Origin of the sequence: Pseudomonas batumici (genome assembly GCF_000820515.1) — a bacterium.
Lineage (GTDB): Bacteria > Pseudomonadota > Gammaproteobacteria > Pseudomonadales > Pseudomonadaceae > Aquipseudomonas > Aquipseudomonas batumici.
The window spans coordinates 1-57,671 of record NZ_JXDG01000006.1 but is presented as its reverse complement, the minus strand read 5'-3'; the positions used below and the strand labels follow the sequence as shown (position 1 = coordinate 57,671).

48 protein-coding genes, 1 tRNA gene and 1 pseudogene (1 of these 50 running past the window's edge) are annotated in these 57,671 nt (G+C 63.2%); 13 read left to right on the top strand and 37 right to left on the bottom strand.

Features of this window, described 5'->3' with window-relative positions; translation table 11 throughout:
• A protein-coding gene (locus UCMB321_RS03500) for an AsmA family protein (RefSeq protein WP_040063895.1) crosses the window boundary here: on the bottom strand, window positions 1-1,431 show its 5' portion. 639 nt of this gene lie to the left of the window's left edge; only the first 1,431 of its 2,070 coding nucleotides appear in the window; its start codon is at window positions 1,429-1,431; the stop codon falls past the left edge of the window.
• A 361-nt stretch (window positions 1,432-1,792) separates the two neighbouring features.
• Between UCMB321_RS03500 and UCMB321_RS03495 the strand changes: the two genes are divergently transcribed.
• From UCMB321_RS03495 to UCMB321_RS03465, 7 genes are all read left to right on the top strand, one after another.
• Window positions 1,793-2,350: a hypothetical protein gene (locus tag UCMB321_RS03495; protein WP_040063893.1), complete on the top strand. Its 558-nt coding sequence runs from the start codon at window positions 1,793-1,795 to the stop codon at window positions 2,348-2,350.
• A 165-nt stretch (window positions 2,351-2,515) separates the two neighbouring features.
• A complete protein-coding gene (locus tag UCMB321_RS03490) occupies window positions 2,516-3,148 on the top strand; it encodes a TetR family transcriptional regulator (protein ID WP_040063891.1) in 633 nt (210 codons plus the stop codon).
• A 346-nt stretch (window positions 3,149-3,494) separates the two neighbouring features.
• The gene (gene ureE / locus UCMB321_RS03485; RefSeq protein ID WP_040063889.1) at window positions 3,495-3,995 is read left to right on the top strand and encodes an urease accessory protein UreE; all 501 of its coding nucleotides are present in this window, start codon (window positions 3,495-3,497) and stop codon (window positions 3,993-3,995) included.
• The gene (locus UCMB321_RS03480; RefSeq protein ID WP_040063887.1) at window positions 3,992-4,666 is read left to right on the top strand and encodes an urease accessory protein UreF; all 675 of its coding nucleotides are present in this window, start codon (window positions 3,992-3,994) and stop codon (window positions 4,664-4,666) included. The genes ureE and UCMB321_RS03480 overlap by 4 nt, the downstream gene beginning before the upstream one ends.
• Window positions 4,667-4,675: 9 nt before the next feature.
• A complete protein-coding gene (gene ureG / locus UCMB321_RS03475; protein ID WP_040063886.1) occupies window positions 4,676-5,290 on the top strand; it encodes an urease accessory protein UreG in 615 nt (204 codons plus the stop codon).
• Between the two features lie 41 nt (window positions 5,291-5,331).
• Window positions 5,332-5,904: a HupE/UreJ family protein gene (locus UCMB321_RS03470; protein WP_040063884.1), complete on the top strand. Its 573-nt coding sequence runs from the start codon at window positions 5,332-5,334 to the stop codon at window positions 5,902-5,904.
• 120 nt (window positions 5,905-6,024) lie between these two features.
• Complete coding sequence (locus UCMB321_RS03465) at window positions 6,025-7,158, top strand: AGE family epimerase/isomerase (protein WP_040063883.1); 1,134 nt, start codon at window positions 6,025-6,027, stop codon at window positions 7,156-7,158.
• 155 nt (window positions 7,159-7,313) lie between these two features.
• Here UCMB321_RS03465 and UCMB321_RS03460 read toward each other — a convergent pair whose 3' ends face one another.
• The 8 genes from UCMB321_RS03460 to amaB form a co-directional block, all read right to left on the bottom strand.
• Window positions 7,314-8,078 (bottom strand): SDR family oxidoreductase, encoded by a 765-nt coding sequence (locus tag UCMB321_RS03460; RefSeq protein WP_040063882.1) that lies wholly within the window; start codon window positions 8,076-8,078, stop codon window positions 7,314-7,316.
• 829 nt (window positions 8,079-8,907) lie between these two features.
• On the bottom strand, window positions 8,908-9,627 hold the full coding sequence (locus UCMB321_RS03455) for an ABC transporter ATP-binding protein (RefSeq protein ID WP_040063881.1): 720 nt from the start codon (window positions 9,625-9,627) through the stop codon (window positions 8,908-8,910).
• The gene (locus UCMB321_RS03450; protein ID WP_040063879.1) at window positions 9,624-10,499 is read right to left on the bottom strand and encodes an ABC transporter ATP-binding protein; all 876 of its coding nucleotides are present in this window, start codon (window positions 10,497-10,499) and stop codon (window positions 9,624-9,626) included. Before UCMB321_RS03450 ends, UCMB321_RS03455 begins: the two co-directional genes overlap by 4 nt.
• Window positions 10,492-11,793 carry a high-affinity branched-chain amino acid ABC transporter permease LivM gene (gene livM, locus UCMB321_RS03445; RefSeq protein ID WP_040063877.1) on the bottom strand — a complete coding sequence of 434 codons (1,302 nt, stop codon included), beginning with the start codon at window positions 11,791-11,793 and terminating at the stop codon, window positions 10,492-10,494. Before livM ends, UCMB321_RS03450 begins: the two co-directional genes overlap by 8 nt.
• A gap of 3 nt (window positions 11,794-11,796) precedes the next feature.
• Window positions 11,797-12,711: an ABC transporter permease subunit gene (locus UCMB321_RS03440; protein ID WP_040063876.1), complete on the bottom strand. Its 915-nt coding sequence runs from the start codon at window positions 12,709-12,711 to the stop codon at window positions 11,797-11,799.
• A gap of 170 nt (window positions 12,712-12,881) precedes the next feature.
• A complete protein-coding gene (locus UCMB321_RS03435; protein ID WP_040063875.1) occupies window positions 12,882-14,015 on the bottom strand; it encodes a branched-chain amino acid ABC transporter substrate-binding protein in 1,134 nt (377 codons plus the stop codon).
• 362 nt (window positions 14,016-14,377) lie between these two features.
• Window positions 14,378-15,661 carry an L-pipecolate oxidase gene (gene amaA / locus UCMB321_RS03430; protein ID WP_040063874.1) on the bottom strand — a complete coding sequence of 428 codons (1,284 nt, stop codon included), beginning with the start codon at window positions 15,659-15,661 and terminating at the stop codon, window positions 14,378-14,380.
• A gap of 26 nt (window positions 15,662-15,687) precedes the next feature.
• Window positions 15,688-17,178 carry an L-piperidine-6-carboxylate dehydrogenase gene (gene amaB / locus UCMB321_RS03425; protein ID WP_040063873.1) on the bottom strand — a complete coding sequence of 497 codons (1,491 nt, stop codon included), beginning with the start codon at window positions 17,176-17,178 and terminating at the stop codon, window positions 15,688-15,690.
• A gap of 163 nt (window positions 17,179-17,341) precedes the next feature.
• Here amaB and UCMB321_RS03420 point away from each other — a divergent pair, with 163 nt between their 5' ends.
• The 4 genes from UCMB321_RS03420 (at window position 17,342) to UCMB321_RS03405 (ending at window position 21,419) form a co-directional block, all read left to right on the top strand.
• Window positions 17,342-18,247: a LysR family transcriptional regulator gene (locus UCMB321_RS03420; RefSeq protein WP_040063872.1), complete on the top strand. Its 906-nt coding sequence runs from the start codon at window positions 17,342-17,344 to the stop codon at window positions 18,245-18,247.
• Window positions 18,248-18,519: 272 nt separating this feature from the next.
• Window positions 18,520-19,719, top strand: coding sequence for a nicotinate phosphoribosyltransferase (gene pncB / locus UCMB321_RS03415; RefSeq protein WP_040063871.1), 1,200 nt, complete (start codon window positions 18,520-18,522; stop codon window positions 19,717-19,719).
• Window positions 19,720-19,785: 66 nt separating this feature from the next.
• Window positions 19,786-20,613: an ammonia-dependent NAD(+) synthetase gene (nadE, locus tag UCMB321_RS03410; RefSeq protein WP_040063870.1), complete on the top strand. Its 828-nt coding sequence runs from the start codon at window positions 19,786-19,788 to the stop codon at window positions 20,611-20,613.
• Between the two features lie 110 nt (window positions 20,614-20,723).
• Window positions 20,724-21,419: a hypothetical protein gene (locus UCMB321_RS03405; RefSeq protein WP_040063869.1), complete on the top strand. Its 696-nt coding sequence runs from the start codon at window positions 20,724-20,726 to the stop codon at window positions 21,417-21,419.
• Between the two features lie 33 nt (window positions 21,420-21,452).
• Here UCMB321_RS03405 and azu read toward each other — a convergent pair whose 3' ends face one another.
• From azu to rnr, 15 genes are all read right to left on the bottom strand, one after another.
• Window positions 21,453-21,899 carry an azurin gene (gene azu / locus UCMB321_RS03400; protein WP_040063868.1) on the bottom strand — a complete coding sequence of 149 codons (447 nt, stop codon included), beginning with the start codon at window positions 21,897-21,899 and terminating at the stop codon, window positions 21,453-21,455.
• A 272-nt stretch (window positions 21,900-22,171) separates the two neighbouring features.
• Window positions 22,172-23,083, bottom strand: coding sequence for a transglutaminase family protein (locus UCMB321_RS03395; protein ID WP_040063867.1), 912 nt, complete (start codon window positions 23,081-23,083; stop codon window positions 22,172-22,174).
• Complete coding sequence (locus UCMB321_RS03390; protein WP_040063866.1) at window positions 23,083-25,569, bottom strand: circularly permuted type 2 ATP-grasp protein; 2,487 nt, start codon at window positions 25,567-25,569, stop codon at window positions 23,083-23,085. Before UCMB321_RS03390 ends, UCMB321_RS03395 begins: the two co-directional genes overlap by 1 nt.
• 87 nt (window positions 25,570-25,656) lie before the next feature.
• Complete coding sequence (locus UCMB321_RS03385) at window positions 25,657-28,932, bottom strand: transglutaminase family protein (protein ID WP_040063865.1); 3,276 nt, start codon at window positions 28,930-28,932, stop codon at window positions 25,657-25,659.
• A gap of 181 nt (window positions 28,933-29,113) precedes the next feature.
• Window positions 29,114-29,572 carry a hypothetical protein gene (locus UCMB321_RS03380; protein WP_040063864.1) on the bottom strand — a complete coding sequence of 153 codons (459 nt, stop codon included), beginning with the start codon at window positions 29,570-29,572 and terminating at the stop codon, window positions 29,114-29,116.
• Window positions 29,572-30,027: a hypothetical protein gene (locus UCMB321_RS03375; protein ID WP_040063863.1), complete on the bottom strand. Its 456-nt coding sequence runs from the start codon at window positions 30,025-30,027 to the stop codon at window positions 29,572-29,574. The genes UCMB321_RS03380 and UCMB321_RS03375 overlap by 1 nt, the downstream gene beginning before the upstream one ends.
• Entirely contained in the window at window positions 30,024-30,944 is a 921-nt protein-coding gene (gene ssp4 / locus UCMB321_RS03370) for an Ssp4 family T6SS effector (RefSeq protein WP_040063862.1), read from the bottom strand. Before ssp4 ends, UCMB321_RS03375 begins: the two co-directional genes overlap by 4 nt.
• 242 nt (window positions 30,945-31,186) lie before the next feature.
• Complete coding sequence (locus UCMB321_RS03365; RefSeq protein ID WP_040063903.1) at window positions 31,187-33,490, bottom strand: YgiQ family radical SAM protein; 2,304 nt, start codon at window positions 33,488-33,490, stop codon at window positions 31,187-31,189.
• Between the two features lie 95 nt (window positions 33,491-33,585).
• Window positions 33,586-34,983 (bottom strand): replicative DNA helicase, encoded by a 1,398-nt coding sequence (gene dnaB, locus UCMB321_RS03360; RefSeq protein ID WP_040063861.1) that lies wholly within the window; start codon window positions 34,981-34,983, stop codon window positions 33,586-33,588.
• A gap of 115 nt (window positions 34,984-35,098) precedes the next feature.
• Window positions 35,099-35,545, bottom strand: a complete 447-nt coding sequence (rplI, locus tag UCMB321_RS03355) for a 50S ribosomal protein L9 (RefSeq protein ID WP_017125059.1) — start codon at window positions 35,543-35,545, stop codon at window positions 35,099-35,101.
• Window positions 35,546-35,564: 19 nt separating this feature from the next.
• Window positions 35,565-36,467 (bottom strand): YybS family protein, encoded by a 903-nt coding sequence (locus tag UCMB321_RS03350; RefSeq protein ID WP_040063860.1) that lies wholly within the window; start codon window positions 36,465-36,467, stop codon window positions 35,565-35,567.
• Window positions 36,468-36,503: 36 nt separating this feature from the next.
• Window positions 36,504-36,734: a 30S ribosomal protein S18 gene (gene rpsR, locus UCMB321_RS03345; protein ID WP_002551829.1), complete on the bottom strand. Its 231-nt coding sequence runs from the start codon at window positions 36,732-36,734 to the stop codon at window positions 36,504-36,506.
• Between the two features lie 28 nt (window positions 36,735-36,762).
• On the bottom strand, window positions 36,763-37,185 hold the full coding sequence (gene rpsF, locus UCMB321_RS03340) for a 30S ribosomal protein S6 (protein ID WP_040063859.1): 423 nt from the start codon (window positions 37,183-37,185) through the stop codon (window positions 36,763-36,765).
• 313 nt (window positions 37,186-37,498) lie between these two features.
• The gene (gene rlmB / locus UCMB321_RS03335) at window positions 37,499-38,260 is read right to left on the bottom strand and encodes a 23S rRNA (guanosine(2251)-2'-O)-methyltransferase RlmB (protein WP_040063858.1); all 762 of its coding nucleotides are present in this window, start codon (window positions 38,258-38,260) and stop codon (window positions 37,499-37,501) included.
• Window positions 38,257-40,863 carry a ribonuclease R gene (rnr, locus tag UCMB321_RS03330; protein ID WP_040063857.1) on the bottom strand — a complete coding sequence of 869 codons (2,607 nt, stop codon included), beginning with the start codon at window positions 40,861-40,863 and terminating at the stop codon, window positions 38,257-38,259. Before rnr ends, rlmB begins: the two co-directional genes overlap by 4 nt.
• A 224-nt stretch (window positions 40,864-41,087) precedes the next feature.
• On the opposite strand from rnr, the gene UCMB321_RS03325 reads away from it, so the two are divergent.
• Window positions 41,088-41,174, top strand: a tRNA-Leu gene (locus tag UCMB321_RS03325).
• A gap of 349 nt (window positions 41,175-41,523) precedes the next feature.
• Here the strand turns inward: UCMB321_RS03325 and UCMB321_RS03320 are convergent.
• From UCMB321_RS03320 to UCMB321_RS03265, 12 genes are all read right to left on the bottom strand, one after another.
• A complete protein-coding gene (locus tag UCMB321_RS03320) occupies window positions 41,524-43,458 on the bottom strand; it encodes a methyl-accepting chemotaxis protein (RefSeq protein ID WP_040063856.1) in 1,935 nt (644 codons plus the stop codon).
• 140 nt (window positions 43,459-43,598) lie between these two features.
• Entirely contained in the window at window positions 43,599-44,891 is a 1,293-nt protein-coding gene (locus tag UCMB321_RS03315; RefSeq protein ID WP_040063855.1) for an adenylosuccinate synthase, read from the bottom strand.
• Between the two features lie 54 nt (window positions 44,892-44,945).
• Window positions 44,946-46,133 (bottom strand): ATP phosphoribosyltransferase regulatory subunit, encoded by a 1,188-nt coding sequence (locus tag UCMB321_RS03310; RefSeq protein ID WP_040063854.1) that lies wholly within the window; start codon window positions 46,131-46,133, stop codon window positions 44,946-44,948.
• 307 nt (window positions 46,134-46,440) lie between these two features.
• The gene (gene hflC / locus UCMB321_RS03305) at window positions 46,441-47,310 is read right to left on the bottom strand and encodes a protease modulator HflC (RefSeq protein ID WP_040063853.1); all 870 of its coding nucleotides are present in this window, start codon (window positions 47,308-47,310) and stop codon (window positions 46,441-46,443) included.
• On the bottom strand, window positions 47,310-48,482 hold the full coding sequence (gene hflK / locus UCMB321_RS03300) for an FtsH protease activity modulator HflK (protein ID WP_040063852.1): 1,173 nt from the start codon (window positions 48,480-48,482) through the stop codon (window positions 47,310-47,312). Before hflK ends, hflC begins: the two co-directional genes overlap by 1 nt.
• 96 nt (window positions 48,483-48,578) lie before the next feature.
• Window positions 48,579-49,880, bottom strand: coding sequence for a ribosome rescue GTPase HflX (gene hflX / locus UCMB321_RS03295; protein WP_040063851.1), 1,302 nt, complete (start codon window positions 49,878-49,880; stop codon window positions 48,579-48,581).
• 12 nt (window positions 49,881-49,892) lie between these two features.
• Entirely contained in the window at window positions 49,893-50,153 is a 261-nt protein-coding gene (hfq, locus tag UCMB321_RS03290) for an RNA chaperone Hfq (protein WP_040063849.1), read from the bottom strand.
• A 93-nt stretch (window positions 50,154-50,246) separates the two neighbouring features.
• Window positions 50,247-51,227, bottom strand: coding sequence for a tRNA (adenosine(37)-N6)-dimethylallyltransferase MiaA (gene miaA / locus UCMB321_RS03285; RefSeq protein WP_040063847.1), 981 nt, complete (start codon window positions 51,225-51,227; stop codon window positions 50,247-50,249).
• Window positions 51,227-53,146, bottom strand: coding sequence for a DNA mismatch repair endonuclease MutL (gene mutL, locus UCMB321_RS03280; RefSeq protein ID WP_040063845.1), 1,920 nt, complete (start codon window positions 53,144-53,146; stop codon window positions 51,227-51,229). Before mutL ends, miaA begins: the two co-directional genes overlap by 1 nt.
• Window positions 53,143-54,570, bottom strand: a complete 1,428-nt coding sequence (locus UCMB321_RS03275) for an N-acetylmuramoyl-L-alanine amidase (RefSeq protein WP_209437125.1) — start codon at window positions 54,568-54,570, stop codon at window positions 53,143-53,145. The genes mutL and UCMB321_RS03275 overlap by 4 nt, the downstream gene beginning before the upstream one ends.
• Window positions 54,571-54,573: 3 nt before the next feature.
• On the bottom strand, window positions 54,574-55,044 hold the full coding sequence (gene tsaE, locus UCMB321_RS03270; protein ID WP_040063842.1) for a tRNA (adenosine(37)-N6)-threonylcarbamoyltransferase complex ATPase subunit type 1 TsaE: 471 nt from the start codon (window positions 55,042-55,044) through the stop codon (window positions 54,574-54,576).
• A complete protein-coding gene (locus UCMB321_RS03265) occupies window positions 55,032-55,892 on the bottom strand; it encodes an NAD(P)H-hydrate dehydratase (RefSeq protein ID WP_040063840.1) in 861 nt (286 codons plus the stop codon). The genes tsaE and UCMB321_RS03265 overlap by 13 nt, the downstream gene beginning before the upstream one ends.
• A gap of 63 nt (window positions 55,893-55,955) precedes the next feature.
• On the opposite strand from UCMB321_RS03265, the gene queG reads away from it, so the two are divergent.
• On the top strand, window positions 55,956-57,053 hold the full coding sequence (gene queG / locus UCMB321_RS03260) for a tRNA epoxyqueuosine(34) reductase QueG (RefSeq protein ID WP_040063838.1): 1,098 nt from the start codon (window positions 55,956-55,958) through the stop codon (window positions 57,051-57,053).
• A gap of 9 nt (window positions 57,054-57,062) precedes the next feature.
• On the opposite strand, the pseudogene UCMB321_RS30990 reads toward queG, so the two are convergent.
• Window positions 57,063-57,671 (bottom strand): annotated as a pseudogene (locus UCMB321_RS30990) (hypothetical protein); the annotation flags it as partial.

Genomic DNA, 57,671 nt, shown 5'->3' with positions numbered 1-57,671 from the left:
GTTGCGCGCCGTCAGCTTGGCCCGGCCCTGCATCGGCGTACTGCGGCCGTCGAGGTGGATCTGCGCATCGAGTTTGCCACCCGCCACGCCAAAACGCAGGGGCTCAAGGCTCAGCTCGCCGTCGGTGAGCACCAGGTGGGTATAGAGGTCGGTGAACGGCAGTTCGCTGCTGTGGACGATGCGCTTGCCGGTGAACTCGACATCGGCATCCATGTCGCGCCAGCGCTCGGTACGGAACTCTTCCACCGGCAGCAGCTTGTCCGCCGGCTGTTTGCTTTCGCCGCCACGGGCCTTCTGCTTGGCGTTGGAGTCGGCGCCGATCAGGGGGGCCAGGTCGGTCATCAGCAGTTGGTTGGACACCAGGGTACCGCTGAGCTTGGGGCGCGGCTGACTCGCCACATAAACGAGGTCGCCGTGAATATCACTGGTGCCGATCTTGCCGTTGAAGTTCTCGTAGGTGAACACGGCCCCGGCGGGATCGCGCAGCTTGGCGATCAGATGACCGTCGGTCTCATACGCCGGCGAAGCCGGCAGGGTGACACCAGTCAGCGGGTACAGGTTGCCCAGGCTGCTGCCGGACAGGGTCAGGCGCAGGTCGAGGGCGCCAAGGTTGCGTGGGTCGGTCAGGGTCCCGGCGACGGCGATCCGGGTGTCGGCGACCTTCACGTCCGCCTGCACCGGAAAGGGTTTGGCGGCGTCCTGCAAGGCCAGCAGGCCGCCGATCTTGCCGCTGCCGGCAAGGTTCTGGCCGTGGTACTGGCCTTTGACCTTCAGCGCAAAGGCATAGTCCTGGGGGGCCGAACCCTTCTCCAGGGCCTTTTTCGCCGCCTTGTCACCGACGATATCGCCGAACGGAATGGACTTGCCCAACGGATCGATCACCACCTCGAGGCGGGCTTTCTGGCTCTGGTCGTCGAGGCTGACATGCCCCTTGTCAAAGCCGATGGCACCGATATCCACCACCCAGCTGGAGGGTTCGGCATTCGGGTCCTTGGGATCGAGCTGGAAGGTCCAGCTGGCGCTGCCATCGGCCAGGCGTTCGAGGTTGGCATCGGGCTCGGTCAGGTCGATGCGCGGGATGACCACCTGCCGCGCCAGCAGCGGAAGCGGTGAAAGACGCAGCTCGACACGCTTGAGCGTGACCATCTGCGGGTTCTTCGCCCAGTCCGGATTGCCCAGGGTCAGGTCCTCGGCGATCAGATGGGGCCAGGGCACCCAGGCCCGCCAACCGCCCTCGTCCACTTCGCGTTGCCAGCGCAGGGCCAGGTCGCCATTGATGGCGAAGGGGCGATGGAGGATGGCCGACACCTTGGCATTGATCGGTGGCTTGATCCGGTTCCAATCGAACAGGGCAATGCTGGCGACCAGCGCCACCAGCAGGAGGATGAGGCTGGCACCGGTCCAGGCAAGAATCTTTCGAGTGCGCGTCATTGCACAGGGCTCCTGATAACGGCTGGCGTTCAAAACTCGACGCATTATGCCTTTACGACCGGCAAACGCTCGACAAGGTTTAATGCCATTCCCCCCGAATCAGGACCGCCACCCGACGGCTGGACCTGACCGATCCGCCAGCTTTTTGTTCCCGTCACGCACTCGTGTGGCGCAGCAGTGGGTCGAAAATACCCATCACAGGGCAAAGGTAACGCTCTGCAAGCCCCGGTCTAGAGGGCTTTGGGTAGAACCATCAATTCCGTTGATTATTACCATTGTGCTTATGAACTTTTATATCGATTTTGCAGGCGTAGCATTGGCTTCGTACCCACTTTGTCGCCCTCCTACGGAGCAACCGATCATGAAACGCCCATTACTTCTCAGCCTCACCCTTGCCGTCCTGACTGCCAATGCCTACGCCTTGCCAGCCCGTGAACAAGCCGCGCCACAAGCTCAGGCCAGCCATGCAGCTGCCAGCCAGGTCCTGAATACCTTGGCTGCCGATGGCTCTGATCACACCTACGCCGGCAAGCAGAGCGAGACCCTCGGCGAGAACGGCTCTGACCGCACCCCACTGGGTCAGGCTTTGGCTGCCGATGGCTCCGCCCACACCACCTTCAACAAGAAGAATGGCGACACCGTCAGCGAAAACGGTTCTGACCGCACCCCACTGGGTCAGGCTTTGGCTGCCGATGGCTCCGCTCACACCACCTTCAACAAGAAGAATGGCGACACCGTCAGCGAAAACGGTTCTGACCGCACCCCACTGGGTCAATCCCTGGCTGCCGATGGTTCCAATCACACCGCTATCGGCAAGAGTGGCGAAGTCGCCGAAGGCGGTCGTGCTCGCCTGGAAGAGAAAGGCCTGGCCGAAGGCGGCGGTGACCGTGTAATCGAACGCAACAAAACCGTGAGCTAAGCCCTTGGCTGCCTGGAACAAAGCCCGGTCCCCTGGATCGGGCTTTGATATTTCAGGGTCCTGAACATTCGCAGTCCCCCGCAATTTCCCCCTCTCCCGGTTCGACGCCGGCAAAGCTGATTTGCTAGAGTGCGCCGCTCTCTTCATCCAGAAAATACCCTTGCGATGCTGCCCCGCGCCGAACAGAAACAACAGACTCGACATGCGCTCATGGACGCTGCCCGGCACCTGATGGAATCCGGCCGAGGCTTCGGCAGCCTGAGCCTGCGGGAAGTGGCAAAGACCGCCGGGATCGTGCCCACCGGCTTCTATCGGCATTTCGACGACATGGACCAGCTCGGCCTGGCCCTGGTGCGCGAAGTGGGCCAGACCTTCCGAGAAACCATCCGCCTGGTGCGCCACAACGAGTTCGTCATGGGCGGCATCATCGATGCGTCGGTGCGCATCTTTCTCGATGTGGTGGCGGCCAATCGCTCGCAGTTCCTGTTCCTCGCCCGCGAGCAATACGGCGGCTCGCTGCCAGTGCGCCAGGCCATCGGCGCGCTGCGGGAGAACATCAGCGCGGACCTGGCGACCGACCTGGGCCTGATGCCCAAGCTCGACCACCTGGACCCGGCCGGGCTGACGGTCATCGCCGACCTGATCGTCAAGAGCGTGTTCGCCACCCTGCCGGACATCATCGACCCGCCCTGTGCGCCCCTGCCGGAACACCTGACACCCCAGGCCAAGATCACCCAGCAACTGCGCTTCATCTTTATCGGGCTGAAGCATTGGCAAGGGCTGGGCAGCACCGAGTAGCCGGGCCGGGTGCCTTGCACCCGGATCGCCAGCAAGCCGGCTCCTACAAACTTCACACCGCGCCAAGATCCAGCATGTCGCATCCCACGCCGACACGACGCGACCTTGGCGTTGAAACGCGGGCCTGTGGGAACGGCCGGTCGACGCTCGATTGCCGGCGATGAGGCCCGCAAGGCACCACAAAAGCGCATCGATACCACTTGCGCACCATCTTGAAACATCTCGAAACATGACTAGGCTCCCCTTTCAGGCGCCAAGCGTTTTCTGACGGGGCTTTCCTACGTGGCGAGCGATTGGCAAGCCCCTTGCTCTAGCTCTAGCATCGCTCATTGCCGGAAGCCTCCTGATGTTGGTGATTCATCGCAGAATCGAACCTCAATCCACCTGGGCCGCCGAGCTGCACCTGAACTTCGAAGCCCGGAGCAAAAGTCGCCTGCGCTGTTTCAGTGCCGACGGCGAGGATGTAGGACTGTTCCTCGAACGCGGCCAGCCCCCGCTGTACGACGGTGAATGTCTGGAGGCCGAGGACGGGCGCATCGTGCGGGTGTGCGCACGCCCCGAACACCTGCTGCACGTCACCTGCCGCAACGCCTTCGAACTGACCCGCGCCGCCTACCATCTGGGCAACCGCCATGTCGCCCTGCAAGTCGGCGACGGTTGGCTGCGGCTGCTCGACGACTACGTGCTCAAGGCCATGCTCGAACAGCTCGGTGCCCACGCCGAAACCCTCGAGGCCCCCTTCCAGCCGGAACACGGTGCCTACGGCGGCGGCCACCATCACTCCCGCCACGGCGACGAAGACTTCAACTACCCGCCGCGCCTGCACCAGTTCGGTGTGCGCCCATGAGCCCGGCCTGGGCGCTGTTGCGCCTGGCCAGCCCACAACTGCCCATCGGCGGCTACAGCTACTCCCAGGGCCTGGAAATGGCCGTGGAACAGGCCCGGGTCAAGGACGCCGACAGCGCCCGACGCTGGATCGCCGATCAACTACTGCTCAACCTGGCTCGCTTCGAAGCGCCGCTGCTGCTCGCCCATTGCCACGCCGCAAAGGACGAGGACTGGGCCGGGTTGAAACAACGCTGCGAGGAACACCGCGCCAGCCGCGAAACCCGCGAGCTGTATCAGGAAAGCCGGCAGATGGGCTATTCCCTGCAGCAATTGCTCGGCGGCCTGCCGGAGCTGGATGACGCCGCCCGCAGCTTCCTTGCACAGCAAGCCGAACCCCACCTGGCCCTGGGCTGGGCCCTGGCCGCCCGCGCCTGGCGGATCGCCCCCCAGGATGCCCTGGCCGCCTGGCTCTGGAGTTGGCTGGAAAACCAACTGGCCGTGCTGATGAAAACCCTGCCGCTGGGCCAGCAAGCCGCCCAGCGCCTGACCAGCGAATTGCTGCCCCTGCTGCAACAGGCCCAGCAAGCCGCCACGGCCCAGGATCTTCAATCCATCGGCAGCGCCACCTTCGGCCTGTCCCTGGCGTGCATGGCCCATGAGCGCCAGTACAGCCGCCTGTTTCGTTCCTAGGAGAGCATGATGAACGCACAACCCCTGCGCGTCGGTATCGGCGGCCCGGTGGGCTCCGGCAAGACCGCCCTGACCCTGGCCCTGTGCCTGGCCCTGCGCGACCGCTACAACCTGGCGGTGGTGACCAACGATATCTACACCCGCGAAGACGCCGACTTCCTGGTCCGCAACGAGGCCCTGGCCCCGGAGCGGATCATCGGCGTGGAAACCGGCGGCTGCCCGCACACCGCGATTCGCGAAGATGCCTCGATCAACCTCGAAGCGGTGGACCAGTTGAACCGCCGCTTCCCGGGGCTCGACCTGATCCTGGTGGAGTCCGGCGGCGATAACCTCTCGGCCACCTTCAGCCCGGAACTCTCCGACCTGACCCTCTACGTGATCGATGTCTCGGCCGGCGACAAGCTGCCCCGCAAGGGCGGACCGGGGATCTGCAAGTCCGACCTGCTGGTGATCAACAAGATCGACCTGGCGCCGCTGGTGGGCGCGTCCCTGGAGATGATGGACAGCGACACCCGACGCATGCGCGGCGACAAACCCTTTGTCTTCAGCAACCAGAAGACCGGGCTTGGCCTGGAGGCGATCGTCGCCTTTATCGAGCGCCAGGGCCTGCTGACGGCGGCCTGATGCCGGGCACACATCTCTTTCAACCACCAGGAATCCTCTCCATGACCTTGAAGAAAATCCTCGGCACCCTCGCCCTGCTGCTCGCCCCCGCCGTCGCCTTCGCCCACCCCGGCCATGGCGACAGCGGCTGGATGGCTGGCGTCAGCCATCCGGTCAGCGGCATCGATCATTTGCTGGCAATGGTTGCGGTCGGCCTGTGGGCGGCCCAGCAACAAGGCACCGCGCGCTGGGCGCTGCCCTGCACCTTTGTAGCCACCATGCTGATCGGTGGGGTGCTGGGTTTCGAGGGGTTGGCGTTACCGGCGCTGGAAAGCGGGATCGCCGCTTCGGTCCTGGCCCTGGGCCTGGCCGTGGCGTTGACGGTACGGCCACCTTTGGCCGTGGCGATAGCGGCGACGGCGCTGTTTGCCCTGTTCCACGGTGTGGCCCACGGTCTTGAGCTACCGGACATGTCGAGCCCGTGGACCTACGCGGCCGGTTTCGTGGGCGCGACCGCAACCCTGCATGCGCTGGGTTATGGAGTGGTGCGGGTGTTGCCGCAGGCTGCCGCGCCCTTGGTGCGACTGGCCGGTGTAGCGTCGGCGGCGACCGGCGTATGGTTGCTGGCGGGCTAGAGCATTTTCCCCAGTGGTAACCGGACTTTGTGGCGAGCGGGCTCGCCACAAGGAACAGCATCGTCCGTTACCGCCTGCTAACATGTCGCGCAACCGCCCTTGCCCTGACGACGCCAGCCGATGCCCGATGTTTCCAGCTCCGCCTCCACGCCTGAATTGAACGCATTGTTCAATACCGTGCAAGACCACTTCCGCCAAGTCATCGTACCGCTGTGGCAAGGCCCCGGCTGGAACGCCGACATGGCGCTGCCCGTTGAGGCGCTGGACGCCAAGCATCGGCCGCTGCCCCCACAACGCTATCGCGCCATGGCCTGCGCCCGGCAGTTGTATCTGTTCTCCAGCCTGATGGGCGATGCCGCCTTCCCGGCCGCGGGCGAACGTGCCAGCGCGCTGTTCCGCTCGCTGCAACGGCATTTCCACGATGCCGAGCACGGCGGCTGGTTCTACAGCATCGACCCGCAAGGCGCGCCGCTGGACACGCGCAAGGATCTCTACACCCACGCGTTCATTCTCTTCGCCTGTGCCCATTACTGGGCCAAGGTGCGCGAGCCACTGGTGGAGTCGGTGCTCAACGCCGCCCTGGAAGTGATCGCGGTGCGCTTCGCCAACGGCGACGGCCTGTACGAGGCCAGCCTGGATCGCGACTGGTCGCCGCTGGGCAGCGGGCCGTTGCAGAACCCGCTGATGCACCTGGCCGAAGCCTTCCTGGCGACCTTGTCGGTACGTGAAGATGCCGTCACCCAGGGCGCACTGCTCGCCCTGGCCGCCGGCATGCAGCAACGCTTTATCGACCGCCGCCACGGCGTGATGCTGGAGAAACCGCTGGGGGCTGTGGATAACTGGTTCGAACCGGGCCATCAGTTCGAATGGCTGTTCCTGCTGGAATCATCGCCCTTGCTACGCGGTACCGCGCTGCACGGATCGCTGGATCGCGCGTTCGACTTCGCCGAGCAGTCGGGGGTCGACCCGCAAAGCGGCGCAGTCAGCGCCATGCTCGACAGCGACGGCACCCTGCGCGATGGCACCCGGCGTATCTGGGCCCAGGCCGAATACCTGCGGGCGCTGACCTTGCGTGTGGATAACTCGGCGCGCTTGCAGCGCCAGCTACAGGCCTTGCAACAGCACTTCATGCACAAGGGCGGCTGGTACGAATGCCTGGACGCGACGGGGGCGGTCAGCCGCGAGGACATGCCGTCGACCACGCCTTATCACCTGGCAACCTGCCTGAGTGGCCTGGCCGCCTATTTCGCCTGAGGCTTGCACATTGTAGGAGCCGGCTTGCCGGCGATGGCGTCAGTTCAGACAGCGCAAGGCTCAAGGGCCTCATCGCCGGCAATCGAGCGTCGACCGGCCGCTCCTACAGGTTTTGTGGCGGCTTCAAAGCCTTATTCTCACTACAAGAACTGATCTCAGCCCTTGTCACGCTCGATGGCAAACCCGCTCCAGGTCTGGCTCACCGGCATCAGCTCGAGGCTGTTGATGTTGACGTGGGCCGGAGTGTTGAGCACCCAGAAGATCGTCTCGGCGATGTCCTGCGGCTGGATCGGCTCGGCACCGGCATAGGTCGCATCGTAACGCGCCTGGTCACCGGCAAAGCGCACCAGCGAGAACTCGCTTTCACACAGGCCCGGCTCGATATTCGTCACCCGTACCCCCGTGCCCTGCAGGTCGCAGCGCAGGTTCAGGGAGAACTGTTTGACGAACGCCTTGCTCGCACCATAGACATGGCTGCCCGGATACGGATAGTTACCGGCAATCGAACCCAGGTTGACGATCCCCGCCCCACGGCCATGGGCGATCAGGCGCGGCAACAGCAGACGGGTGCTGTACATCAGGCCCTTGATGTTGGTGTCGACCATGGTGTCCCAATCGTCCAGGTCGCACTTGGGCGCCGGATCGACCCCCAGGGCCAGGCCCGCGTTGTTGATCAGCCCGCGCAGCGTGGCGAAGCTCGGCGGCAGGTTGGCGATGGCCGCTTCCATGGCCTTGCGGTCGCGCACATCCAGCACCAGGCCATGCACTTCTGTCTGCTGCGACAGCTCCGCGCACAAGGCCTTCAGGCGCTCCTCGCGACGGCCCGTGAGCACCAGCTTCCAGCCGGCCTCGGCAAAACGACGGGCACAGGCCTCGCCAAAACCGGAAGTCGCGCCCGTGATAAACAACGTCGATGTCATTGAGTTCTCCTTGCTCGGCCCGCTGGCCACCAGAAATGAATACGGTCGTTGCACAAGCATGCCTCAACACCGGCCAGCGAAGAAATGGAATCTTGCAGGCAGCCGCCTGTACAAAAAATGATCACCAGCAGCAAAGCCAGGCAAGACGTGGCCTGGAGCCTGATGTACGCACCTTATCCACAGCCCCGTCCACAGTATCCGGGGGCAACTCGAAAACCCTCCAATCCGCTGTAGACAAGGCTTTCAGCGCGATTTCAAAAGTTTTTCCCTTGACCTCGGAACAGGCGGTGTGCAGCCCGGGATGAAAAGGCCACTGTGGATGATTCCAGCTCAGTGGCTCCAGGCCAGTAATTACGCCGCCCAGGGAGTTGTTTCCAGAGTTTGCCCACAGAGTTATCCACAGGCTGTACAGAGGGATGGCCGGGCGCAAGGCGTGACAATATACCTGTTGACAAAACCGCTCGGCGCGTTGCAAAACAGTACTGATCAAAAAATAACCAACGCTCTGCAAGCCACGGTTTAAAAGGCTTCCAGCCAGCTACTCCCACGTTACCCACAGCCGCCTCCACAGCAAACGGGGACAAGTCAAAACGATGACAAAACAACCGTTTGCAGCGGTTTCATGTCGCACTTTGGCAGGTTGTGTGGATGGTTTTCCACAATTTCGGGTTGACACTGTGGACAATCAAAAAACGCCCCGGATCCGAGGATCACGGGGCGTTTCAGGGGGCTGCAATACCTGTGATGAGGCCTTGAAAGGCGATGCAAGCCTCCAGGGCCTCATCGCCGGCAAGCCGGCTCCCACAGTGACCGCGTCAGGTCACGGCACTCAATGCCCGCCCAGGTAGGCGTTACGCACCTCCTCGTTGACCAGCAGCTCCTTGCCACTACCGCTCAGGCGAATCTCGCCGTTGACCATCACGTAGGCCCGGTCCGACAGGCGCAACGCATGGTTGGCATTCTGCTCCACCAGGAAGATGGTCATGCCCGAGGCCGCCAGCTCGCGCAGGGTGGCGAAGATCTGCTTCACCACGATCGGCGCCAGCCCCAGGCTCGGCTCATCCAGCAACAGCAACTTGGGCCGGCTCATCAGCGCCCGGGCAATGGCCAGCATCTGCTGCTCGCCGCCGGACATGGTCATTGCCCGCTGGTTGCGGCGCTCCTTGAGCCGCGGAAACAACTCGAACATGCGCTGCATGTCCTCGTCGACGAACCGGTCGCCAATGGGGATGGTGCCCATCTGCAGGTTCTCTTCTACGGTCATGTCCGGGAACACCCGACGGCCTTCCGGCGACTGGGCGATGCCGTTGGAGGCGATGTAGTGGGACGACTTGTGGGTAATGTCGACCCCCTGGTAGATGATCTCCCCGGCGGCGGCCCGCGGCTGGCCGAAGATCGACATCAGCAGCGTCGACTTGCCCGCGCCGTTGGAGCCGATCAGGCTGACGGTTTCGCCTTCGTTGATGTGCAACGAGACCTTTTTCAGGGCCTGGATCGGTCCGTAGAACACTTCCAGGTTCTTCAGTTCGAGGATAGGTTGACCCTTCATACCAGCTCCTCTTCTTCGGCACCCAGGTAGGCGGCAATCACTTTCGGGTCGTTGCGGATGGCTTCCGGGTCTCCCTCGGCAATCACGTTGCCATGGTCCAGCACCACGATGTGGTCGGAAATGCTCATGACCATGCCCATGTCGTGCTCGATCAGCACCACGGTCAGGTCGTGCTCGTCGCGCAGCAACCGGATCATCGCGCTCAGCGCTTCGGTTTCCTGCGGGTTGAGGCCCGCCGCCGGTTCGTCGAGGCAGATGATCCGCGGCCGCGTGCACATGGCCCGGGCGATCTCCAGGCGGCGTTGCTGGCCGTAGGACAGCTCGCCGGCCAGTCGGTTGGCGCAGTCCGCCAGGTCCACCACTTCCAGCCAGTAGAACGCGGTGTCCAGGGCGTCGCTTTCCGCCTTGCGGTAGCCCTTGGTGTTGAGGATACCGGCAAGCATGTTGCGGTTGACCCACATGTGCTGGGCCACCAGCAGGTTCTCCACCACCGACATTTCCTTGAACAGGCGAATGTTCTGGAAGGTCCGGGCCAGGCCCTCGCGGTTCACCAGATGGGTGCCGCCGAAACTCTTGTAGTAGAGCCGGCGGGCCAAGGTTCTCGGCGAAAGGAAATCGCTCAGGCGAAAGGTCTCGCCCAGTAGCTGGATCACGTTGGTGCGCTTGTCGCGCACATTGAGTTCGATCTTGCCGCCGGTGGCCTTGTAGAACCCGGTCAGGCAGTTGAACACCGTGGTCTTGCCCGCGCCGTTGGGGCCGATCAGGGCAAAGATGGAGTTGCGCTTGACCTGCAGGCTGACGTCGCTGAGGGCCTTGATCCCCCCGAAGTGCATCATCAGCTTTTCGACTTTCAGAACGATGTCATTACTCATGGTGAGCCCCTCCAGCCAGGGCACCCTTGCGCGGGGTCACCCCGGTACGGCTGATGCGGATCAGGCCACGCGGCCGCCAGATCATCATCAACACCATCAACACGCCGAACAGCAGCACGCGGTACTCGGCGAAGCTGCGCAGCAACTCCGGCGCCACGGTCAGGACAAAGGCCGCCATCACCACGCCGATGGTCGAACCCATGCCGCCCAGGACCACGATGGCGAGGATCAGCGCCGACTCGAAGAAGGTGAAGGACGTCGGGTTGACGAAGCCCTGGTAGGTGGCGAAAAACACCCCGGCCAGACCGGCGGTCGAAGCCCCCAGGGTGAACGCCGAGAGTTTCACCAGCACATGGTTCAGGCCCATGGCGCGGCAGGCGATCTCATCTTCACGCAAGGCCTCCCAGGCGCGCCCCACCGGCATGCGGGTCAGGCGATGCTTGATGTAGAGCACGGCCAGTACCACCACCAACAGCACGCCGTAGATGAAATAGAACTTCACGTCCGGGTTGTAGGCGATGCCGAAGAACTCATGGAAGGGAATCCCGCCGTCCTTCGCCCGCTTGCCGAACTCCAGGCCGAAGAAGGTCGGCAACGGCGCCGGCATGCCGTTCGGACCGCCGGTCAACGACAGCCAGTTGTTGAGGATCAGGCGAATGATCTCGCCGAAACCCAGGGTCACGATGGCCAGGTAGTCGCCGTGCAGGCGCAGTACCGGAAAGCCGAGGATGCAACCCGCCAGCCCGGCGGTGATGGCCGCCAGCGGCAGTACGGTCCAGAACCCCAGCCCCAGGTATTGATAGCCCAGCGCCAGGCCATAGGCACCGATGGCGTAGAACGCCACGTAGCCGAGGTCCAGCAGGCCGGCGAGACCCACCACGATGTTCAGGCCCAGGCCGAGCAGAACGTAGATCAGGCCGAGGATCACCACCCCGAGCAGGTAGGAGTTGGCGAACACCGGAAAGACCAGCGCAATCACGATCATCAGCGGGATGATCCAGCGCAGGCGCGACTTGTAGTCCGGCGCCAGCACATGCACGCCGGAACCGGTGACCTCGAAGCCTTCGAGAATCCGCAGGCCCTTGGCCGTTTGCAGGAACAGGCTCAGGGCAAAGCGGCCAAGCATCACGATAGCCACCAGCCAGGCGACGCGACTGGGTTGCAGGTTGAAGCCGTAGCCCTCCAGGACGACCCCGACGATGGGGCCGAAGACAATCAGTGCGACCAGGCCGGCAAGAATGGCGTCAACCAGGCTTTTTTTGATATCGAGCGATTTTTCAGTGGTTGAGGACATTGCTTACACCTTCGACACAAGAGGACGGCCCAACAGGCCTTGCGGCCGAAAGACCAGTACCAGGACCAACAGCGAGAAGCTGAACACGTCCTTGTAATCCGAGTTGACCAGGCCGGAGAACAGCGATTCGGAGATCCCCAGGATGATCCCGCCGAGCATGGCGCCCGGCAGCGAGCCGATACCACCGAGCACCGCGGCGGTGAACGCCTTGATACCGATGACGAAGCCGGCGTAGAAGTCGAAGGTGCCGTAGTTCATGGTGATCAGGACACCGGCCAGGGCCGCCATGGCCGCGCCGATGATGAACACATAGGAAATGATCCGGTCGGTGTTGATCCCGAGGATCGAGGCCATCTTGCGGTCCTGCTGGGTCGCGCGGCACATGCGGCCCAACTTGGTGTACTTGATGACGTAGGTCAGGATGCCCATGCCGAGAAACGCGGCCACCAGGATGAAGACCTTGGTGTAGGTGAGCTGGACAAAACCGCTGCCGACATCGATGCGCCAGGCACCGGTGAGCAGCGTCGGCACGCCCTGCTGCTTGGCACCCTGGGCGATCTGCGCGTAGTTCTGCAGGATCAGCGAAATGCCGATGGCGCTGATCAGCGGCGCCAGCCGGGTGGAGTTGCGCAGGGGTTTGTAGGCGATGCGTTCGATGACCCAGCCATACACCCCGGTGACGATGATGGTGAAAACCAGCGTACCGAGCATCAGCAGCGGGAAGGATTCAATACCGAAGTAAGCCAGCAGAGCCAGACTGATTGCCGCGAGGTAAGCGGAAATCATGTAAACCTCGCCGTGGGCGAAGTTGATCATGCCGATGATGCCGTAGACCATTGTGTAGCCGATGGCGATCAGGCCATAGACCGACCCGAGGGTCAGGCCATTGACCATTTGCTGCAGGAAAATACCATCCATAACGCGATCTCACGCACTTGAGAGACCGCACGCGGACGCACCACGACAGACCGGGGTTCAGCCGCTGCCGCAGCACAGCCCTGTGCGGCTCTACGAGAAAAGACAGGTCTTGCACGAACGGGCGCTGCCCGACCGACGCACGGGGGCGTCGACCGGGTCAGGCGTTCATGTCACTTCTGTTTTTCCAACTGATGGTATTTGCCGTCCTTGTCCCACTGGTAGACCACGTAGTCGGAGATCTTCAGGTCGCCCTTGGCGTCCCAGTTCTTCTCGCCCATCACGGTCTTGACCGGGTGTGCCTTCAGCCATTTGGCCGCGTCTTCGCCCTTGTTGGACTTGGCACCGTTGAAAGCGGCGGCCAGGGTCTGTACCGAGGCGTAGGCGTAGAGGGTGTAGCCTTCAGGCTCGTAACCCGCTTTGCGGAACTGGTCGACGACCGCCTTGCTGTCCGGCAACAGGCGTGGGTCGGCGCCGAAGGTCATCAGCACGCCGTCGACGTATTGCGGGCCGCCCGCTGTAGTCACAAGCTCGTCGGTGACGATGCCGTCATCGGACATGAACTTGACGTCTTTCAGGCCTTCGGTACGCAGCTGCTTGACCAGTGGACCGGCTTCCGGATGCAGGCCGCCGAAGTAGACCACGTCGGCACCGGCCGCACGGATCTTGGTGACCAGGGCACTGAAGTCCTTCTCGCCACGGGTCAGGCCTTCGTAGATCACAGGGGTCACGCCGCGCTTGATCAACTGGGCCTTGGTGGCATCCGCCAGGCCTTGGCCGTAGGTGTCCTTGTCATGGATGACCGCGACTTTCTTGCCCTTGAGCACATCGACAATGTAGTTGCCGGCAACGATACCTTGCTGGTCGTCGCGACCGCACATACGGAACATCGCGCCCAGGCCACGCTCGGTCACCTGCGGGTTGGTGGAGCCCGGAGTGATCGCGATGATGCCCGCTTCGTCGTAGACCTCCGAAGCCGGGATGGTGGAAGAGGAGCAGAAGTGCCCGACAACGCCGGCAACCTTATCCTGGGTCAGGCTCTTGGCGACCGACACGGCCTGTTTCGGCTCGCAGGCGTCATCGCCCTTGACCAGGACGATCTTCTCGCCGTTGACGCCACCGGCCGCGTTGATCGCGTCCGCCGCCGCTTGTGCACCTTTCATGTACTGCTCGCCGAAAGACGCGTTGGCACCGGTCATGGGACCCGCGACACCGATCTTGACATCCGCCTGGGCAAACGCAGAAACACCCAACGCAGCCGCCACTGCGAGAGCTACAAAGCCTTTCTTGTAAAACGTCTGGGACATGAGGTGGTGCTCCAAGGTTTTTTTAGTTGGCACTGCGACTTCACTGAATGCTCAGAGCAAGTGGCGTGCCATAGGTTTTTTGTTCTGCAAAAAGTCGCTGTCTTATTGTTTTATGGACTGTTTCGGGCCCTTTTTAACTGGGCGTGCAACCGTCTAAACCGCGGAAGGTGAAACCTTTTTATCAAAAAGGCGCAACCCATCGGTGCCACTATTGCAACCATGGCGCCGAAGGGCGTGCAACCGCCCTGTAACAACGTGCGTCACCGAAGTGCACACTCGCGGTGCGCAACTGCTACATCGCGCACCATATCAGGCTAGCTGCCTCGGACAAAAGCGCCGTCCGAATCGGCATTTTTGTTGTATCAAATGATAATGCGCAGGCACTGGCCCGCGTGATACAGCGAAAACCCGGCCTCGTAGAGACCACTGCGCAAGCCCACCGCCGGGATCGGCCGCATGGGCGCGAAGGGGATCGGCAGGGCCTGAGGATTTCCGTTACACAGGTAGTCGGCGAACGCCTTGCCGACCACCGTTCCCGTGGTCACACCCCGCCCGTTGTACCCGGTCACTGCCACCAAACCGGGCGCCGGTTCGAACAGCCGCATCAGATGGTCGGGGGTAAAGGCGATACAGCCGGTCCAGGTGCACTCCCAATCGACCTTTTTCAGGTAAGGGAAATAGTGCTGTTGCACCCGATCGGCCCAGGCCCGCAGGAACCACGCCGGCTTCTGGTTGCCATTGCCCAGGCTGCCCAGCAGCAGGCGGCCGTCGGCGTCGCGACGAATGCTGCTGAGCACCTGGCGGGTGTCCCAGGAGCCCTGCCCGCCCGGCAGGATCTGTCGGGCGGCCTCTTCGGTCAGCGGAGTGGAGGCGACCTGGTAGTAGTAACCCGGAAAGAAGTTGCGCCGCAGTTCGGTCCATTCGCCTTCGGTGTAGGCATTGGAGGCCATCACCACCTGTTCGGCACTGACCGCGCCTTCGGCGGTCTGCACCGACCAGCGCTGGCCCTGGCGCTCCAGATGGGTGACCGGTGAATGATCGAACAATTGCGCGCCGAGCCTCGACGCGGTCCTGGCCAGGCCCGAGGTATAGGCCATGGGATTGAGCGTGCCGGCACGCCGGTCGAGCAAGGCGGCGGCGATTTTTTGAGTGCCGGTGGCGAGTTCACAATCCTTGCCGGTCAGCAGCTCCACCGGTGCGCCGCGACGCTTCCACTGGGCTTCACGGCTGCGCAGATCGGCCTCGCCCTTGGCGTTGTGGGCCATGTGCAAGGTGCCTTCGCGGCGCAGCTGGCAATCGATACCATGCTTGTCCACCAGGCTGAACACCAGGGCCGGCGCCGCCCCCAGCATGCGGTTGAGCTGGCTGCCCACCGCTTCGCCGAAACCGGCTTCGATCTCGTCCGGGGGAATCCACATCCCGGCATTGACCAGCCCCACATTGCGCCCCGAACCGCCGTGGCCGGTGCGATGGGCCTCCAGCACACAGACGCTCTTGCCTTGCTCACGCAGGTGAATCGCGGCCGAGAGCCCGGTGATACCGGCGCCGATGACGCAGACATCGACCTTCAACTCGCCCTTGAAAGGCGGTGCCTCAGGCCGCTGCGGCGTCAGTTTTTCCCATAGACATTCTTCGCGTAACGGCATTGCCAGACTCCGAAAATGAAACCTGTTCAGTCGAAGGTGATGCCCTGGGCCAGCGGCAATTCCAGCGAGTAGTTCACGGTATTGGTCTGGCGCCGCATGTAACCGCGCCAGGCGTCCGAACCCGACTCGCGACCGCCACCGGTTTCCTTCTCGCCGCCAAAGGCGCCGCCGATCTCCGCACCGCTCGGGCCGATGTTGACGTTGGCGATACCACAGTCGCTGCCCACCGCCGACATGAACTGTTCGGCCTCGCGCACATCGGTGGTGAAGATGCACGAGGACAGGCCTTGCGGCACCGCATTGTTCAAACGCAGGGCTTCGGCGAACTCGCTGTAGCCGATCACGTAGAGGATCGGCGCAAAGGTTTCGTTGCAGACCACGTCGCTCTGCTCCGGCATCTCGACGATGGCCGGCGACACGTAATAGGCATTCGGGAATTTATCCTGCAACTGACGCTCGCCGCCGAACACCCGGCCGCCTTCGCTCAGGGCCTGCTCCAGGGCATCCTGCATGTTCTCGAAGCTCTGCTTGTCGATCAGCGGACCGACCAGGTTGCCTTCCAGCGGATGACCGATACGCACCTTGGAATAGGCCGCTTTCAAGCGGGTGACAATCTCCGCCTTGACCGATTCGTGGGCGATCAGGCGCCGCAAAGTGGTGCAACGCTGGCCGGCGGTACCCACCGCGCTGAACAGAATCGCCCGTACCGCCATGTCCAGGTCGGCGCTTGGGCCGAGGATCATCGCGTTGTTACCGCCCAGTTCGAGGATGCTGCGGGCAAAGCGCGCGGCGACTTTCGGCGCCACTTCACGGCCCATGCGCGTGCTGCCGGTGGCGCTGATCAGCGCCACGCGCGGGTCATCCACCAGCGCGGCACCGGCATCACGGCCGCCGATGATCACCTGGCTCAGGTACTCGGGAGCATCGCTGAAGTTCTTCACCACGCGCTCGAACAGCGCCTGGCAGGCCAGCGCGGTCAGCGGGGTCTTTTCCGACGGTTTCCAGATCACCGCGTTGCCGCAGACCAGCGCCAGGGCGGTGTTCCAGGCCCAGACCGCGACCGGGAAGTTGAACGCGCTGATCACCCCGACCACGCCCAGCGGATGCCAGGACTCACGCATATGGTGGCCCGGACGCTCGGAGGCGATGGTCAAGCCGTACAGCTGGCGCGACAGGCCCACGGCGAAGTCGCAGATATCGATCATTTCCTGCACTTCACCCAGGCCTTCCTGGGTGATCTTGCCGGCTTCCCAGGAGACCAGCTCACCGAGGTCGGCCTTGTATTCGCGCAACACTTCGCCGAACTGGCGCACCAGCTCGCCACGACGCGGGGCCGGCACCTTGCGCCAGGCCTCGAAGGCATGCTCGGCACGGCTGACCTGCTGCTCGACCTCGGCCGGGCCTTCCCAGTTCACGCCGGCAATGCGGCTGCCGTCGATGGGCGAATGCACGGGCTGTTTGCCCTGTTGATACAGCGCCGGGTTCACACCAAGACGATCAAGCAATGCGGCAACCATGGGGGTCACTCCTGTAGGCGAAAAACGGAAATCTTCAGTCGAAACAACACGACGATTCAGACCTCCAGTTGTAGCGGCCTTCAGCTTTGCCAACAAACGACGATTAGGCGAGATATCATTCCATTTATTCATGCTGAGCAAGACACAGGAAAAAGGCCCGTCCATGCTGAATAAACGACACCTGCCCTCGATCACGGCCCTGCAATGTTTCGAGGCCGTCACCCGCCACCTGAGCTTCACCCGCGCGGCAGAAGAGCTGAACCTGACCCAGAGCGCCGTGAGCAAGCAGGTCGCGCAGTTGGAGGAGCTGTTGCAGCACTTGCTGTTTCGGCGGGTACGGCGGCGCCTGCAACTGACACCGGCCGGGGATCTGTACCTGGTGGAAGTCCGAAAAATCCTGACCCAGGTGGAGATGTCGACTCACTACCTGCGCTCCTACGGCGGTGAAACCGAAGTCCTGCGGGTGTCCACACCTTCGACTTTCGGCGCTCGCTGGCTGGTGCCACGACTGAAGGGTTGGCGCCTGCGTCACCCGCACATCCACCTGGACCTGTGCAGCGAACGGGAGGCCGACGACCTGTTGCAGGGCCGCAGCGACCTGGCGTTCTATTTCGGCCAGGGTTCGCGGCCGGGCACCGAGTGTGTGAAATTGTTCGGTGAAGAGTTGGTGGCGGTGTGCGCACCCGGCTGCCTGCCGCAGACCCCGTTCAGCGATCCGACGCAGTTGAGCGAACTGGTCCTGCTGCAGAACGCCTCGCGGCCCCAGGCCTGGCACGACTGGTTCGACAGCCAGGGCTATCACACCGAGCACAGTTACCACGGGCCGCGCTTCGAGACGTTCTACATGTGCATCCGCGCGGCGCAGGTCGGCTGTGGCGTGGCCTTGCTGCCCAGGTTCCTGGTGGAGGAGGAACTGGTCGAGGGTAAGCTGGTGGTCGCCTGGCCCCATGCGATGCCCAGCCATGACGCCTATTACCTGGCGTACCCGGAGCATTCGGCGGAAGTGCCCAAGGTCCGCGATTTCGTCAACTGGATGCTGGAGCAGCTCGATCCTCCCAATCACACCTGATCCCCCCACTGTGGCGAGCGGGCTTGCCCGCGCTGGGGGCGAAGCCCCCTAAAACCTGAGAACTGGATGTATCAGGCAGACCGAGATAGCCGGTTTTGCGGCTGCTTCGCAGCCGAGCGCGGGCAAGCCCGCTCGCCACAGGTGTAAATCTGGCAGGGCTACTTGCTAAAAATCGCTGGTAAAACGGCCCGCGGATATGCGCCACTAGCGGCATTCATTCAAGAACTGCCAGGATGCCGATGCAACGCGCGCCCGGTATGGAGAGACCCGTTATGAGCGATAAGGCCTTCGGCGATCGCATTGTGCAGAACCTGCTGGACACCGACTTCTACAAGCTGACCATGATGCAGGCGGTGCTGCACAACTACCCCAACGTCGAAGTCGAATGGGATTTCCGCTGCCGCAACAGCGAAGACCTGCGCCCGTACCTGGCGGAAATCCGCTACCAGATCGAGCGCCTCGCCGAACTGAGCCTGAGCGCAGACCAACTGAGCTTCCTGGAACGCATCAGCTTCCTCAAGCCGGACTTCCTGCGCTTCCTCGGCCTGTTCCGCTTCAACCTGCGCTACGTGCACACCGGTATCGAGAACGGCGAGTTGTTCATCCGCCTGCGCGGCCCGTGGCTGCATGTGATCCTGTTCGAAGTGCCGCTGCTGGCCATCGTCAGCGAAGTGCGCAACCGCTATCGCTATCAGGAAACCCTGCTGGGCCAGGCCCGCGAACAGCTGTACCGCAAGTTCGACTGGCTGACCGCCAACGCCTCCAGCGATGAACTGGCCGAGCTGCAGGTCGCCGATTTTGGCACCCGCCGGCGCTTCTCCTACCGGGTCCAGGAAGAAGTGGTCGGTGTGCTCAAGCACGATTTCCCCGGGCGCTTCGTCGGCACCAGCAATGTGCACCTGGCGCGGGAGTTCGACATGAAGCCCCTGGGCACCATGGCCCACGAGTGGATCATGGCCCACCAGCAACTCGGCCCGCGCCTGATCGACAGCCAGATCGCCGCGCTCGACTGCTGGGTCCGCGAATACCGCGGCCTGCTCGGCATCGCCCTGACCGACTGCATCACCACCGATGCCTTCCTCAAGGATTTCGACCTGTACTTCGCCAAACTCTTCGACGGCTTGCGCCACGACTCCGGCGACCCGGTCACCTGGGCCGAAAAATGCATCAATCGTTATCACCAGTTGGGCATCGACCCGATGAGCAAGACCCTGGTGTTCTCCGACAGCCTCAATCTGCCCAAGGCCCTGGAGATATTCCGGGCGCTGCGCGGTCGGATCAATGTCAGCTTCGGCATCGGCACCAACCTCACCTGTGACATCGCGGGGGTGGAACCGATGAGCATCGTGCTTAAAATGACCGCCTGCAACGGCCAGCCCGTGGCGAAGATCTCCGACGAGCCGGGCAAGGCCCAGTGCAAGGACCCGAACTTCGTGTCCTACCTGCGCCATGTCTTCCAGGTCGCGGACTAGAGCATCGCGGGCTCACCCAGTCATACCGATCAACCTGTTCCAGACCCATCCCGCAAGGAGTGAATCATGCAAGCCGTACAGCGCCAGATTGCTGAACAGCTCAAGGTCCAGCCACCGTTCGCCGACCAGGCCGCCCTGGAAGCCGAAGTGGCGCGCCGGATCGCCTTTATCCAGAATTGCTTGCTGAGCTCCGGGCTCAAGACTCTGGTGCTGGGCATCAGCGGCGGCGTCGACTCGCTGACCGCCGGCCTGCTGGCCCAACGCGCCATGCGTGAGCTGCGCGAGCGCACCGGCAATATGGACTACCGCTTCATTGCGGTGCGCCTGCCGTACGAGACCCAGTTCGACGAACACGAAGCCCAGGCCTCGGTGGACTTCATCGCTCCCGACGAACGCCACACGGTGAACATCGGCCCGGCGGTCAAGTCGCTGGCCGCCGAGGTCGCGGCGTTCGAAGGCAAGGCCGCGGTGGCGAAGGATTTCGTCCTCGGCAATACCAAGGCACGCATCCGCATGGTCGCGCAGTACACCATCGCCGGGGCCGCCCATGGCCTGGTGATCGGCACCGATCACGCGGCGGAAGCAGTGATGGGCTTCTTCACCAAGTTCGGTGACGGCGCCTGCGACCTGGCGCCCCTGAGCGGGCTGGTGAAAAACCAGGTCCGGGCCATCGCCCGCCACTTCGGCGCACCGGAGTTCCTGGTGGAAAAGGTACCGACCGCCGATCTCGAGGACCTGGCACCCGGTAAGCCGGACGAAGCCTCCCACGGCGTGACCTATGCCGAGATCGATGCCTTCCTGCACGGCGAGCCGGTGCGCCAGGAAGCCTTCGATATCATCTGCCGGACCTACGAAAAGACCCATCACAAGCGCGAGATGCCATTCGCGCCATGACTCGTGCGGCGGGAATGCCGTAGGAAACGTCTATTTTTCCGCGCAACGCTTGAGGCAGCATCGGTCACTGGGCAGTCTTCGCCGAATCTTGTTGGCAGGGACCCCATCCGATGCGGCTCAATCGCAAATACCCGAGGTTGCAAGCGCAACCCTTGCTTCGGCGCCCCTGGTCGTTTCCGCTGCTCGGAGCGCTCGGGGTGATCTGCTGGGTCGCCACCGCCGCCAGTACCCCCGACAACCCCATCGCCGGCCATCCCAGCGCGGCGCATTTTTCACTGGTCACCCAGATGCCGGCGCGCACGGCGTTGCAGGCCAGCGCCCACTACATCCCGAAAGCCAACCAGATCGGCTGCCCCTATCAGCCCACGGTGCTGCACTTCAACACGCCCCTCGCCGAAACGCCCCACAGCTCCGACTTCAAGGTGCCCCTGGGCTACGAATTGCCTGACTGCAAACTGTATCTGAGTGAAGTGAGCTTCGAGACCGAAGCGCTTTACGGGGCTGACAACCTCAATCGCAGCATCTCCCACAGCGGTTCGATTGCCGTGCGCGACAACCTGCGGCCGGGCGTGTCGGGCTTTCCGAGCTCGGGGGAAAAACAGTATGAGGGTTTGTGCGATTGGGAGATCATCGACCCCGATGCCCTCGTCGGACCGGGACAGGTACTCACCTGCCATGCGCTGGACGACCAGGGGCGCGTGATCGGTGGTAATCGCAAGCCCTCCAAACTGGGCGGCACCCTGAGCCTGGAGGACCTGCAAGGCAAACGTATTCGCCTGAACCTGAAAATGAACGAGCAACCCTGACCCCGGTCGTTGGGGTCAGGGTCGACGCGCGGGTTACTTGAGAACGACCGCGCCCTTCATCAGCGAGTTGTGGCCCGGGAACGAGCAGAAGAACATGTAGCTCTCGCTGGCCGAGAGTTTCGACACGTCGAAGGTGACCGAATCCTTTTCACCGGCACCGATGATCTTGGTATGGGCGATGATGCGGGTGTCGCCGTCCTTCAGGTAGTTCTTGTCGATACCGGCGGCCATGCCGTCAGCCGCGATCCCGGCCATGTCGTCGGCCTTGCTCAGCACCCAGTTATGCCCCATGACGTTCTTCGGCAGGCTGCCGGCATGCGTCAGGTTCACGGTGAAGGTCTTGCAGCTCTTGTCGATGGTGATTTCCTTGGTGGTGAAGGACATCTGATCGGTGGAGTCGACATCGACCTTGCATTCGGCGGCAAGCAACTGGCCACTGGCGAGGGCCAACAGGGATACCGCAACAACTTTGGCGAACATGGTGAATCTCCAAGGCAGGGTATGAAAATCAAGGGATCAGACCAAGAGACTAGTCGAAATCAAGCCCAGCTCTCCTGATCTGCATCAACAGATTGTATACAATCCTATGCTATCGCCTCGATGGATACAATCAACCAGCCAGACGAACCGCCGCCCTCTAACATCAAGACGTTCTCACTCAACGGAGCGTCCGCCATGTCTCTCAACAACCTGTTGCAAAGCCTGTTCGCCGCCTACGCTTGCGGTGCCAGCGGTACCTGTGGGGAACCGGCTTAATTGACCGGGCGCCCCACATCGCCCATCGGCATCACCGTGACCCGCACTTCCGGGTCATGGCTGCCGCCGCCCAGGATCACCCCTCGCAGCGGCGACACATCGGAAAAATCCCGGCCCCAGGCCAGGGTGATGTGCTCCAGGGCCGGCTGCACGTTGTTGGTCGGATCGAAATCCACCCAGCCCGACACCGGGCAGAACACCGAGACCCAGGCATGCGAGGCATCGGCGCCGATCAGCCGCGGCTGGCCGGGTGGCGGCTGGGTCAGCAGGTAACCACTGACATAGCGCGCCGCCAGGCCCCGCGAGCGCAGGCAGGCGAGCATCAGGTGGGCGAAGTCCTGGCAGACGCCGCGCCGCCGCTCCAGCACCTCCACAAGAGGCGTGGCGACCTGGGTCGCTTCGGCATCGAAGGTGAACTCGCTGAAAATCTTCTCCATCAGCGCCTGGGCCCCCGCCAACACAGGACGGCCGACGGGGAAACAGCTCTCGGAAAACTCGACGAAGCTTTTCTTCAAATGCACATAGGGTGATTCGAAGCGATAACGGCACGCTTCGAGAATCTGCGGATTCAACGCCTGGCCGCTGTAGGTCAAGGCATTGCGGGTGTCATCCCAGGCCGTGGACAGGTTGAAATCCACCACGGGGCGCGCCAGCACCTCCACATTCAGCCAGGCATTGACCAGCAGCTCGTCATGGGGACGCTCGAACGCCAGCCGGGTCAACGGATTGCCGAACACATCCTGCTCATCGCGGCGGCTGGTCGGCTCGGGGCTGATCTGCAACGACTGCTCGCTGCACACTTGCCAGGCGCAGGGGCGCGGCCACAGGTGCGCAAGCTGCTGGGCCAGGGAGACCGGGCTGTCGTAGTGGTAATGGGTATCGTGGAAAATCTGGTAGAGGGCACTCATCACACGGACACCGTCTGCTGGCTAATATCGTCGACATGGGCGAAATGCCGCAAGGCCAGGCGGTCGGACACCTGGCCGCTGGCATCGGCGACTTCCTGCAGCAGGTCCGCGAGGCCATCGAGCACGTCGCGCACGCCGGTGTCGCCGAACAAGGCGCTTTCCAGGTTGCCGAGATCGAAACGCCCCAGGCGCTCGACCAGTTGGTTCAGGCCCGATTCACGCGGGACACCGAAGTCATCGTTCAAACGGCGCAAGGTGCGGTTCACCAGCTTCAACTGGAACAGCACGGCATGGGGGTTCTGCTCATCCAGCAGCAACAGGTCGAGCACCGGGATCAATTGCGGCACCGCCAGGTAACGCGAGCGATAGGTGATGCTGCTGTTGCCCAGCTCCAGCAACCACGCCAGTCCGGCCTGGTCGAACACCGCGATGCCGCGCAGGAAGGCCGCCAGGCTGCTGCTGAGAAACTGCAGGCGCTCGATGCGCCGACCGATCATCAGGAAGCGCCAGCCCTCGTCGCGGGTCATGTCGTCCAGGGCGAAGCCGGACAAGGCCGCCAGGGACATGACCAGGCGGTTGAGGAAATCCAGCAGTTCGCCGAAGTTCGGGTCTTCGCTTTCCAGGCTCAAGGCTTCGCGTTGCAGCTCCACCAGCGCCTGCCAGTTTTCCCGCGACAGCTTGCCGCGCACCTGGGACGCCGCCCACTGCAAGCGCTGCAGGGTGGCCCGCAGGCTGAACGGCCAGTCGTCGCCAAGCAGCGCCGCCAGCAGGCGCTCCGGCAGTTCGCCCTCCTCCGGCAGCAGCATCAGGCTTTCACCGAGCTCCACCGCCGCCTGCAAGGCCTGGGGATCGTCGCCGTCGACATAACGGGCCAGCATGATCCGCAACAAGCGCGCGCTGTCGTCGCAGCGCTCGCAGTAGCGGCCGAACCAGAACAGGTTTTCCACCACCCGCGACGGCAGGTAGGGATCGCGCCGCACCAGGTCGCGTACCCCGAGGGAACGCTGGGTGCGCCATTGCTCGCCGCTGGGCATGCGCTCGCTGAGCACCCAGGTGTCCTTGCTGGCGCCGCCACGCTGCATCGACACCACTTCGGCGTCGGCCTCGGCCGCCACCCGTGTCAGGCCACCGGGCAACACCCGGTAACCGTCGGCGCTGGCCACCGCATACACGCGCATGCCGATGGCCCGGGGTTGCAGGGTGCCTTCCTCGGCTTGCCAGACCGGCGCCTGGGACAACTGCGCCAGCTCCTGGGCGACATAGGCATAGGGCCGGGCGCGCATGCGCTCGGCCAGGGCCTGGCGTTGTTCGTCATCGAGGTCGCGGCCGAACACCGGGACAAAACTCTGCGATGGAAACGCCGGCTTGATCAGCAGCTCCGGCAGTTTCTCCAGGGCCTGGGCCAGCACCGGCGGCTCGCCGCACCACCAGGTGGCGATGGACGGCAGGATCAGCTCTTCTCCGAACAGGTGCTGGTTGATCTTCGGCAGGAAGCCCAGCAGGCCGGGGGACTCCAGCACGCCGCTGCCCAGGGCATTGGCCACCAACACCCGGCCCTGGCGCACCGCCTCCAGCAGGCCGGGCACGCCGAGGGCCGAGTCGGTACGCAGTTCAAGCGGATCGCAGAAGTCGTCGTCGAGCCGGCGCATGATCGCGTGCACCCGCTGCAAGCCACTCAGGGTCTTGAGGTAGACCGTGGCGTCACGCACCGTCAGGTCGCCGCCTTCCACCAGCGGATAACCCAGCTGGCGCGCCAGGTAGAGGTGTTCGAAATAACTTTCGTTGAAGCGGCCCGGGGTCAGCAACACCACCAGCGGCGCCTCGGCATCGCTCGGGGCCTGGCGCACCAGGGTTTCCTGCAGGGTACGGAAGAACCCGGCCAGGTGATGCACCCGCAGGTCGCGGTACAGGTCGGGAAAGGCCCGCGACACGATGGTGCGGTTTTCCAGGGCGTAACCGGCCCCGGACGGCGCCTGGGTCCGATCCGCCGTGACCCACCAGCGGCCGTCGGGCGTGCGCGCCAGGTCCACGGCGAACAGATGCAGGAAGGTCTCGGCCGGCGGCTGGATGCCCTGGCAGGGCCAGAGGAAGTTGTTGTGGCCAAAGACCAGCTCGGCGGGCAACAGGCCGTCGCGAATCAGGGTCTGCGGGCCATAGAGATCGGCCAGCACCGCATTCAGCAGCCGGGCACGCTGGGCGATGCCCGCCGCCACCCGCTGCCATTCGTCGGCGGGGATGATATGCGGCAGCAGGTCGAGCTCCCAGGGCCGGTCGGCGCCCTTGGGATCGGCATAGACGTTGTAGGTCACGCCGTTTTCCTGGATCTGCCGGGCCAGCAGGGCCTGGCGCTGGGCCAGTTGCCCCGGCGTGCTGCGCTGCAACTGCTCGAACAGCGGCTGCCAATGGGCACGCACAGCGCCGCTGTCGTCCAGCAGTTCGTGATAGGTCCCCGCTGTCAGCGGGTAGCGGTCAAGCAGGTCGGGCATGGAAAGCTCGGCAGACGGCAAGGGCAATCAGGTTAACGCAGACAGATGACGCACGGATACGCGAAAACTCCGTGCGCCCTGTCCGATTTATGTGTGTCGCAGGTCCAACGTCATCGGCAGTTCGTCATTGATCTTCAACGGCGGGATCGGCAGCGCGCCGGGGCTGTGGCCGAGGCGGAAGAACCGCGCCATGCGCCGGCTCTCCGCTTCGTTGGCGTTCACCGGCAAGGTCTCGTAGTTGCGCCCGCCCGGATGGGCCACGTGGTACTGGCAACCGCCGAGGGAGCGCTGCATCCAGGTGTCGAGCAGGTCGAACACCAGCGGCGCGTGCACCGGGATGGTCGGTTGCAGGCAGTTGGCCGGTTGCCAGGCGCGATAACGCACGCCGGCGACGAATTCGCCGACCCGCCCGGTAGGTTGCAGCGGTACCGCCACGCCGTTGCAGGTCAGCAGGTAACGCTGGGGCGCCAGGCCCGTCAACTTGACCTGCAGGCGCTCCAGGGACGAATCCACATAGCGTACCGTGCCGCCGACCGCGCCCTCCTCGCCCAGCACATGCCAGGGCTCCAGCGCCTGGCGCACTTCCAGCTCGATGCCGTTGACCGCGTAGTCGCCGACTTTCGGGAAGCGGAACTCCAGGTGCGCGGCGAACCATTCGGCGCGCAGGGCATAGCCGGCGGCGTTGAGGTCGACGATCACGTCGGCGAAGTCCTGCTCGATAAAGTGCGGCAGCAGGAAGCGGTCATGCAGTTCAGTGCCCCAGCGCGCCAGCTTGGGAGGCGCATAGGGCTCGCGCCAGAACCGCGCCACCAGCGCCCGCAGCAGCAGTTGCTGGGTCAGGCTCATGCGTGCGTGGGGCGGCATCTCAAAGGCGCGCAGCTCCAACAGGCCCAGGCGCCCCGTAGCGCCGTCCGGCGAATAGAGCTTGTCGATGCAGAACTCGGCGCGGTGGGTGTTGCCGGTCACGTCGATCAGCAGGTTGCGCAACAGGCGATCCACCAGCCAGGGCGGACATTCCTCGCCCGGTTGGGGCATCTGCGCAAAGGCGATTTCCAGCTCGTACAGCGAGTCGTTGCGCGCCTCGTCGACCCTTGGGGCCTGGGACGTCGGGCCGATGAACAGCCCGGAGAACAGGTAGGACAGCGACGGGTGATTGTGCCAATAGCTGATCAGGCTGCGCAGCAGGTCCGGACGGCGCAGGAACGGCGAGTCCGCCGGCGTGGCGCCACCGAGGACAAAGTGGTTGCCGCCGCCGGTGCCGGTATGGCGCCCGTCGATCATGAATTTCTCGGTTGTCAGGCGGGTCTGGCGTGCTTCTTCGTAGAGGAACTCGGTGCGCTCCACCAGTTCGTCCCAACTGGCGGACGGCTGCACATTGACCTCGATCACGCCCGGGTCCGGGGTGATCCGGAAATTCGCCAGGCGGCCGTCGCTGGGTGGCTCGTAGCCCTCCAGCAACACCGGGCAATGCAACTCCTCGGCGGTGGCCTCGATGGCGCTGACCAGTTCCAGATAGTCTTCGGTCCGCTCCAGCGGTGGCATGAACAGGTACAGGCGCCCGCCCCGTGCCTCGGCGCACAAGGCGGTGCGGGTCAGCCAGCTGGCGGACTCGTCGATCTGCGGCACCCGCTCTTCACTCACCGCAGGCTCGCCGTGAACCTTGAGTGCGTCGGTGTCCGGCAGTTCGGGCAAATCCTGGTTCGGATCGGTCGGGTGCACGAACGGATATTCCGCCGCCGTCACCCACGGCTGGGAGGCCAGCGGCAGACGATAACCCAGCGGCGAATCCCCCGGCACCAGCCGGCAGTGGTTGTCACGCAGGTACCAGCGCCCGCTCTGCCAGCGATCATTGGCGGCGGTGCGGGCCAGCGGCAATACCTGGCCGATGACCTTGTCCAGGCCCTGGGAGAACACCTTGCGCAGTCGGGCGCGCTCCAGTTCGTCGCCCAGGCGCGGGTCCTCGGCGCTGACGTTGATCGGCAGTTGCCCCTCGCGCCAGAGGTAGTAGAGGTTGTCCTCGTAGGCCGGGAAGACAAAGCGTGTCGGCAGCTTCAGGCGCTCGGCGACACTCGCCAGAAAACGCCCGGCCATTTCGCCGTCGGCGCCGTAGTCTTCCTGCTCATCGGCGATCAGCGCACTGTTGTGCCAGATCGGCACGCCGTCGCGGCGCCAGTAGCTATTGAGCGACCAGCGCGGCAACTGCTCGCCCGGGTACCACTTGCCCTGGCCGAAATGCACCAGGCCTTGGGGGGCATAACGCTTGCGCAGGCGCTGGAACAGTTCGGCGGACAGTCGACGCTTGTTCGGACCAAGGGCGGCGGTGTTCCACTCGGCGCCGTCCGGGTCGTCGATGGAGACGAAGGTCGGCTCGCCGCCCATGGTCAGGCGGACATCGCCGGCGAGCAGGTCGGCATCGATCTGCCGACCCAGGGCCTGGATCGCCAGCCATTGCTCCTCGGTGTAGGGCTTGGTGACGCGCGGCGCCTCCCAGATCCGCTCCACCGACATCTCGTGGCTGAATTCGCACTCGCAGGGTTCCACCAGGCCACTGATCGGTGCCGCTGACGAGGGATCGGGACTGCAGGCCAACGGAATATGCCCTTCCCCGGCGAACAGCCCGGAGGTGGCGTCCAGGCCGATCCAACCGGCACCCGGCAGATAGACCTCGCACCAAGCGTGCAGGTCGGTGAAATCGACCTCGGTGCCGGAGGGACCGTCGAGGGCTTTCACGTCGGCGGTGAGCTGAATCAGGTAGCCGGAGACGAAGCGTGCCGCCAGCCCGAGGTGACGCAGCAACTGCACCAGCAGCCAGGCCGAGTCGCGGCAGGAGCCGGAGGCGTTGTCGAGGGTCTGCTCGGGCGTCTGCACGCCGGGCTCCATACGGATCAGGTAGCCGATGTCTTCGCTCAGGCGCTGATTGAGGGCCACCAGGAAATCCACGCTGGGCAGCGGCGTGCGATCGATGCCGTCCAGATAGGCCTTGAACTTGGGCGTCAGCGGCAGCTTTTCCAGGTAAGGCGACAGCTCGTGCTTTTCATCGGCGGCGTAGGTGAACGGGATCTTCTCGGCGTAGGGCTCGAGGAAAAAGTCGAACGGGTTGAACACCGCCATCTCGGCGACCAGGTCGACCTCAATGCGCAGTTCCGCGGTCTTCTCTGGGAACACCAGGCGCGCCAGGTAGTTACCCTGGGGATCCTGTTGCCAGTTGATGAAATGCTGCTCGGGCTGGACCTTCAGCGCATAGGACAGAATCCGCGTGCGACTGTGGGCCGCCGGACGCAAGCGAACGATCTGCGGACCGAGCTCGACGGCGCGTTCATAGCGGTAATGCGTGACATGGTGCAATGCGACATGGATCGACACGGCGTGCCTCCTGCGAGCCTGGGCTTGAACCGACGCGCGCAAGACTTATGCCACTTGGCCAAGCCCTGCACTTTCGGCGTGAGTCGTGCTCGCTCAGCTAAGCACAGCACCAGAATGGCGCCAGCTTGAGGGCGTAGTGCAGAGAGTCGCACAGAAAGGGGGCGAATGTCCGAGACCACCCTCAGCGCGGTTTGCGCCGGGCCTTCAGGGCACTTTTCAGGGCTTCGCGCTGGTGACGAATATCGACGAGCTTGCTGCGCATTTCGCGGTGGCGTTTGCTGTTGAGCAGCAGCAGGCCCAATAGCGGAAAGAGCACCGCCAAGGTGTAGATGACTTTATGCGGACGATCCTCGATGGTCGGCAATACGCCCAACAGGCACAAAACCAGCACCCCAACCAATCCCCACACCCACTGCGGCCTGCCACGTACCACCATGAAATTGCAGTGCACCACGACCAAGGTAATCGCCATGCCACCCAGCACAGACCAGGTTGCCTGTTCACCGAGCGAGGCAGCGGAGAAATAAAAATCCATCATCAAGGGAATAGCGCATGCCAACGAGGCCAACGTCGCGAAAATACCGCCCATGAACGTCGGGAAGTAGCGCGTCAGGAAACGAGGCAGATCCACCAGGAACATCACGTTCTACGCTGTGCCAGAGCGCGCCGGAGCGTCTCCCGCTGCTGACGGATATCCACCAGTTTGCGACGCATGTCCCGCTGGCCCCGACTGTTGAGAAACAACAACCCCAGCAAGGGGAACAACAGCGCCAACCCATAGAGCCCACGATGTGGGTCGTACACGATCGTGGGCAGCACGAACAACAGACAGGCCACGAACACGCCGATCAGCAACCATACCCATTGCGGCCGGCCCCACAGCACCATGAGGTTGCCATGAACGATCAGCAGCGTCAGTACCGCCCCGGTCAGGAGGATATACAACCCGCTGTCGGCCAGTGGCAGGTGTCGGAAGTAGGTCACAAATGCCAGGACGACACTCAGCCCGAGAGAAAAATAAGCAGCAAAGATCCCAGCGATAAACCCGAGAAAGTGTTCGCGGAAAAAGCCACGTAGTGTCAGTTCCTCGCTCACTCGTCGAACTCCTCGTAGAGTCCCACAGCGATGGTTTTGACATTGCCGGATAAGGCGCTTCCGGTCAGCCCGATGGCCGCGCCGAGGGAGTCCTTGATCTGGGTGACCGTGCCGTGCTTGAGCTGGGTGGTGGTATAACGTTTGGGCAATTCGCCAGCCAATTGCTTGAGCTTGAGCATCTTCGGCGTCATCCGCGGGTCATTGATGCTGAGTAGCTCCTTGGTCAGTTTGGCCCGTTCCTGCCGGCTCAGGCCACGCAGCACCTCACGCAGGGTTTTCCCGGTGGTGGCCTTGGCGATCCGCACCAGCTTGATGGTGGTGAGGGCCGAAGCGCCGACGCCCAACAGCGAGGCTGCATCCAGGCCGATGGAGGCGTTCTGGTACCACGCCTCGCTGTCGAGCCAGTCATTCGCTTCGGGCTTGGCGATTTCCAACCCTGTGCGGACAATGCCGTTGATGCACTGCAAACTACTGGCCCCGGCTGCAGTATAGGCAATGGCAACCACCACCCCACTGGCGCCCGCCGTAAAGGGCACCAAAATGCTGCCACTGGCGATCACCGTCCAACTAAGCACCGCTCCCGCGCAGGACAGCGTGGTGTTCACCGCCTCCATCACCAGTCGCGACTCGCGCGGATTATTTTGCACCTGCTGGGCGAACTGCGTGGGCGCGATGTACTTCTGCGCCTCGCGCAAGATGATGCGCTTGGGCTGGATGCTGCAGATGGGTTGGAATTCACGCAGGGTGACGACATTGAAGTCGGTGTCGATATAGACCACGCCTGCCCCGACGATGCCAGGGTCGGCGTCAATCGCCGCAAAAAGCTGCGGCAGGTTGATCTGGCTTTCGATGCGTTGGCGGGCGAGGAATTGCGAGGGGCTGGAATCCATGCCGATGCCAGGGAGCGGGTTGCTCACGAGTGTTCATCCTTGAGAAGACTTGTCGTCGGGTGACGAGGGAGTCGCGTCACCTTAACAAACGACTCAGGGTCCCACTAGAACGCAAAACGCCATCATGCAACCACAAGGGGAAACCGAAAGCGACTTCGACTACCCGAGAAAAGAGTCGGATCATTGAACCGATCAAACAGCAAAACGCCAGCACGAGGCTGGCGTTCTGCATTCAACTTACCGCTTGAAACTCCCAGCTCAACACTGTCTCAGCGCGGCACCACCGGCTTGCGGGTCGGCTTCTTGCCTTTGCCCTTGGCCGCATCGGCGCGCTCCTTGGCGGCCTGCTTGTTGCGGGCGAACGCGGCGGCCTTGGCCTGTTCGCGCTTGTCCCAGGCATTACCACCATCGCTGCCACGCGGCGGCAGGCCGGTGTGCTGGGTGAGGATCTTGGTGGTGCTGTCCTTCGCCACCTTGTGGCTGCCGGCCGGTGTCGAGTTCTTCCGGCGGGCGCTCTGGTAGCTGTCGGTCGCCGGCTGGTGCAGCGGGATCAACTGGTGCTTGCCCGGTCCGATCAGATCGCCACGGCCCATGCGCAGCAAGGCTTCGCGCAGCATCGGCCAGCCCTTCGGATCGTGGTAGCGCAGGAACGCCTTGTGCAACCGGCGCTGCTCCTCGCTCTTGACGATGGTCACCCCGTCACTCTTGTAGGTGACCTTGCGCAGCGGGTTCTTGCCCGAGTGGTACATGGCCGTGGCACTGGCCATCGGCGACGGATAGAACGCCTGCACCTGGTCGGCACGGAAGCCGTTGCCCTTGAGCCACAGCGCCAGGTTCATCATGTCTTCGTCGGTGGTGCCCGGGTGCGCGGCAATGAAGTACGGAATCAGGTACTGCTCTTTCCCGGCTTCCTTGGAGTACTTCTCGAACATCCGCTTGAACTTGTCATAGCTGCCGATGCCCGGCTTCATCATCTGGTTGAGCGGACCTTCCTCGGTGTGTTCCGGGGCGATCTTCAGGTAACCGCCGACGTGGTGGGTCACCAGCTCTTTCACGTATTCCGGCGACTCGACCGCCAAGTCGTAGCGCAGGCCGGAGGCGATCAGGATCTTCTTCACCCCGGGCAAGGCGCGGGCACTGCGATAGAGCTGGATCAACGACGAGTGGTCGGTGTTCAGGTTCGGGCAGATGCCAGGGAACACGCACGACGGCTTGCGGCACGCGGATTCGATTTCCGGGCTCTTGCAGGCGATGCGGTACATGTTCGCGGTCGGACCGCCGAGGTCGGAAATCACCCCGGTAAAGCCCGGCACCTTGTCGCGGATCTCTTCGATCTCGCGAATGATCGACTCTTCGGAACGGTTCTGGATGATCCGCCCTTCGTGCTCGGTGATGGAGCAGAAGGTGCAACCGCCGAAGCAGCCGCGCATGATGTTCACCGAGAAACGGATCATCTCGTAGGCCGGGATCTTCTCCTTGCCATACACCGGGTGCGGGATGCGCTGATAAGGCATGCCGAACACGTAGTCCATTTCCTCGGTAGTCATCGGAATGGGCGGCGGATTGAACCAGACGTCGACTTCACCATGCTTCTGCACCAGCGCACGGGCGTTGCCCGGGTTGGTTTCCAGGTGCAGTACGCGGTTGGCGTGGGCATAAAGCACCGCATCGCCACGCACCTTTTCCACCGACGGCAGGCGGATCACGGTCTTGTCGCGGGTCATCCGCGGGCTGGCCAGGATCTGCACGACCTTGGCTTCCTGCGGATCCTCAACCGGACCCTTTTCCTGCTCGATGGCACAAGCGGCGGTGTCCTGGGTGTTCACGTAGGGGTTGATGATCTTGTCGATCTTGCCCGGCCGGTCGATGCGCGTGGAGTCGACTTCGTACCAGCCTTCAGGCGTGTCGCGGCGAATGAACGCAGTGCCGCGCACATCGGTGATGTCTTCGATCTTGTGGCCGTAGGACAGGCGCTGGGCGACCTCGACAATCGCCCGCTCGGCGTTGCCGTAGAGCAGGATGTCGGCGCTGGCGTCGATCAGGATCGAGTTGCGCACGCGGTCCTGCCAGTAGTCGTAGTGGGCGATCCGGCGCAGCGAAGCCTCGATGCCGCCGAGGACGATCGGCACATGCTTGTAGGCTTCCTTGCAGCGCTGGCTGTAGACCAGGCTGGCGCGATCCGGACGCTTGCCGGCCAGGCCGCCCGGCGTGTAGGCGTCGTCGGAGCGGATTTTCTTGTCGGCGGTGTAGCGGTTGATCATCGAGTCCATGTTGCCGGCCGCGACACCGAAGAACAGGTTCGGCTCGCCAAGCTTCATGAAGTCGTCCTTGGACTGCCAGTTCGGCTGGGCAATGATCCCGACGCGAAAGCCCTGGGACTCCAGCAGCCGGCCGATGATCGCCATGCCGAAGGACGGATGGTCGACGTAGGCATCGCCGGTGACGATGATGATGTCGCAGGAATCCCAGCCAAGCTGATCCATCTCTTCCCGGCTCATGGGCAGGAAGGGCGCTGGCCCGAAACATTCGGCCCAGTACTTGGGATAGTCAAATAACGGCTTGGCTGCTTGCATGGCGATGACCGGTGTCGAGATGAAATTTCGCGGGCGCGGAATATAGCACAAAAAATGACCAAATCCGACGACCATAGTCGGAAATCGGTGGCGTGTTACTCGTCGTCGTCGAAGTTGTAACTGCCCGGCGCCAGGTTCTCGAAGCGCGTGTACTTGCCGATAAAGGCCAGGCGGATAAAGCCGATCGGACCGTTCCGCTGCTTGCCGATGATGATTTCGGCGATGCCCTTGTGTTCGGTTTCCGGGTGATAGACCTCATCGCGGTAAACGAACATGATCACGTCGGCGTCCTGCTCGATCGCTCCGGATTCCCGCAAGTCGGAGTTCACCGGGCGCTTGTTCGGCCGTTGCTCCAGGGAGCGGTTGAGCTGGGACAAGGCCACCACCGGGCAGTTGAACTCTTTCGCCAGGGCCTTGAGGGAACGGGAAATCTCGGAAATCTCGTTGGTCCGGTTGTCACCGCTGGAACCGGGGATCTGCATCAGCTGCAGGTAGTCGATCATGATCAGGGCGATATCGCCGTGCTCACGCACCAGGCGCCGGGTCCGCGCGCGCATTTCCGACGGGCTGATACCCGCCGTATCGTCGATGAACAGCTTGCGGTCGTTGAGCAGGTTGACCGCCGAGGTCAGGCGCGGCCAGTCGTCGTCTTCCAGTTGGCCGGAACGGACCTTGGTCTGGTCGATCCGCCCAAGCGAGGAGAGCATACGCATGATCAGCGATTCGCCGGGCATCTCCAGGGAGTACACCAGCACCGCCTTGTCGCTGCGCAATACCGCGTTCTCCACCAGGTTCATGGCGAAGGTGGTCTTGCCCATCGACGGACGGCCGGCGACGATGATCAGGTCGGCCGGTTGCAGGCCGCTGGTCTTCTCGTCGAGGTCGGTGTAGCCGGTGGACAAACCGGTGATGGCGTTGTCGGTGTTGAACAGCGTATCGATCCGGTCGATGGCCTTGGTCAACAGCTCGTTGACCCCCACCGGGCCGCCGGTCTTGGGCCGCGCCTCGGCGATCTGGAAGATCTGCCGCTCGGCCTCGTCGAGAATCTCGGCGGCGCTACGGCCTTCCGGATTGAACGCGGTGTCGGCGATTTCGGTGCTGATGCCGATCAACTGGCGCAAGGTTGCCCGCTCGCGAACGATCGCGGCGTAGGCCTTGATGTTGGCCACCGAGGGGGTGTTCTTCGCCAGCTCCGTGAGGTAACCCAGGCCGCCGACCTGCGAGGCCTGCCCTTCCTTGTCCAATTGCTCGGCCAGGGTCACCACGTCGATGGGCATGTTCTGATCGGCCAGCCTGGCGATGGCGCGGAAGATCAGACGGTGGTCATGGCGATAGAAGTCGCCGTCCGAGACTTGATCGAGCACGCGCTCCCAGGCGTTGTTGTCCAGCATCAGACCACCGAGCACGGCCTGTTCGGCCTCGATGGAATGCGGCGGCACCTTCAGCGCGGCGGTTTGCAGATCGTATTGCTCGGGAGCGGAGATATCGTTCATGGCCACTTGAAATCAGGGGGTGGGTGCAAAAAAACAAAAGGCACGACCTGAATGAACAGAGTCGTGCCCGATGTTAACCGCCTGGCGAGCAAGTCGCCAGGCGATTGGGTACTGCTTAAGCAGCCACCACGACAACGCGTACGGTTGCTTCGACTTCGGCGTGCAGGTGCACGGCCACGTCGAATTCACCCACGTTGCGGATGGTGCCGTTCGGCAGACGTACTTCGCTTTTTGCCACTTCAACGCCGGAGGCGGTCAGGGCATCAGCGATGTCGTGGGTGCCGATCGAACCGAACAGCTTGCCTTCGTCACCGGCGGTGGCAGTGATGGTCACTTCCAGCTCAGCCAGTTGGGCGGCGCGCGATTCAGCCGAAGCTTTCTTGTCTGCTGCGGCTTTTTCCAGCTCAGCGCGACGCTCTTCGAACGCAGCCAGGTTGGCAGCGGTCGCAGCGGTGGCTTTGCCGAATGGCAGCAGGTAGTTACGACCGTAACCGGCCTTAACGTTTACCTTATCGCCCAGGTTGCCCAGGTTGGCGATTTTTTCCAGAAGGATCAGTTGCATGTGGAAATCCTCTTAACTTTTAACCTTCACCGTTCGCGGAACCGTTATCGGCATCCTTCGACGCCAGGCGTCCGCGAAAATCAATCAGGCTGTCGACAATGGCCAATACCATGAGCAACGGACCGAGCAAGTGCATGAAAGGCACCAGCGTGACGTACATCCCCACCAGCCAGAAACTGGCCAGTCTCTTCTGCGCCACCAGCCCGTGAATCAGGGCCAGGCCGGCGAAGAACAGCGGAACACTGCACAGCGGCAACAGAATCAATGCCTGCACACCGAGAAACGGCGCGACAAACATGACGGCCAGCAGCACCAGCGCCACCTGCTTGGGGATTCGGACAGCGCGGAACTCGCGCCCGAAACCACCGGGGTTGTACAACAACGCTTGCCAATAGCGCCCAAGAATCAGGCACATCACACTAAAGACCTGCAGCGAGATCGCCGTCGAGGTGATCAACAGGGGCACGGCCAGTGACGCGAGGAACGCTCGCTGATCTACCGACAACTTGTGGTAGACCTCACCGAGAGCCAGCGGCACGACTTGTTCAAACGTCTGCGCCAACCCTTCGATGAAGGGACTGAAAATCGTCCCCAGACTCACCGCACATACCAACCCTACTGCCATGCTGACCAGCAGCACGCGGTTCCAGGAGTAGCCGGCGCGTAAAACCAGCGCCAGGCTGCAAGACCCGAGCAGCACCAACAGGGCCGTGGGGTCTTTCTGGATGTTGAAGTGCCAGAACAGCAGCACCGACAGCACACCCAGACCGATGACGCCAAGGGCGTCCGAACCGCGCCGCAGGAGCACAAGGCACCCGGCGGCGGCACTCAACCAGAACAACAGCGGCAATGCCGCAGATCCGGCCACGACGAGCATGGCCTGCATACGTCCGCGCATGATGAATCCAGCTAAGGCGCGCATGCATTCAATCCTTTACTGCGTGTCGACTGCCCGGTCTCAGCGGCCGTGGCTGTCGGTGTAGGCCAGCAGGGCCAGGAAGCGGGCGCGCTTGATAGCGGTGGCCAGCTGACGCTGATAACGAGCTTTGGTACCGGTGATACGGCTTGGAACGATTTTGCCGGTTTCGGATACATAGGCTTTCAGGGTGTTGAGATCTTTGTAATCGATCTCTTTCACGTCTTCAGCGGTGAAGCGGCAGAATTTACGACGACGGAAGAAACGTGCCATGTGATTGGCTCCTCAAAAGGTCCGTGGATTACTCGTCAGCGTTATCGCTGGCGTCGCTGTCATCACCCTCAACGCCATCGGCGTCGGAGTGCTCAGGACGGTCGCGACGCTCACGGCGCTCACTGCGGTTTTCTTCAGCCTTGAGCATCTCGGACTGGCCGGTAACGGCTTCGTCGCGACGGATGACCAGGTTACGGATCACAGCATCGTTGTAACGGAAGTTGTCTTCCAGCTCGGCCAGGGCCTTGCCGGTGCACTCAACGTTCAGCATCACGTAGTGAGCCTTGTGAACATTGTTGATTGCATAGGCCAGTTGACGACGGCCCCAGTCTTCCAGACGGTGGATTTTGCCGCCGTCTTCTTCGATCAGCTTGGTGTAACGCTCAACCATGCCGCCGACTTGTTCGCTTTGATCCGGGTGGACCAAAAAGATGATTTCGTAATGACGCATGAATGCTCCTTACGGGTTGTAGCCTGCCGCTCAAAAACGGTCAGACAAGGAGTGAATGACACTTGTGTGTCTTGCCTGGAGTAGGCACGGATGCGCCAGCCATCACGGCAAGGGGCGCAATTGTAGAGAAGGGGCGAGAGGGGTGCAAGATAATTGGCGATTATTTGAGCAATTCACCGTAATGAACGGCGCACGCCCTGTAGGAGCTGGCTTGTCGGGACGCCGCATCGCAGCGATGAGGCCGGCAAGTCTTGCAGCGACTGTTCAGCCGCCATCGCCGGCAAGCCGGCTCCCACACGTTTTTTTGCGCTGATCAGGCTTTTTTACTGGCAGCCTTGACGCTGCGCTGGCGCATGGCTTCGAACAGGCACACGCCCGTCGCCACGGAGACGTTGAGACTGCTGACGCTACCGGCCATCGGCAGCTTCACCAGGTAGTCGCAGTGCTCGCGGGTCAGGCGACGCATGCCCTTGCCTTCGGCCCCCATGATCAGGATGGTCGGCCCGGTCAGGTCCTGCTGGTACAGCTCCTGCTCCGCCTCGCCCGCCGTGCCGACGACCCACAGGCCGCGCTGCTGGAGCTTTTCCAGGGTCCGCGCGAGGTTGGTCACCGCCACCAGCGGAATCACTTCCGCCGCGCCGCAGGCCACCTTGCGCACCGCCGGTGTCAGGGTCGCCGACTTGTCCTTGGGCACCACCACCGCCAACGCACCGGCGGCATCGGCGGTGCGCAGGCAGGCGCCGAGGTTGTGCGGGTCGGTCACGCCGTCGAGCACCAGGATCAACGGTGCGCCCTCGGTGCGGTCGAGCAGTTCGTCGAGCATCGCCTCGCCCCAGACCTGGCTCGGACTGACCTCCGCCACCACGCCCTGGTGCACGCCTTCGACCCAGGCATCCATCTCGCGGCGCTCGGCCTGACCGACGGACACCCGGTTTTCCCCGGCCAGCTCCAGCAACACCTGGACCCGTGGGTCGCTGCGGCCTTCGGCCAGCCAGATCTGCTTGACCCGTTTAGGGTGGTGACGCAACAACGCCTCCACGGCATGCACGCCGTAGATTTTTTCCAACTGACTCATGACTTGCCCTTGGGTTTACGCGCCCCGCCACTTTTCGCGGGACCAGCGCCCGCCTTCGGCGGACCTTTGCGATGCTTGCTCGGCTTTTCCGACGGAGCGCCACGACCGGACTTGCCCTCGGTCTTGCCCTTACCGCCGCTTTTGGCCTCGGCCAACAAGGCCTGCTTCATTTCACGACTTTTGCGCACCTCGGCGTTTTTCGCCGCGGCGTCGCTGGAGCGATAGGCCTCATCCGACTTCTTCGCGACCGCACCGCGACGCCCAACCTTGGCCGGCTCCGGAGCTTTCTCGAACGGTGCGGGAGCGGCGGCCTCGGCCCCGCGCTTCTTGCGACCGATCGGTGCACTGAGGGTTTTCTCGGCCATTTCGAAGTCGATCTTGCGCTCGTCGAGGTCGACGCGCATGACCTTCACTTCCACCGTGTCGCCCAGGCGGAAGCTGCGACCGGTGCGCTCGCCCGCCAGGCGGTGATGGACCGGGTCGAAATGGTAGTAGTCGCCCGGCAAGGCGGTGACATGCACCAGGCCTTCGACGTAGATATCGGTCAGTTCGACGAACAGGCCGAAACCGGTCACGGCGGTGACCACACCCGGGAACGACTCGCCCACGCGATCCTTCATGAACTCGCACTTGAGCCAGTTCACCACGTCGCGGGTGGCTTCGTCGGCGCGCCGCTCGCTCATCGAGCACTGCTCGCCCAACTGCTCCAGCGCCGCTTCGTCGTACGGATAGATCCGCGCTTTCGGAATGGTCATCGCGCCGGCACGACGAACGTGCGGCGTGTCCTGCTTGGAGTGGATGACACTGCGGATGGCGCGGTGCGTCAGCAGGTCCGGGTAACGCCGGATCGGCGAGGTGAAGTGGGTGTAGGCCTCGTAATTCAGGCCGAAGTGGCCCTGGTTGTCGGCGCTGTACACCGCCTGGCTCAGGGAGCGCAGCATCACGGTCTGGATCAGGTGGAAATCCGGGCGGCTCTGGATACTCGCCAGCAATGCCTGGTAATCCTTCGGCGACGGACCTTCCTTGCCCTTGTGCAGGGACAGGCCCAGTTCGCCGAGGAAGGCGCGGAGTTTTTCCAGGCGCTCCGGCGGCGGGCCGTCATGCACCCGGTACAACGCCGGAATCTCGTGTTTCTTGAGGAACTCGGCGGTGGCCACGTTGGCCGCCAGCATGCACTCTTCGATCAGTTTGTGCGCATCGTTGCGGGTGGTCGGACGGATTTCCGCGATCTTGCGCTCGGAACCGAAGATGATCCGCGTTTCCTGGGTTTCGAAGTCGATGGCGCCACGGGTATGCCGCGCCGCCAGCAACACCTTGTACAGGGCGTAGAGCTGCTTGAGGTCCGGAATCACTTCCGAATACTCGCCACGCAGCTTCTTCGCTTCGCTGGTCTTCGGCTGCTCCAGGATCGAGCTGACCTTGTTGTAGGTCAGGCGCGCATGGGAGTGGATCACCGCTTCGTAGAACACGTAGTCGGTCATCTGCCCGCTTTTGTTGATGGTCATCTCGCAGACCATCGCCAAGCGGTCGACATGCGGGTTCAGCGAGCACAGACCGTTGGACAGCTGCTCCGGCAGCATCGGCACCACGCGCTCGGGGAAATACACCGAGTTACCGCGCACCTGGGCCTCGGCATCCAGCGCCGAACCAAGCTTCACGTAGCTGGAAACGTCGGCAATCGCCACGTACAACTTCCAGCCACCGGAGAACAGGCGCAATTTGCCCGGCTTGGCTTCGCAATAGACCGCATCGTCGAAGTCGCGGGCGTCCTCGCCGTCGATGGTGACGAATGGCAGATGGCGCAGGTCGATGCGCTTCTCTTTGTCCTTCTCCTCGACTTCCGGCTTGAGCTTCGCGGCTTCCTTGAGCACGGCCTCGGGCCAAACGTGGGGAATGTCGTAGGTGCGCAGCGCGACATCGATTTCCATGCCGGGCGCCATGTAGTTGCCCACCACTTCGATCACATCGCCCTGCGGCTGGAAGCGCGGGGTCGGCCAGTGGGTGATCTTCACCTCGACGAACTGACCGACACGGGCGTCGGCGTTGCGGCCCGGGGTCACCAGCACTTCCTGCTGGATCTTCGGGTTGTCCGCCACCACGAAACCGATGCCGCCTTCTTCGAAGTAACGCCCGACGATGCTCTCATGAGCCCGGGACACCACTTCGACGATCACGCCTTCACGACGCCCGCGCCGGTCCAGGCCGGACACCCGCGCCAGGGCGCGGTCGCCATCGAACACCAGGCGCATTTGCGCCGGGCTCATGAACAGGTCGTCGCTGCCGTCGTCCGGGATCAGGAAACCGAAACCGTCGCGATGACCGGCGATGCGGCCGAGGATCAGGTCGAGCTTGTCCACCGGGGCATAGGTGCCGCGGCGGGTGTAAATCAGTTGCGCATCGCGCTCCATGGCACGAAGACGGCGGCGCAGGGCCTCGATCTGGTCTTCGGTGCTCAGGCCGAACTCGTCCACCAGCTCCTCGCGACTGGCCGGCGATCCACGCTCGGACAGGTGCGCCAGGATCAGCTCGCGGCTAGGAATGGGGTTTTCGTATTTTTCCGCTTCACGAGCGGCCTCGGGGTCGAGGGATTGCCAATCGGCCATTAGATAAATTTCACCTTGTCTATATGCGGGTTAGTTTGGCATACGCGTATTGAAACGGGAAATTTCAGGCACACAGGCCACCTTGAAACCCATTTGTCGGCGTGAAAAATGCCGCCTGAAGGACATTGAAGCGTTTTTCCAAGTTTTTTTCATGACAGGGGTTTACACTTCAACAGCGCCTCCGTATAGTGCGCGCCATCGACGACGGAGACGTTGACGATACTGCCCAGATGGTGAAATTGGTAGACACGCCAGCTTCAGGTGCTGGTGGCCGCAAGGCCGTGGAAGTTCGAGTCTTCTTCTGGGCACCAATTCAAATTTCAGAGTCTGACTCTGGAATCTCACAAAAACCCGCGAAAGCGGGTTTTTGCGTTTCTAGACCCACAGTTTCCTGGATACACCCCCGCACACTGTGGGAGCCGGCTTGCCGGCGATGACGGCCGCAAGATCGATGCACGGCTTACAGGCCTCATCGCCGGCAAGCCGGCTCCTACAGTGACCGCGTTGACTGCTTTCTGTAGGAGCGAGCTTGCTCGCGATGGACGCCAACGATGACACGGGAAGCCTGATGCCCCGCGGCGCCTGAACCACCATCGCGAGCAAGCTCGCTCCTACAAGGGATTATGCACAGCCTTGCAGGACAAGCACCGCACCCTCCGATCAAGCCCGGAACTGCCCCAGGCTCGCCTTGAGCTGCCCCGCCAGGCTGTCCAGCACCTTGCCGCTGGCCGTGGTTTCCACCACCGCCTGCGCCGCGCGCTCGGCCTGGGCATGGATCACTTCGACCCGCCCACGCACCGCATGCGCGCCCTCGGCCTGATGGGCCGCCGCCTGGGTCGCCAGGCCAATCGCCGCATGCACCTGCTCCACCGAAGCCTGCACGCTCTGCTGCAACTTCACGCTGCTGCGCAACACCGCCAAGCCCTCATTGGCCTGACGACCCGCCTGGCCGATGGCCGCCACAGCTTCCCGCGCGCCCTGCTGCAAGGCACCGATATGCGCCTGGATATCGCCGGTGGAACTCTGCGTCTTGCTCGCCAGCGCCCGCACCTCGTCCGCCACCACGGCAAACCCGCGACCGGTTTCCCCCGCCCGCGCCGCCTCGATGGCCGCGTTCAGGGCCAGCAGATTGGTCTGCTCGGCAATCCCGTGAATCACCGTCAGCACCACTTCAATCTGCTCACTCTGCTGCGCCAGCCGCTCGATCACCTTGGCCCCGGTATCCACCTGCCCGGCCAGGGCCTCGATCAGATTGCCGACCTGGGTCGAGGTCCGGGTGTTTTCATCCGTCGCCTGGCGAATATCCACCACCTGCTTCAACGCGGCCTGCATCGCATGACTTTCGGACTGCGCGTCGTCAGCCATCTTCGACAACTCGCGCAAGCTCTGCGCCACCTCGTCGCGCTGCAATCCGGCGGCCGCATCGGCACCGGCGTTGCGCAAGGTCATCTGGCCAATCTCCACACCGGTACGCTGGGCCACATCACCCGCCTCGCGCACGATCGGCTGCAGCTTGTCGACAAAGCGATTCACCGCCGAAGCCATGTCGCCGATCTCGTCATTGCTGTTGAGTTGGACCCGCTTGGTCAGGTCCCCCTCCCCGGCCGCCAGGTCATTGAGGGCCGCGATCAGCAGATGCAGCTTGTTGACCACACGCCGCCCCAGCACCACCGCCAGCAGCAGCAGGACGCCGAGACCGACCAGGGCCAGCCCCATGCCGATCCGCCAGCGCAGGGTCTGCGCCGCGTCCTGCACCGTTGCCGTGCTGTTGGCCTGCATTTGCGAAGCCGTGGCCTGGGCCGATTGCAAGCGGGCCTGCATGGCCTTGGAACTGTCCGCCGACGCCCCTTGCAGACTGTCGCCCACCAGCTTGTCGCTGCTGGCGATCAAGGTGGTAAAACGCTGGTCCAGGGCCTTCAGGTCAGTCTCGACCGAAGCCGTGGAAACCCCCATCCGCACCTTGCCGATTTCCACGCCATTGGGGCTGATCGAGGCTTCGAGGTAGTAGACCGAAGGATCGTTCTTCGCCGCGTTGAGCACCTTGTCCAGCGCTCGCTCCCCCTCGCCCTTCGCCAAAAGGGCCTGGTTGATCGGGTTGTCCCGATTCAGGTAGCGAGTCAGGTGCTCGCCGGTCGCATCGTCATAGACCACGAACAGCACGTTCGGATTGCGCTGGGCCCGGCGGGCGAATTCGGACAGGGTCGGAACATCGTTGTCCCACATGGCCCGAGGCGCCACGGAGGCCAGCAATTGCGCCATATCGTTGGCCGAATCCTTCAGATCCTTCTCCAACGCCGTACGCAACTGGGCCTGCTCATCCTTCAGCCGCGAGGACAAGCCACCAGTCAGGCGCTGGCGTGTGCTGACCGAAAGGTTGTCGAGACTCGACGTCACCTCCTTGCCGGCCTGCTCCAACTCCCCAGACAGCTTCTGACTGTCGACACCCAGGCGATTGCCCAGGTCAGCCTCCAACGCAGTGACCGTGCTTCGGGTCAGAGCGACCGCCACCAGCACCTGCACCAAAAGGGCGATACCCAGGGTAACGAACACAGGCCGCAATAAACGGCTTTGTAACAGTGAGAGAACGGCCGACACTGGAGATTCCTCGACTTTGGCGCCATTAATCTGATAGCACACTTTTTAGACGATAATCCCAGCAAGGGTCGTGCCGAACAACAGGCAGAAACGACAAAGGGCCCCAAAATGGGCCCTTTGTGATCTACATCAACGACTTATCAGGCGAACGGGTGACGCAGAACGATGGTTTCGTTGCGATCCGGACCCGTCGAAATAATGTCGATCGGTGCGCCGACCAACTCTTCGATGCGCTTGATGTAGGCACGGGCAGCCGCCGGCAGCTCTTCCAGGGTCTTGGCACCCAGGGTCGATTCGGTCCAGCCCGGCATTTGCTCGTACACCGGCTCCAGGCCGATGTAGCTGTCGGCGTCGGTCGGCGCGTCGATGACCGCACCGTTTTCGTTCTTGTAACCCACGCAGATGTTGATGGTTTCAAGACCGTCCAGCACGTCCAGCTTGGTCAGGCACAGGCCCGAGATGCTGTTGACGTCGATGGCACGACGCAGGATCACGGCATCGAACCAGCCGCAACGACGGGCACGGCCGGTGGTCGCACCGAACTCGTGGCCACGCTTGGCCAGGAAGGCACCGACGTCATCGAACAGTTCGGTCGGGAACGGACCCGAACCTACGCGAGTGGTGTAGGCCTTGGTGATACCCAGGATGTAATCCAGGTACATCGGGCCAACGCCCGAACCGGTGGCGATGCCGCCGGCCGTGGTGTTGGAGCTGGTGACGTACGGGTAGGTACCGTGGTCGATGTCCAGCAGCGAGCCCTGGGCACCTTCGAACATGATGTCCTTGCCGGCGCGACGCAGGTTGTGCAGCTCGGCGGTGACGTCGAGCATCATCGGCTTGAGCAGCTCGGCGTACTCCATGCACTCATCCAGGGTCTTCTGGAAGTCGATGGCCGGCTCTTTGTAGTAATTGACCAGCACGAAGTTGTGGTAGTCCAGCAACTCGCCCAGCTTCGCGGCAAAACGCTCGCGGTGGAACAGGTCACCGATGCGCAAGCCACGACGAGCGACCTTGTCTTCGTACGCCGGGCCGATGCCACGACCGGTGGTACCGATCTTCAGCTCGCCACGGGCTTTCTCGCGCGCCTGGTCCAGGGCCACGTGATAGGACAGGATCAGCGGGCAGGACGGGCTGATGCGCAGGCGCTCGCGCACCGGCACGCCTTTCTCTTCCAGCTTGGTGATTTCCCGCAGCAGGGCGTCCGGAGCAACCACCACGCCGTTGCCGATCAGGCATTGCACGCCTTCGCGCAAGACACCCGACGGGATCAGGTGCAGGACGGTTTTCTCGCCGTCGATCACCAGGGTGTGGCCAGCGTTGTGACCACCTTGGTAGCGCACCACGGCGGCAGCATGTTCGGTCAGCAGATCAACGATCTTGCCTTTGCCCTCATCACCCCACTGGGTGCCCAGGACTACGACATTCTTACCCATAACACTTGTCCTCATTCGCGCAAACTTGGTGCCGGCAGCCGCCGGCGGGAAAACTCAAGAAGCCAGCGGCAATACTTGCCAAAGCCCGTTCTGCTGAATCAATTGCCGGTCGCAGTCCGCTTCGCGGGCGGCGGCCAATGGTTGTCCGGGCAAGGCCTGGACGACACGCTGACCCTCGCCGCGCAACTGGCAAACCAACTGCCAGAGTGCTGCATCCGTGCTGTCGGGCATCCAGATACCGCCAGACGGTAGCTCGATCTCGGCACGCCCCAGGGTCACCAGGGTTTTCAAATCGGTGGAAAAGCCGGTGGCCGGACGCGCACGACCGAAGTCGGCGCCGATGTCGTCGTAACGACCGCCCTGGGCGATGGCCTGGCCGACACCCGGCACGAACACCGCGAACACCACACCGGTGTGGTAGTGGTAACCGCGCAACTCGCCCAGGTCGAAATACAGCGGCAACTCAGGGAAACGCACGGACAGCCGCTCGGCAATCGCCAGCAGGTCATCCAGCGCCGCCGTGACCTGCGCCGGCGCACCAGCCAGGCGCACACGCGCCGCCGCCAGCACTTCACGACCGCCACACAGCTCCACCAGCGCCCGCAGCATGGCCGCCAGATCGGCCGGCAAGCCTTCGGTCAGCTGGATCACTTCATCGATCGCCTTGCGTTGCAGGGCGTCGAACAATTGTTGCTCCACTTCACCGGACAAGCCGGCGGCGCGGGCCAGGCCACGGTAGATACCGACATGCCCCAGGTCCATGTGCACATCCGGCACATCGGCCAGTTGCAGCATCGCCAGCATCAGGCTGATGACCTCGACGTCGCTGCTCGGGCTGGCATCGCCGTACAACTCGGCGCCCAGCTGGATCGGGCTGCGCGAGGACGACAGGGCCCGCGGCTGCGCATGCAGCACGCTGCCGGCATAGCACAGGCGGCTCGGACCTTCGCGACGCAGGGTGTGGGCGTCGATGCGCGCCACCTGGGGCGTGATATCCGCACGGAAACCCATCTGCCGGCCCGACTGCGGGTCGATCACCTTGAAGGTGCGCAGGTCCAGGTCCTGGCCGGCGCCGGTCAACAAGGATTCCAGATACTCGATATGCGGGGTGACAACGAACTCATAGCCCCAGCTCTGGAACAGATCCAACACCTGGCGCCGCGCCACTTCGATGCGCGCCGCTTCAGGCGGCAATACTTCTTCGATGCCATCTGGCAGAAGCCAGCGATCTACCGTTGCCATTACGCCTTTCCCCTAATGATCCGGGCGGCAAGCCCACAGGCGAGCCTTGAGTGAAGCAGAAAATGGTTAACGCGCGCGCAAGAACGACGCGACGAACAGCCTGAAACCGGCTTCGCCTACCACTTTCCTCTAGAAACCTGTCGGGTTGGTCAACCCGTTTTCTGCTGATCTGCTTTCTGCTAATGAAGCTACAGACGCAAAAAAGCCGGGAATTTCCCGGCTGCCGCATCATACACCCGTTTTCCGAAAGGATCACCCCGCCCGGCGTTTTAGCTGCCGGGCGGAGGGGGGCACGATGCGCGTTGAATCAGGGCTTGGCTTTTTCCAGGTAACGGAAGAAGTCACTGCTCGGATCCAGCACCAACACGTCGCTCTTTTCCGCAAAGCTTTCACGGTAGGCGCGCAGGCTGCGGTAGAACGCGTAGAACTCCTGGTCCTGGCCGTAGGCCTTGGAGTAGATCGCGGCGGCCTGGGCATCACCGTCACCACGGGCTTCTTCCGACTGGCGATAAGCCTCGGCCAGCAACACACGGCGCTGGCGATCGGCGTCGGCACGAATGCCTTCGGCCAGTTCGTTACCCTTGGCGCGGTGCTCACGAGCCTCGCGCTCACGCTCGGTGCTCATGCGCTCGAAGACGCTGCGGTTGACTTCCTTCGGCAGGTCGATGGCCTTGACCCGGACATCGACCACCTCGATACCCAGCTCCTTGGCGGCCATGGCGTTCAGCGACGCGGTGATGTCAGCCATCAGCGCATCACGCTCACCGGACACCACCTCGTGCAGGGTGCGCTTGCCGAACTGGTCACGCAGGCCCGATTCCAGGCGACGGGACAGACGCTCGTCGGCGATCTGCTTCATGCCGGAAGTCGCGGTATAGAAGCGCTCGGCGTCCTTGACCCGCCACTTGGCGTAGGCATCGACCATCACGGCTTTCTTTTCCAGGGTCAGGAAGCGCTGCGTCGGGGCATCCAGGGTCATCAGGCGGGCGTCGAACTTGCGCACCTGGTTGACGTAGGGCACCTTCACATGCAGGCCCGGCTGGACATCCGCCTCGACCACGCGGCCGAATTGCAGCAGGACGGCGCGCTCGGTCTGCAACACGATGTAGAAGCAGTTCCAGGCCGCCACCGCCACGATGACCCCAAGGATCAGGGCGATCAGTGATTTATTGCTCATCAGCGGCTCTCCCGGGTGCGTGTGGGTTGTGGCTCGGTGATGTGCGGCGTGATGTCAGTGTTGCCACTGGCCATCGGCCCCACACCCTTGGCCGGCGAACTGCCACCCGAACCGCTCTGGATCATCTTGTCCAGCGGCAGGTAAAGCAGGTTGCTCTGGCCGTTCTTGTTGCCGGTCACGAGCACCTTGCTGGTGCTGCTGAAGACTTCCTGCATGGTGTCGAGGTACAGGCGCTGGCGGGTCACCTCCGGCGCCTTGCGATACTCGGCCACCAGCTTGGTGAAGCGGTCGGCCTCACCCTTGGCGCGGGAGATCACTTCGTCGCGATAGCCGTTGGCATCCTCGAGGATGCGCTGGGCCTGGCCACGGGCTTCCGGCACCACGCCATTGGCATAGCCTTCGGCCTGGTTGCGCGAACGCTGTTCGTCCTCGCGGGCCCGGATCACGTCGTCAAAGGCTTCCTGGACTTCACGCGGCGCGGCCGCGCTCTGGACGTTCACCTGGGTCACGGTGATACCGGTGCGGTAGGTATCGAGGAAGCGTTGCAGACGCTCCTTGATCTCGCCAGCCATCTGCACGCGCCCTTCGGTCAGCACCTGGTCCATCGCGGTGGAACCCACCACGTGGCGCAGGGCACTGTCGGTGGCCTGTTGCAGACTGATTTCCGGCTGGTCGACGTTCAGCACGAAGTCCTGCAGGTTGCTGATCTTGTACTGCACGGTCAGCGGCACTTCGACGATGTTCTCGTCTTCGGTCAGCATCTGGCCCTGCTTGGTGTAGGCACGCTCACGCGTGACGTTCTCCAGGAACTTCTTGTCGATCGGCGGGAAATAGATGTTCAGGCCCGGCCCCACGGTTTCGTAGTACTTGCCGAAGCGCAGCACCACGGCCTGCTCCTGCTCGTCCACGACGTAGACCGCGCTGTACAGCCAAATGGCCGCGAGCACGACGAGGCCGATGCCGAGCAGGCCGAAACCGCCGCCCTTGCCACCGCCCGAGCCGCCATCGTCACCGCGTTTCCTACCGCCACCAATCAACCCGTTCAGGCTTTCCTGCAGCTTGCGGAAGGCCTCGTCGAGATCCGGCGGCCCCTTGCGGTCGCCGTTGTTACGGCGCTTGCCACCCCAAGGATCCTGATTGTTCGAGTTGCCACCCGGCTCATTCCAAGCCATAGCGCTCTCCATCTGATAAAGCAAAGACGCGCCCGCGGCGCGCCGACCAATGCTACAGAATGCCTGTCAACGCGGCACAGCCGCTTTCCCAGGCTTTTATTGCAAAGTGTGTTGTTCGATGAATTCCGGCGGTTTCATCCCTTCGCGCGTGACCACTCGATTGAGCTCGGCCCGGGGCAAACGGACGGACAGCAGGCAGGTGCCTTCCTCGTCGTGCTCCTCTTTCTGCACCGCACCCAATTCGAAGAACTGTGCGCGCAGTCGAGCAAAACGCTGCGGCAAGCGCAAGGTGCCGACGAACAAATCGTTGCCCAGCAACTCGGCGATCGCCTGTTCCAGCAACTCCAAGCCCTGCCCGTCCCGGGCGCTGAGCCAGACCCGCCGCGGCTTGCCGTCTTCATCGCGCTGGATTTGCGGGTCGACGCCCTCGAGCAGATCGAGTTTGTTATAGACCTCCAGGATCGGCAAGTCCTGGGCACCGATCTCGCCGAGCACCACCATGACCTGCTCGATCTGCAGCATCCGGTCCGGCTCCGCGGCGTCGATCACGTGCAGCAGCAGGTCAGAGTTGCTCGACTCTTCGAGCGTAGCCCGGAACGCCTCGACCAGCTTGTGCGGCAGGTGCCGGATGAAACCCACGGTGTCGGCCAGCACGATCGGCCCGAGGTCATCGAGCTCGTGGCGGCGCAGGGTCGGGTCGAGGGTGGCGAACAACTGGTCCGCCGCATAGACCTCGGACGCGGTGACGGTGTTGAACAGCGTCGACTTGCCGGCGTTGGTGTAGCCCACCAGCGACACCGTCGGGATATCCGCCCGCTGGCGCCCGCGCCGCGACTGCTCGCGCTGGCTGCGGACCTTTTCCAGGCGCCCCTTGATCTGCCGCAGGCGCACCCGCAGCAGGCGCCGGTCGGTTTCCAACTGGGTTTCACCCGGGCCGCGCAGGCCGATACCGCCTTTTTGCCGCTCAAGGTGAGTCCAGCCGCGGACCAACCGCGTGCTCATGTACTCAAGCTGGGCCAGTTCGACCTGGAGCTTGCCTTCATGGGTACGGGCGCGCTGGGCGAAAATATCGAGAATCAGGCCCGTGCGGTCCAGCACGCGACACTCGAAGACACGTTCGAGGTTACGTTCCTGGCTGGGCGTGAGGGTGTGATTGAAAATCACGATATCGACCTGTTCGGCCTTGACCAGGTCGCGAAGCTCCTCGACCTTGCCAGTGCCAATCAGATACTTGGCGGTTGGCCGATGACCCGGCACGTTGAAAAACGCGACGGTCTCGGCACCTGCCGATGTTGCCAACTCCTGAAACTCCTGCGGATCTTCGCGCGCCTCAGGGTCCTGACCTTCCAAGTGAACGAGAATGGTCCGTTCACCACCACCGTGGCGCTCAAAGAACAAAGGAGACTCCTATCAGGCGTTACCCGGCTCAGCGTCACCCTGTTCGGTTTCGGTTGCGCTAGGCAGGCGAATCGGACGAACCGGTACCACTGTCGAGATGGCGTGCTTGTAGACCATCTGGCTGACGGTGTTCTTCAGCAGGATCACGAACTGGTCGAAAGATTCGATCGTACCCTGCAGCTTGATGCCGTTGACCAGATAGATGGAAACCCCAACCTTTTCTTTACGCAAGGTATTCAAGTAAGGGTCTTGTAGCGAATGCCCTTTTGACATGTGCCGCACTCCTTTAAGGATCAATAATAAAAAATGGGTAAATAAATGGCTTATACCGCCTTTCCCCCAAGGATAGACGGCAATTGCAGGGACTCAGTCCAATATGGAGATCGTCCCAAGGTATTTCAAGGCGCGTGGCAGATTGTCGCAATCCAGGCTGTCCAGCCAGTGCAGATCCGTCCAGCTACGCAGCCAGGTGAACTGGCGCTTCGCCAATTGGCGCGTGGCGATGATGCCGCGCTCCTGCATTTCGGCTGACGTCAGTTTGCCCTCGAGGTACTCCCAGACTTGCCTGTAGCCTACCGCACGTATAGACGGCAACCCGACATGCAGGTCACTTCTCCTACGCAGGGCTACGACCTCGTCTACAAACCCCTGTTCCAGCATTTGTGTGAATCTTTGTGCAATTCGGTCGTGCAATACCTGGCGATTTGCCGGAGCGATGGCCAGATTAGCGACAGTATAGGGCAATTGAGGCCGTCCCGAAGCGGCTGCGTCAGTACTTTGCGCAGATTGTCGCTGTCGGTGGGCGGTCATGCTCGATCCACTGACCCGATAGACTTCCAGCGCCCGACTCAGGCGCTGGGGGTCATTGGGGTGGATACGCGCCGCCGATTCCGGATCGATGACCGCGAGCTGGTCGTGCAAGGCCTGCCAGCCAAGGCGTGCCGCCTCTTCTTCGATTTCGGCACGGACCTGCGGATCGGCCGCCGGCATGTCCGCCAGCCCCTCCAGCAACGCCTTGTAATAAAGCATGGTACCGCCCACCAGCAGCGGAATCTTGCCGCGAGCGGTGATGTCGGCCATCGCCGCCAGCGCATCGTGGCGAAACTCGGCGGCCGAATAGCTTTGTGCCGGGTCGAGGATATCGATCAGGCGGTGCGGGAACTCCGCCAGCAGGGCTTTCGAGGGTTTGGCCGTGCCGATGTCCATGTCCCGGTAAACCAGGGCCGAGTCGACACTGATCAGCTCGCACGGCAGCACCTTGGTCAGTTCGATGGCCAGGTCGGTCTTGCCCGCCGCCGTGGGGCCCATCAGGAAGATGGCCGGTGGTAATGCCTTGGAACCTGTCATCAGCGACCGCGCAAGAACAGTTTGTCCAGATCATCCAGCCCGAGCTGGGTCCAGGTGGGCCGGCCATGGTTGCACTGGCCACTGCGTTCGGTGTTTTCCATATCCCGCAGCAAACCGTTCATTTCCGCCAGGGCCAGGCGTCGATTGGCGCGAACCGCACCGTGGCAGGCCATGGTCCCGAGCAATTCGTTCAGGTGCGCCTGGATACGGTCGCTGGTGCCATATTCCATCAGGTCCGCCAGCACATCCTGGACCAGGCGATTGGCCTCGGCCTGCTTGAGCAGGGCCGGAATCTGCCGGATCGCCAGGGTTTCCGGCCCCAGGCGCTGCAATTCGAAGCCCAGGCGCTGGAACCAGCTCGCATGTTCTTCGGCGCAATCGGCTTCGCGCTGGCTGACCGCCAGGGATTCGGGCACCAGTAACGGTTGGCCGCTCAGGCCTTCGCTGGCCATGGCGATCTTCAGGCGTTCGTACATGATCCGCTCATGGGCGGCGTGCATGTCCACCAGAACCAGACCCTGGGCGTTTTCGCTGAGGATATAGATGCCCTTGAGCTGCGCCAGCGCATAACCCAGTGGCGGGACGTCGCCCTGGCTGTCGGGCAGGGTCGGCGAGGCCACCGGTTCCGGCAGCGGCGCGAAAAACTCGCGATAGACGCCCTGGGCCTCGGCGGCGGGCGGCATCTGGGTGGATTGCGGGCGGTACTGATACTGATAACCGGCACCGGAACCCGAACCGGCCGCCGGGGCAAAGCCGGAGGCAGGCGGCGATTGGGGCTGTTCAAGCAGATTGGCCGCCAGGCGCATTTCGCCCTGGGGACCGAACTCGCCGGCCTCGAGCCCTGTCGGCCGGACCATGCCGGCGACAGTGGCGGGCGCGGCCAGCTGATCCTCCGGGCGTACGTCGCCCAAGGCGCGATGCAGGGTGCCATAGAGAAAATCGTGGACCATGCGCCCGTCACGGAAACGCACTTCGTGCTTGGTCGGGTGCACGTTGACGTCCACCACCGCCGGATCGACCTCGAAAAACAGCACGAAGGTCGGGTGCCGGCCATTGAACAGCACGTCGCGATAGGCCTGGCGCACCGCATGGGCCACCAGCTTGTCGCGCACCGCGCGGCCGTTCACATAGAAATACTGCAAGTCAGCCTGGCTGCGGGAAAAGGTCGGCAAGCCCACCCAGCCCCACAGGTGCAGGCCGTTGCGTTCGACTTCGATAGGCAGCGCCTGCTCGAGAAAACCTGCGCCGCACACCGCCGCCACGCGCCGGGCACGGGCCGCGTCGTCGTGGGCCTCGTGCAGGCTGAGAATGCTCTTGCCGTTATGGCGCAGATGAAAGGCCACATCGAAACGCGCCAGCGCCAGGCGCTTGATCACTTCCTGCAGGTGATCGAATTCGGTTTTCTCGGCCTTGAGGAACTTGCGCCGCGCCGGTGTATTGAAAAACAGGTCGCGCACTTCCACCGAGGTGCCCACCGGATGGGCCGCCGGCTGCACCCGGGCCTCCATGTCGCGGCCTTCGGTTTCCACCTGCCAGGCCTGGTCGGCGTCGCGGGTGCGGGAGGTCAGGGTCAGACGGGCGACGGAGCTGATGGAGGCCAGGGCTTCGCCACGAAAACCGAGGCTCATGACCCGCTCCAGGTCTTCCAGGTCGCGAATCTTGCTGGTGGCGTGACGCGCCAGCGCCAACGGCAGGTCGTCGGCGGAGATACCACTGCCGTCGTCGCGCACCCGCAACAGCTTGACGCCGGCCTGCTCGACATCCACATCGATGCGCTTGGCCCCGGAGTCCAGGCTGTTTTCCAACAGTTCCTTGATCACCGAGGCCGGGCGTTCGACCACCTCACCGGCGGCAATCTGGTTCGCCAGTCGCGGGCTGAGCAGCTCGATACGGGCACTGCTGTTCAAGGCTTCGCTCATTGTTTGGCCGCCAGTTCAGCGCCGGGAATGGTCAGGGTCTGCCCGACCTTCAGTTCGTCGCTGCTCAGGTTGTTGGCGCTGCGCAAGGTCGCCGGCGAAACCTGGTAGCGCACGGCGATCATGGCCAGGGTCTCGCCCGGCGCCACACGATGGTCACGCGGCCCCTGGGCGATCTTGCCGGAGTCCCGCAGCCAGGCGATATAGGTGCCCGGTGGTGGGTTCTGCTGGAAGAACTGGCGGATACCGGCGCTGATGGAGCGCGCCAGGGCCTGCTGATGGTTCGAGGAGGCCAGCTTGGACGCCTCGTTGGAGTTGGAGATGAAACCGGTCTCCACCAGGATCGACGGGATATCCGGCGACTTCAGCACCATGAACCCGGCCTGCTCCACCCGCTGCTTGTGCAGCGGCGTGACCCGGCCGATGTTGCTCAGGACCTTCTGCCCGACGTTGAGGCTGGAGGTCAACGAGGCGGTCATGGACAGGTCCAGCAGCACGCCGGCGAGCATCTTGTCCTTGTCGTCGAGGCTGACGTTGCCAGCACCACCGATCAGGTCGGAGCGGTTCTCGCTGTCCGCCAGCCAACGGGCGGTCTCGGACGTGGCGCCACGATCGGACAGGGCGAACACCGAGGCACCGAAAGCCTGGGCCGAAGGCGCGGCGTCGGCGTGAATCGAGACGAACAGGTCGGCGCCTTTCTTGCGGGCGATCTCGGTGCGGCCGCGCAACGGGATGAAGTAGTCGCCGGTACGGGTCAGCTCCGCGCGGTAGCCCTTCATGCCACCGACCTGGCGTTGCAGTTCCCGGGCGATGGCCAGCACCACGTCTTTCTCGTGCTGGCCACGGGAACCGGAGGCACCCGGGTCTTCACCGCCGTGGCCGGCGTCGATCACCACAATGATGTCCCGCTTGCCCGCCGGTGCCGGCGGCAGCTTGATCGCCGGTTCCGCCGGCGTGACCGGTACCGCCGGCACGGTCGCCACGGCGGGCGTCGGGGCCGGTGGCGGCGCGGCATCGGCGGCGTTGTCGAACAGGTCGACCACCAGGCGGTTGCCATACTGCGCGTTCGGCGCCAGGGTGAAGCTTTTCGGGGTGACCGCCTTCTTCAGGTCGACCACCACCCGCAAGTCGGTTGGCGTGCGCTGGGCGGCCCGTACGCTGGTGATCGGGGTGTTGGCGGTCGGTACATTCATCGGCCCGCCCAGGGTCGCGCCGTTGATATCGATCACCAGCCGATCCGGAGAAGTCAGGGTAAATACACTGTGCTGCACCGGGCCGGACAGGTCGAACACCAGTCGCGTGTTGTCCGGGGCCCGCCACAGGCGAACACTCTTGACCTGTGTCGCCGCCAAGGCGTCTACGGCCAGTGTCGCCAGCAACAATCCCACGACAGCCACCAACGCGCGAATGCGCATACCAAACCCCATCATTTATTTGATTTCCAATGCCAGATCGGCACACCAGGAGTCGCCTCGCGCGCCCTGGGACAACAGATACAACGAACGACCGCCATTATGCGGGCTAATGGTAATGGTCAGGTCGGGCTTTGGCAAAAAGCCCTCGCCGCGCCGGGGCCACTCCACCAGGCACAGGGTCGCGCCATCGAAATAGTCGCGAATGCCCATGTACTCCAACTCCTCCGGGTCGACCAGGCGATACAGATCGAAATGGAAGGCACGGATATCGCCGATTTCGTACGGTTCAACCAGCGTAAACGTCGGGCTTTTCACCGCTCCGACATGGCCGAGGCCGCGAATGATGCCCCGGGACAGGGTGGTCTTGCCGGCGCCGAGATCGCCTTCGAGGAAAATCACCCCGACACCGCCGGTCACCTCGGCGATTGTCCTGCCGAACGCGACCATGGCCTCTTCATCGGCCAGTTGAAGGGTTAGTTCAGACACGGTGATTGCTCCTCCAGCAACTGTCGAATGACCGGAATCAGATCGCTGGCCGCCAGTCCACGGCCGATTTTCCCCAACTGCTCGCCGGCGCTGGCATGCAGCCACACCGCCAGGCAGCTGGCTTCGTACGCCGGCAGCCCCTGGGCGCGCAATGCGCCGAGCAAGCCGGCCAGGACATCACCGAGGCCCGCCGTGGCCATGGCCGGATGGCCACGCTCGCAGCGCGACAGGCGCCCGTCCGGCGCGGCAATCAGGCTGCCCGCGCCCTTGAGCACGCAGACCGCCTGGTATTGCTCGGCCAGCCGGCGAGCGGCGGCGGGACGATCCGCCTGTACAGCCGCCGTGGAAATCCCCAACAAGCGCGCCGCCTCGCCCGGATGCGGGGTGATCACGCTGTCCACCGGCAATGTGAAGCCGCCAGCGGCCAGCAGGTTCAAGGCGTCGGCATCCCAGACCTGCGGCACGTCGGCATTGACCGCCAGCGACAACAGGCTGCGGCTCCAGGCGGACTGACCGAGCCCCGGGCCGACCACCAGCACGCTGGCCTGGGCCAGTACCGTCATCAGTTGATTGGCCGACTCGATACCCAGCGCCATCACCTCCGGCAGCCGAGCCAGGGCCGCCGCCACATGCTCCGGACGTGTCGCCAGGGACACCAGCCCCGCGCCATTGCGCAAGGCCGCTTCGGCACCGAGCAGGATCGCGCCACCAAAACCCCGGTCGCCGCCGATCAACAGCACATGCCCGAACTGCCCTTTGTGGGCGTCCGGTTTTCGTACGGGAAGGCTCGGCAGCGTGGCGAGGGTCAATGACTGAATATCGGAAAAAGGCGGTTTGGTCTGCGGCATGCGTCGTCGAGCTCTGATGTCTGGCAGAATTATACGCATCAAAGCCTAGGTTTCTCCTGTCTCATGCCTGTAAATAGCGTCGACCTTCCCGCCCTCGCCCGGTCCATCAAGGAATGGGGCCGTGAACTGGGCTTTCAGCAAGTCGGCATCGCCGGTCTCGAGCTGGGCGAGCATGAACGGCACCTGCAGCGCTGGCTCGACGCCGGCTATCACGGCGACATGGACTACATGGGCGCCCACGGCAGCAAACGCTCGCACCCCGACGAGCTGGTGCCCGGTACGTTGCGGGTGGTGTCGCTGCGCATGGACTACCTGCCGGGCGACACGCAGATGGCCCAGCGCCTGGGCCAGCCGGAAAAGGCCTATGTCTCGCGCTACGCCCTGGGCCGCGACTATCACAAATTGATCCGCAAGCGCCTGCAACAGCTCGCCGAGCGCATCCAGCAGGTCATCGGACCTTTTGGCTATCGCGCCTTCGTCGACAGTGCCCCGGTACTGGAAAAGGCCATCGCCGAACAGGCCGGGCTCGGCTGGATCGGCAAGAACACCCTGGTGCTCAATCGCAAGGCCGGCAGCTACTTCTTTCTCGGCGAGCTGTTCGTCGACCTGCCGCTGCCGGTGGATGCCCCCCACGCCACGGAGCATTGCGGACGTTGCACGGCGTGCATGGATATCTGTCCGACGGCGGCCTTCGTCGGGCCGTATGTGCTGGACGCGCGGCGCTGCATTTCGTACCTGACCATCGAGCTGAAAACCGCGATTCCCGAGGAGTTGCGTCCGCTGATCGGTAACCGGGTGTTCGGCTGCGACGATTGCCAGATCGTCTGCCCGTGGAACCGTTTCGCTCGCCCGTCCGACGAAGGCGATTTCAAGCCCCGGCACAGCCTGGACAATGCCGGGCTGGCCGAGCTGTTCCTGTGGGACGAAGAGACCTTTCTGAAAAACACCGAGGGCTCGCCGCTGCGCCGGGCCGGTTATGAGCGTTGGCTACGCAACCTGGCGGTGGGACTGGGGAACGCACCCTCGACGATTCCGGTACTTGAAGCGCTCAATATCCGCCGGGACCATCCGTCGGAACTGGTCAGGGAACATGTGCTGTGGGCGCTGCGTCAACATGCCGAGCGCGGCGCCCGGACCGCTTGCGTCGAGCCGCCGCGCTGATCCCGAGACTCAAGCAGAAAGCGCAAAACCGCTGACCGACGCCTGTATCTCGATCTCGCAACGGCGGACCTCGCGCCTCAACAGCAGCAGCGAACGTCCCGTCGAATTGCTCAGGGTTATCCGCGAGCCCTCCCCCACCACCGCCATCACCGGGTGGGTTTCTCCGCTCTTGAACTGGATATAGGCCGGCAGTTGAACGGTCCGGATCACCTGCTCCAGCGCGCAGGCGCTGTGGCCATCGGCGCTCACCAGGTCGAGCCTGAACGCACTCTTGTCCTTGAACTTGACGACCTCCAGCGAGGACCGGGACAAGTCCAACTCCGATATCGCCTCGCGATCCTGGCCGGAGAGGTCCAAGCTCACTTGAGGCAGCGTCTGGAACGCCCCATCCGGAACGACCAGCTCCGTTCGACTGCCAAAGTTCGAGTCAAAGTCCTTTGACGTCATGACGCTTTTCTTGAACTGCAGGGTGTAGGGCGTCTCGGGGTGCAGCCTGACCTGGTATTTGTTGAGGGCCTGCTCCTGCGGGGACTCCCCCACCGCCCAGCCGAACGGATTGGCCTCCAGCAGCAGATGGGGCGTGGCGCCGAACAGCAGGATCGTCGGTATCGGGCCAAA

What these genes read in the sequence shown, in the direction of transcription:
- UCMB321_RS03495 (WP_040063893.1), top strand. Translation starts at nt 1,793, where the DNA reads ATGAAACGCCCATTACTTCTCAGCCTCACCCTTGCCGTCCTGACTGCC.
- UCMB321_RS03490 (WP_040063891.1), top strand. Translation starts at nt 2,516, where the DNA reads ATGCTGCCCCGCGCCGAACAGAAACAACAGACTCGACATGCGCTCATG.
- ureE (WP_040063889.1), top strand. Translation starts at nt 3,495, where the DNA reads ATGTTGGTGATTCATCGCAGAATCGAACCTCAATCCACCTGGGCCGCC.
- UCMB321_RS03480 (WP_040063887.1), top strand. Translation starts at nt 3,992, where the DNA reads ATGAGCCCGGCCTGGGCGCTGTTGCGCCTGGCCAGCCCACAACTGCCC.
- ureG (WP_040063886.1), top strand. Translation starts at nt 4,676, where the DNA reads ATGAACGCACAACCCCTGCGCGTCGGTATCGGCGGCCCGGTGGGCTCC.
- UCMB321_RS03470 (WP_040063884.1), top strand. Translation starts at nt 5,332, where the DNA reads ATGACCTTGAAGAAAATCCTCGGCACCCTCGCCCTGCTGCTCGCCCCC.
- UCMB321_RS03465 (WP_040063883.1), top strand. Translation starts at nt 6,025, where the DNA reads ATGCCCGATGTTTCCAGCTCCGCCTCCACGCCTGAATTGAACGCATTG.
- UCMB321_RS03460 (WP_040063882.1), bottom strand. Translation starts at nt 8,078, where the DNA reads ATGACATCGACGTTGTTTATCACGGGCGCGACTTCCGGTTTTGGCGAG.
- UCMB321_RS03455 (WP_040063881.1), bottom strand. Translation starts at nt 9,627, where the DNA reads ATGAAGGGTCAACCTATCCTCGAACTGAAGAACCTGGAAGTGTTCTAC.
- UCMB321_RS03450 (WP_040063879.1), bottom strand. Translation starts at nt 10,499, where the DNA reads ATGAGTAATGACATCGTTCTGAAAGTCGAAAAGCTGATGATGCACTTC.
- livM (WP_040063877.1), bottom strand. Translation starts at nt 11,793, where the DNA reads ATGTCCTCAACCACTGAAAAATCGCTCGATATCAAAAAAAGCCTGGTT.
- UCMB321_RS03440 (WP_040063876.1), bottom strand. Translation starts at nt 12,711, where the DNA reads ATGGATGGTATTTTCCTGCAGCAAATGGTCAATGGCCTGACCCTCGGG.
- UCMB321_RS03435 (WP_040063875.1), bottom strand. Translation starts at nt 14,015, where the DNA reads ATGTCCCAGACGTTTTACAAGAAAGGCTTTGTAGCTCTCGCAGTGGCG.
- amaA (WP_040063874.1), bottom strand. Translation starts at nt 15,661, where the DNA reads ATGCCGTTACGCGAAGAATGTCTATGGGAAAAACTGACGCCGCAGCGG.
- amaB (WP_040063873.1), bottom strand. Translation starts at nt 17,178, where the DNA reads ATGGTTGCCGCATTGCTTGATCGTCTTGGTGTGAACCCGGCGCTGTAT.
- UCMB321_RS03420 (WP_040063872.1), top strand. Translation starts at nt 17,342, where the DNA reads ATGCTGAATAAACGACACCTGCCCTCGATCACGGCCCTGCAATGTTTC.
- pncB (WP_040063871.1), top strand. Translation starts at nt 18,520, where the DNA reads ATGAGCGATAAGGCCTTCGGCGATCGCATTGTGCAGAACCTGCTGGAC.
- nadE (WP_040063870.1), top strand. Translation starts at nt 19,786, where the DNA reads ATGCAAGCCGTACAGCGCCAGATTGCTGAACAGCTCAAGGTCCAGCCA.
- UCMB321_RS03405 (WP_040063869.1), top strand. Translation starts at nt 20,724, where the DNA reads ATGCGGCTCAATCGCAAATACCCGAGGTTGCAAGCGCAACCCTTGCTT.
- azu (WP_040063868.1), bottom strand. Translation starts at nt 21,899, where the DNA reads ATGTTCGCCAAAGTTGTTGCGGTATCCCTGTTGGCCCTCGCCAGTGGC.
- UCMB321_RS03395 (WP_040063867.1), bottom strand. Translation starts at nt 23,083, where the DNA reads ATGAGTGCCCTCTACCAGATTTTCCACGATACCCATTACCACTACGAC.
- UCMB321_RS03390 (WP_040063866.1), bottom strand. Translation starts at nt 25,569, where the DNA reads ATGCCCGACCTGCTTGACCGCTACCCGCTGACAGCGGGGACCTATCAC.
- UCMB321_RS03380 (WP_040063864.1), bottom strand. Translation starts at nt 29,572, where the DNA reads ATGTTCCTGGTGGATCTGCCTCGTTTCCTGACGCGCTACTTCCCGACG.
- UCMB321_RS03365 (WP_040063903.1), bottom strand. Translation starts at nt 33,490, where the DNA reads ATGCAAGCAGCCAAGCCGTTATTTGACTATCCCAAGTACTGGGCCGAA.
- dnaB (WP_040063861.1), bottom strand. Translation starts at nt 34,983, where the DNA reads ATGAACGATATCTCCGCTCCCGAGCAATACGATCTGCAAACCGCCGCG.
- rplI (WP_017125059.1), bottom strand. Translation starts at nt 35,545, where the DNA reads ATGCAACTGATCCTTCTGGAAAAAATCGCCAACCTGGGCAACCTGGGC.
- UCMB321_RS03350 (WP_040063860.1), bottom strand. Translation starts at nt 36,467, where the DNA reads ATGCGCGCCTTAGCTGGATTCATCATGCGCGGACGTATGCAGGCCATG.
- rpsR (WP_002551829.1), bottom strand. Translation starts at nt 36,734, where the DNA reads ATGGCACGTTTCTTCCGTCGTCGTAAATTCTGCCGCTTCACCGCTGAA.
- rpsF (WP_040063859.1), bottom strand. Translation starts at nt 37,185, where the DNA reads ATGCGTCATTACGAAATCATCTTTTTGGTCCACCCGGATCAAAGCGAA.
- rlmB (WP_040063858.1), bottom strand. Translation starts at nt 38,260, where the DNA reads ATGAGTCAGTTGGAAAAAATCTACGGCGTGCATGCCGTGGAGGCGTTG.
- rnr (WP_040063857.1), bottom strand. Translation starts at nt 40,863, where the DNA reads ATGGCCGATTGGCAATCCCTCGACCCCGAGGCCGCTCGTGAAGCGGAA.
- UCMB321_RS03315 (WP_040063855.1), bottom strand. Translation starts at nt 44,891, where the DNA reads ATGGGTAAGAATGTCGTAGTCCTGGGCACCCAGTGGGGTGATGAGGGC.
- UCMB321_RS03310 (WP_040063854.1), bottom strand. Translation starts at nt 46,133, where the DNA reads ATGGCAACGGTAGATCGCTGGCTTCTGCCAGATGGCATCGAAGAAGTA.
- hflC (WP_040063853.1), bottom strand. Translation starts at nt 47,310, where the DNA reads ATGAGCAATAAATCACTGATCGCCCTGATCCTTGGGGTCATCGTGGCG.
- hflK (WP_040063852.1), bottom strand. Translation starts at nt 48,482, where the DNA reads ATGGCTTGGAATGAGCCGGGTGGCAACTCGAACAATCAGGATCCTTGG.
- hfq (WP_040063849.1), bottom strand. Translation starts at nt 50,153, where the DNA reads ATGTCAAAAGGGCATTCGCTACAAGACCCTTACTTGAATACCTTGCGT.
- miaA (WP_040063847.1), bottom strand. Translation starts at nt 51,227, where the DNA reads ATGACAGGTTCCAAGGCATTACCACCGGCCATCTTCCTGATGGGCCCC.
- mutL (WP_040063845.1), bottom strand. Translation starts at nt 53,146, where the DNA reads ATGAGCGAAGCCTTGAACAGCAGTGCCCGTATCGAGCTGCTCAGCCCG.
- UCMB321_RS03275 (WP_209437125.1), bottom strand. Translation starts at nt 54,570, where the DNA reads ATGGGGTTTGGTATGCGCATTCGCGCGTTGGTGGCTGTCGTGGGATTG.
- UCMB321_RS03265 (WP_040063840.1), bottom strand. Translation starts at nt 55,892, where the DNA reads ATGCCGCAGACCAAACCGCCTTTTTCCGATATTCAGTCATTGACCCTC.
- queG (WP_040063838.1), top strand. Translation starts at nt 55,956, where the DNA reads ATGCCTGTAAATAGCGTCGACCTTCCCGCCCTCGCCCGGTCCATCAAG.